Raw genomic sequence first — 56389 nt, forward strand, 5'->3', positions numbered from 1 at the left:
TTTTCCAAGAAGTAAAACGGCGAACCTATCAATTTGGAAATTGTTTTAGAAACGCCGATCCAGAAACGGCCGAAACGTGGCTGCAGAGCTTCGCGTATTGCTGGAACAGGCTAATCTGAACAATGCCCCGGCGACGTCGCGTTCGTCGGGGGCCGATCGTGTGTCGACTCGGCCGGCAACGGTGGCGATCGATGGGGCCGCCCGAGCGCAGAGCGTGGCGCGACGCTCGTCCCGCCACTGACACTACCCGGAACACCTTTCCCGCTGACGGGAATTCGTGCAGGTATGATCGACGAGACGGTCGAGGAGATCCAGGACATGCAGACCCACAGCTCCTCGGTAGTGGCGGTCAACGCGGCGCGAGCCCTCGAGGAACTGACCGACCGCGAGTTCGCCACCGTCGAGGAGTTCGAGCGCGCGCTCGAGCGCAACGGCACGGTGCTCCGGCGGGCCAACCCCTCCCACGCCTCGCTACAGAACGCCGTCAGGGCGGTCGTCGACGGCGTCACCGACGCGGGGGCAGCCAGCGTCGAGGAGGCCAAACGACTCACGAGCGAGACGATCGACGAGGTCGTCGACACCGTCGAGTCGGCCAAGCGCCGGGCGGCCGAAAACGCCGTCACCCATCTCGAGGACGGGGCGACACTCCTGACCCACGATTACTCCTCGACGGTACTCGAGGCGCTCGAACAGGCCGTCGACGCCGGCAAATCGTTCGAGGTCTACATCACCGAGGCTCGGCCTCGCTACATCGGACGCAAGACCGCCCGATCGCTCGCCGACCTGGAGGGCGTCGAGGCGACGCTGATCACCGACAGCGCGAACGGACTCTACCTCGCGAAGTGCGATCGGGTCGTCGTCGGCATGGACTGTATCGTCGACGACACCCTCTACAACCGCGTCGGGACGTTTCCGATCGCGGCCACCGCGGCCCAACTGGACGTCCCCGTTACCGTCCTCGGCGCGGCCTCGAAGCTCGTCACCGAGGGGTTCGTCTTCGAGAACGAGTTCCGGCCCGGCAGCGAGGTCATGCCGGAACCCGCCGAGGGGTTCGCCGTCGAGAACCCCGCCTACGACGCCACGCCGGTCTCGCTCCTCGAGAGCGTCATCACGGACGAGGGCCGCCAGGAGTTCTGAGATCGCGTTCGGACGCGGCGGTCGGATTCGATCGAGGTCGGTGACGGGCGGTCGAGCAGATACACGGCCTCCTGACAGTCATCCGTCGGGTGAGGACAGCCTATCCCACGGTCCGTCGTAGAGGGGGTATGCGCCTGGTACAGGTGTTCGTGCCGCGCGGCGATCTGGAACGGGTCCTCGAGACGGCGACGGCGATGGGCCTCGACTACGCCGTCTCCGAGCAGACGAGTCGCGGGGAGTTCGAGGCGCTCGTCTCGATCCCGGTCCCGCCGGCCGCCGTCGAGCCGTTTCTCGCGGAGCTTCGAGCCGCCGGACTCGACGAGGCCTCCTACACCGTCGTCACGGCGGCGGAAACGATCGTGTCGGACCGAACGGACGACCTGACCGGCGAGTTCGCCGGCACCAGGATCTCCCGGGAGGAACTCCAGGCGCGGGCGGCGGATCTCGCGCCCGCGGCGTCGACGTACTTCACTTTGCTCGTCGTGAGTACGATCATCGCGACGGCGGGACTGTTGCTCGACTCCGCGGCGACGATCATCGGTGCGATGGTCGTCGCCCCGCTGATGGGGCCGGCCCTCGCCGCGAGCGTCGGTGTGGTCGTCGACGACGACGACCTCGCGACGCGGGGCGTCCTCTTGCAGGTGGTCGGACTCGCGGTCGCCGTCGCGACGGCGGCGATCGTCGGCTGGCTCCTCAGGGGGACGGTGTTGCTCCCGCCGGGGTTCGACATCACGACAGTCCCCCAGATCGAGGAACGGACCACGCCGAACGTCCTCGCACTGTTTCTCGCTCTCGGGTCGGGCGTCGCGGGCGTCATCAGTCTCGTTCGCAACGTCGGGTCGGTGCTCGTCGGCGTCGCCATCGCCGTCGCGCTCGTGCCGCCCGCCGCCACCGTCGGACTCGGGATCGCCTGGAGCCACCCGACCGTCGTCCTCACCGCCGGCACGCTCGTCCTGATCAACCTGCTCTCGATCAACCTCACCGCGCTGATCCTGCTGTGGCTCTCGGGCTATCGGCCGCACCGCTCGGAGCGCATCGAGCACGTCTACGGTCGGCTGCGATCGCGGGTCGTCGTGCTTCTCGTCGCGATTGCGGTGCTATCGGTCGTGCTCGGCGGAGTCACCTACGGGACCTACCGGACGGCCGCGGTCGAACACGATATCCAGACCGAACTCGAGACGATGAACGACGAGGCCGCCTTCGCGGACCTGCAGTTCCGGGAGACCGGCGTCGAGTACGAACTCGTGGACGTCTACACCGGCGACGAGCCGTCTGTGGCCCTGGTCGTCGAACGGCCGCCAGGCGAACGAGAACCCGACGACTTCGCCGATCGGGTGCGCGAGCGACTGGAATCGGCGACCGGCGTCGACCTCGACGTCGTCGTCGAACTGGTCGACACGCAACGAAGCGGGTGAGCACCGGTCGGCCGGTCACTCCCGTTCGCCGAACGATCGCGGCGCCCCCGCCACGGGGCTGGCCCACTCGACGGCGTTGTCGAGGACCCGCTGGATCGCCTCGTTCTCGTAGATCGGGTACGTCTCGTGGCCCGGGCGGAAGTAGAAGATTCGGCCCGATCCGCGCCGGTAGCAACAGCCGCTCCGGAACACCTCGCCGCCCTCGAACCAGCTCGTAAAGACCAGTCGATCGGGTTCGGGGACGTCGAACGGTTCGCCGTACATCTCGGTTTCGGGGAGTTCGATCGACTCGTCGAGCCCGTCGGCGATCGGGTGGCCGGGATCGACGACCCACAGCCGTTCCGTGCCGCCGTCCTCGCGCCACTGGAGGCTACAGGTGGTCCCCATGAGCCGCTTGAAGAGCTTCGCGTAGTGGCCCGAGTGGAGGACGACCAGTCCCATTCCCGCGAGAACACGGTCGTGGACGCGATCGACGATTTCGTCGCTGACCTCGTCGTGGGCCGTGTGGCCCCACCAGCAGAGGACGTCGGTTTCCGCGAGGACGTCCTCGGTGAGCCCGTGTTCCGGTTCGTCGAGCGTCGCCGTCCGGACCTCGTGGCCCCGATCGGCGAGCGCGTCGCCGATCGTCCCGTGAATCCCGTCGGGATAGACGGCTGCGGCGTCCTCGTCCTCGCGTTCGTGTCGGAACTCGTTCCAGATCGTGACTGCGACCATCGCCGCAACGTCTGCGGCCGAGACGCTTCAGTCGGCCGGTTGCGCGCCGCGACGAGCAGGATGAAATGAACGATTGCGATATTTCTGCCGCCACTGGACAAAGAAATACTATCATTCCCCCTGAATGATAATGGGACTGCACAGATTAATCGGTCACAACCCTTATTTCGATCGCCGGCTGTCTACCTGTATGGACTTCTGGGATCGCACGCAAACGACACCGAAACGGCTCGTTTCTCACCGCTCAGGCGCAGGTCGTCTCTCTCAATCGGGTGTTTCGCGATGATCGGTTCGGGCATCGGTGTCGGTATCGTCGGACTGGGTGGAATGGGGCACCTCCACGCACGGAGCGTCGGGGATCTCGGCGCGGACGTCGTCGCTGGTGCCGACCTCGTCGCCGAACAGCGCGATCGCTTCGCCGACGAGTTCGGTGCGAAAACCTACGAGACCCACGAGAATCTCGTCGTCGACGACGCCGTCGACGCGGTCATCGTCACCACGCCCAACCGGTTCCACGAACCGATCGCGGTCGACGCCCTCGAGGCGGGCCGACACGTGCTCGTCGAGAAACCGCTCGCGCACAACCTGGAGAGCGCGGAACGGATCGCCGCGACGGCGGCCCGGTCCGACGCCGTCTGCATGGTCGGGTTCCACAACCGCCACGCCGCGTCGATGGCGATGTTCGAGGAACAGGACGCGCGCGGACGATTCGGCGACCTGACCCACGTCGAGGCGAACTACGTGCGACGGCGCGGTGTTCCGGGCCCGGGGTCGTGGTTCACGGACCCCGACCTCGCCGGCGGCGGTGCCCTGCTGGACATCGGCGTCCACGCGCTCGACCTCGCGCTCTACGCGCTCGATTTCCCCGAGATCACCGAGGTCTCGGGCGTCGCCCGGACGACCTTCGGAACCCGCGAGGAGTACGCCGATCCCGACGGCTTCGGCGACAACTGGGACGCCGAGGCCGAAACCTACGAGGTCGACGACTCCGTCAGCGCCTTCATCCGGACCGCGGCCGGCCAGACCATCTCGCTGGAGGCCGCGTGGGCGACCAACCGCGAGGAGAGCATGGACTTCCGGATCCGGGGCACCGAGGGCGGCGCGCAGTTCGACATCGGCGACACGGACATGCGGATTCTCGAGGCCGGGACCACCGGCTGTGACCACTACGCCGACGTCTCGCTCACCGGCGATCCCTCCCTGACCGGCTACACCCAGCAGGACGAGGAGTTCCTTCGAGCGATCGCGACGGGTGCGACACCCGAGACCAACACGATCGAGGAAGCCCTCACCGTCCAGCGCGTGATCGACGCGATCTACCGATCGAGCGAGACCGGTCGTGCGACGCAACTGGCGGAGCCCGAACCCGAACACGAAGTCGAACGGCGAACCCGGATCAACTGACGCGGCGCCGCGACGATCCAGAACTGATAGCGATCGATTGTCTGTAAATTACGCGGGAGTCCGACCGGCAAGTCTCGACGATCCCAATGGGTGTGACGTTCGATACGGTTGCAGTACTCCTCGCCGATTGAAGATCGAAAAAGGTGGGAGAACTATCGAGCGCGCGTCGGCCGCGTCAGATCACGTCGTCGAAGTCGTGGTGGCCGTGGATGTCGACGCCCTCGTCGGTAATCTCACAGAGGAAGACCCCGTTCCCGGACCCGGTGTCGCGCTCGGCGGCGGACTTGATGCCGCGGGCGGCGACCGTTTTGGCTTCCTCGTTGGACATGTCCTCCTCGTAGGCCTGTTCGAGGTGGCCGTAGGCGAGTTGCATGCCCGACCCGGTGACGGTGTAGTCGTCCTCCATGACGCCGCCGGCGGGGTCGATGCTGTAGACGTGGCTCCCTTCCTCGTCGACGCCGCCGAGGATCGGGTGGATGGCGAAGAACGGGCCGCCGCGGGCGAAGTTGCCGGCCAGGGTCGCGAGCGCGTCCATGCTCATGTCCTCGCCGCGTCGGGACTCGTAGAGGTTGACCTCGGCGCGGAGACTGGAGATGAACGACTGGGCGCCGCCGACGCTGCCGACCATCGTCAGGGCGGCCGTCGGGTGGATCTGTTCGACCTTCTGGACGTTCTTGTTCGAGACGAACCGGCCGCCGAGGCTGGCGCGCATGTCCGTCGCGATGACGACACCGTCGGCCGTCGTGATGCCGATCGTCGTCGTGCCGGTCTTGTTGACGTTGTCGAGGTCGGCACGCGAGAGGTCGTTCCGGGGCATCGAGCCGATTTCGGGCTCGTAGGGGTTCGGATCGTCGGCCAACTGGTCGACCGTCCGGGAGAAGTCCGAATGCTGTGGATGACGCATTGACGGAACTGTACGGCCGGCACAATATAAAACCCCGGCGGTCACCGCCGGGGTTTCCGCTTTCGCCCGAATCCGATCGCGTCGCCACTCGAGCGGGAAAACGCGGTGGCGGACCCGACGTGGGTCGCCGTGACTGTCGCTGGACGGTACGGAATCGGCAGAACGAGCGGGTGGTTCTAGTCCATCTAGGGCTGGGCGGCCTCGTGGGCGGCTCCGACCGACTCGATGAGTCGGTGGATCGGCAGTGTGAACCCGACCTGGCGGGTGGCGATCGCGAGTGGCAGTGCGACGATGCCGATCGCAATGCACAGTTGGTACAGTGCGAACAGGGTCGCGCGGTGCACGCGGGATTTCATCAGCGTTCAGCCGTGGCTCAGACGAGGGTCGTATATAAACCTTCTTGAATTACGAGATATATAATGATCGTTAGCACGGTATTGGGTCGTCGCCTGCTTGCGATTCAACCGCAGTTGCGAAACGGACAACCGAAGTGGTCTCGAGACGGGAATTCCGTTATCCTGGCCCGAATCGACTCGCTGTTGTCTCGTAACTTATGGACATTATTCGATTCACGTGCGCGGTCCGGCCGCGTTCGACCGTCGGGAGCCATGCGCCCTCGGCCGGAACCGCAAAGCAGGAAACCCTTCGGCCCAACCACGACGTATGGGCAACTATCTCGTCGCGATGGAAGCGGCATGGCTGGTCCGTGACGTCGAGGAGATCGACGACGCGATCGGCGTCGCCGTCAGCGAGGCCGGGAAACGACTCAACAGCGAAGACATGGACTACGTGGAGGTCGAGGTCGGTGCGACGGGCTGTCCGGCCTGTGGCGAACCCTTCGACTCCGCCTTTATCGCCGCCGACACCGCGCTCGTCGGACTGGGCCTCGAGATGGAGGTGTTCAACGCCGACAGCGAGGAACACGCCTCCCGGATCGCAAAGAGCGAAGTCGGCGGCGCGCTGCGGGACGTCCCGCTGTCGGTCGTCGAGGTCATCGAGTCTCCCGACGACGAGTAACGGCACGGACGGCACGCACCCAAACAACTTTCTATAACCCGTGGTTATTGTGGGATATGGAACTTCCCACGCCTGCGGACCTCCGCCAGCGCCGGACCGAACTCGGGTTGACCCAGAGCGAACTCGCCGACACGGCCGACGTCTCACAGCCGCTGATCGCCCGCATCGAGGGCGGCGACGTGGATCCGCGGCTCTCGACGCTCCGCCGGATCGTCAACGCCCTGGAGAAGGCCGAAAGCGACGTCATTCGCGCCGACGACCTGATGAACGAGGACGTCGTGAGCGTCGCTCCGGACGATCCGGTCAGCGAGGCCGCCCGGAAGATGGAGGCGGAAGCCTACTCCCAGCTCGCGGTCATCCAGGACGGGATCCCCGTCGGCTCGATCAGCCAGAGCGACCTCGTCCACCTCGACTCCGAGGCCCGGGACGAACCCGTCGACCAACACATGAGCGAGAGCTTCCCGACGGTCTCGAAGGACGCGACGCTCGACGAGATCAGCAACCTCCTCGAACACTACAAGGCCGTCATGATCACCGAGGCCGGCGAGACGGTCGGGATCATTACCGAGGCCGACATCGCGGCTCGACTCTCGTAGGTCGTCCCCGACTCCCGTCGTCGTCCCGAACGCGCGTCGATCGCGATCGACACGTCTCGGCCCCGATCAGCCGTCGCGATCGGGCCGTGGCGCGTTCTCGTACCGGACCATCTTCTCGGGTTTGTCGGAAATCGTCTCGTAGATGCGCTGGAGGGTCTCTTCGGCGGCGAGCAGGCTGTGGCGCTCGAGGAACTCGCGACCCTCGTCGGTCAGGCCGTAAAATTTCCAGGGATAGCCCTGTTGGCGTTCGTCGTCGGGGAGGGCGACCTCCTCGACGATGCCGGCGTCGATGAGTTTCTGGACGTGCTTGTAGACCGTCGCGTCGCTCACGCTCGGATTGAGTCGCTCCAGTTCGTACATCGACGGCAGTTGGTCGGGATGCTGGAGGATGTTGGTGACGAGCGCGAACCGCGTCTCCTGGGTCACGAAGTGTAGCAGTTCGCGGTTTGCCGCCCCCTCGCCGGTCCCCACGTCGGTACTCATACGACCCCGTACGAAGTCCACTACCAAGTAGTTTACCCCAGAGTAAATTACTCTAGATGAATTTACCCCGGAGTAAATCACTCCAGGGTAATTCACCTCAGGGTAAAACATCCGCGAGTACCCCACCGCGATCGACGATCGGATCGAACCGCTCGCCGGATCCGCTCGGTATCGGAAATCGGAATCGACACGGTAACGTTGTTTTACGGGTGGCGAGAATGTCCCCCTATGCCACCTGACGAGGAGCCGGTCCCCGACGAGATCCTCACCAGCGCCAGCGATCGACTCGGGGAGGACGAACTCTCGCTCGCGGACAACGAGGCGATCCTGCACTCGCTTTCCGAACTGACCCCCGTCTTCGAGCACGATCGAACGTACTTCGTGCTCGGGAACTACGATCGCGAACCGATCCGGCGACTGAATCTCGTCGTCGATCGGCTGAACCGCCGCCCGGACGCCTATGCGTTCATGATGTCGGACGTTCGTGGGGGGTGGGACAACGGGATCCAGAAGTTCTGCCTGATCGCCGACCTCGTCACGAACATCGTCGGCGTCGCCGAGAAGGAACCCAGCGGGTTCCTCGTCGAACAGGGGATGCTCGTGGGGACGGAGGAGTACTTCGGGAAGAGCTACGTCCTCAAGCGGACGTATCCCGACGCCGACGAAGAATACCCGTACGGCTGGATGGAAGACGCCGTCTTCGACCTGCTCGCGGAACGCGGCCGACTCCACGAGTGGCGGACCGAGGAGGACCTGGTCGGAGTCGTCGAAAAGATCCCGTGACGGGCGGCCGTTCGTCCCGGTCGACGGGTATGGTGCCGAAATCTCGCAACAGGGGCAACGCATACGTCGTTCCGGCGAGTGGAATCCATCCATGGCCGACCCGTCGTTCACCGTCCAGCACCTCGATCGGGATCCCGTCGCGTCGCGACCGACGGAGTTCGTCGAACGGAAGGGGTTGGGCCACCCCGATTCGATCTGCGACGGGATCGCCGAAGCGATCTCGCGACGCCTCTCACGCTACTACGTAGACGAGTTCGGCCGGGTGCTCCATCACAACACCGACAGCGTCCAGCTCGTCGCCGGAACGACGGAGCCGGCGTTCGGCGGCGGCGAAATCGTCGACCCGATCTACGTCCTCCTGAGCGGCCGCGCGACCCGAACCGTCGACGGTCACCGCGTTCCGGTCGACGAACTCGCGGTCGAGGCCGCACGGGCGTACGTCGACGAGCACTTCGAGGACCTGCCCGCCGACGCGATCGAATTCGACCCGCGGCTCGGCGAGGCGTCCGCGGACCTGAAAACCCTGTTCGAGGGCCCGAAACGCCCGGGAGCGAACGATACCAGCATCGGGGTCGGCTACGCGCCCCCGTCCGAAACGGACCGCATCGTCCGCGGACTCGAGGCGGAACTTCGCGAACGGATTCCGGCGATCGGCGACGATATCAAGCTGCTGGCCTGGCGTACCGACGACGAACTCCGGCTTACCGTCGCTGCCGCCGTCGTCTCCCGGTACGTCTCGAGCGTCGAGGACTACGTCGACGTGACGGCGCAGGTGGGGGCGTTGGCCACCCGCTACGCGAGCGATCGGACGGAAAGGGACGTCGAGGTCGCCGTCAACGCCGCCGACGACGTCGACAGCGGGAGCATCTACCTCACCGAAACGGGACTCTCCGCGGAGATGGGCGACGACGGGAACGTCGGCCGGGGAAACCGGGCCAACGGACTCATCACGCCCCATCGTCCGATGAGCCTTGAGGCGACGGCGGGGAAGAACCCGGTCAGCCACGTCGGCAAACTGTACAACGTCGTCGCGACCAGGGCCGCAGAACGGATCCATCGGGACCTCGACGCCGAGTACGCCGGGGTGAAACTCCTGTCGCGGATCGGCGCGCCGGTAACGGAACCCGTGGCCGTCGACGTCGAGACCACGGCGGCCGACGACGACGCGATTCGGCGCGTCGTCACCGCCGAACTCGAGTCGATCGACTCGCTCTCCAGCGACCTCGTGGCCGGCGACGTGCGACTGTTCTAGCGCTGCTCGACCTCGCGCGGGGCCGGTCACTCGCGCCGCCTGGCGTCCCGTCCGAGGTGCCGTTCGACGGTGGTGACCTTCTCGCTGGCGCGCTGGCTGACCGCTCGTTTGTCGTCGGCTTCCAGAATCGTTCCCACCGGATTGATCCCGTCGGCGACGTCGAACGCTTCGAGCGCGTCGATCGCCTTCGCGATCTCTTCCGCCACGCTACCGTCCCGAACGGGGACGACGTTCGGTTCGCCGATCGCAGTCACGGGGCTCGCACGTCGCGATCGAGCATAAGATCGTGCCGCTATCGGGTCGCTTCGATGCCGACGAACGACCCGTCGCCGTACCCCTCCTCGATCGGTTCGAGACCGTCGACGTCTCCGGGCCAGTCGTAGATCGTCTGGACGAACTCGAAGTCGGTGAAGCCGGCCGCCTCGAGGGCGTCGACGAGTTCCTCGGTCGAGACGAACACCGCGTCCCGGTAGAACGGGTTCTCGGCTTTCTTCTCCTGGTATATCTCGCCGACGGGACTGTTCTTGTCGATGTAGCCGATCACGAGCCGACCGGACGGGTCGAGGATCCGATCGGCCTCGGACAGCGTTCGCGGAACGTCGTCGACGAAGCAGATCGTCGTCACGATCAGCGCGGTGTCGAACGCGTCGTCCGCGAACGGCAGGTGTTCGGCGACGCCCCGGACGACGTCGATCCCCCGCTCGCGGGCGTACGCGAGCATCGCCTCGGCCGGATCGATCCCGACGTCCAGTCCGAGTGGTGCGGCGAACCGCGCGCTCCCAACGCCGATCTCGATTCCGTAGCCGGTCGACGGCACCAGGCGTTCCAGCGCCGCCAGTTCGGACCGGTAGGCGTCCTCGTGCGCCTCGAACCAGCCCTCGTATCGATCGGTGTGTTCCTCGAACGGCGCTACCTTGGACATGCTCGATCGTACGAGGCGGAGCCATACGAACGTTCGGTGCGAGTTCGATCAGTTGACGCCGCGCGAGAAGAGTTTGACGCCCAGCATCAACAGGACGCCGAACAGGAAGACGACGAAATAGCCGAGCGCCCGTCCGAGGGACTCCTCGCTTTTGATCTCGGGGATCAGGTCCGAACTGGCGATGTACACGAAGTTGCCGGCCGCGAACGGGAGGAGGAAGACCGGCGTTCCCTCGACGAGGCCGGAGAGGTAGTACCCCGTGGCCCCGCCGAGGATGACGGTCGTCTGGGTCAGATAATTGAGGACGAGGGCATGGGTTCGCTCGAAGCCGCCGTAGACGAGGACGCCGAAGTCGCCAATCTCTTGGGGAATCTCGTGGAGTGCGATGGCAGCGGCGGTCACGAGGCCGACGTCGACACCCAGCACGAACGCGCCGGCGACGACCAGGCCGTCGATGAAGTTGTGGATCGTATCGGAGAGCAAGACGAGGTACGTCACCGGTTCGTGCTCGTGGGTCGCCCCGTGGTGGTGGTGCCAGTGGATGAACTGTTCGAGGACGTAAAAGAGCGAGAAGCCGGCGATGAGGGCGAGAAACAGCGGAAGCGTGTCCGTCTGCCCGTACTCTTCGATCGCGCGCGGGAGCAGGTGCAGGAACGCGCCGCCGATCAGTCCGCCGGCGGCGAGCGCGACGAGGGCCAGCAGGATCCGGTCCAGCAGTTCGTCGCTGAAAAACAGCGCCAGGATCCCGAGCCACGCGAGGAGGCTGATCAGGAACGTCGTACCGAGGATCCAGCCGAGCGGTCCCATGTGTTCTAAGTGGAGTACGCGACGGACCCGGCGGCGTCACCGGGATCGCTTCGAAGGGGCTCCATACAATGAGGCCACGCCGGCGGCGATGATAAAGCCCGTCTCGGAACGACGTGGCACTCCCGCGATCGAGAGTGTAACGCGCGCCGAAACGGGAGGGCGGTCCGCGGATCGCGTCGTACGGACTACTGTAAGCCAGTTCCGGTGCAACCGCGACCGCTACGGGGTTGCGCCGGGACATCGGTACAGCAGACGCTTCAGTCGTGGCCCGACACCGGCACCGGTTCGTAGGGCTCTTCCAGGTACGCGATGTCGGACGCCGACAGCGAGATCTCGAGCGCCTCGACGGCCTGTTCCAGGTGTTCGACGCTCGAGGTCCCGACGATCGGCGCGTCGACCCAGTCCTTGTGGAGGAGCCAGGCGAGCGCGATCTGGGCCATCGTCGCGCCCTTGTCGGCCGCGAGTTCCGCGACGCGCTCGTTGATCTCCCGGCCGCCGCCCTCGCGGTAAGGGTGCTCGTACATGCGTTCTTCCGTCTCGCCGCGGGTGGTCGCGTCGATCTCCTCGTGCGGGCGCGTGAGATACCCACGGGCCAGCGGCGACCACGGGAGGACCCCGACCCCTTCCGTCTCACAGAGCGGCAGCATCTCGCGCTCTTCCTCCCGGTAGACGAGGTTGTAGTGGTTCTGCATCGTGACGAACCGATCGAGGCCCAGCCGATCGCTCGTGTAGAGCGAGTCGGCGAACTGGTGAGCCCACATCGAGGACGCGCCGAGATAGCGGACGTGCCCGCGGCGAACGGCGTCGTCGAGCGCGCGCAGGGTCGTCTCGATCGGCGTGTCGGGGTCCCAGCGGTGGATCTGGTAGAGGTCGATCGTGTCCTTCCCCAGCCGGTCGCGGCTGGCCGCCAGTTCCTGCTCGATCGCCTTCCGGGAGAGGCCCCCCGAGTTCGGGTCGTCCTCGCGCATCTGGAAGTACCCCTTCGTGGCGACGACCGACTCCTCGCGGTGGCCCTCCAGCGCCTCGCCGAGGATGCGCTCCGATTCCCCCTTCGAGTACATGTTGGCGGTGTCAAAGAAGTTGATCCCGAGGTCGATCGCCCGATCGATGATTCGCTTGCTCTCCTCGTCGTCGAGGACCCACTCGCGCCAGTCGCTCGACCCGAAACTCATACAGCCGAGACAGAGGCGGCTGACCTCCATGCCGGTGTCACCCAGCGTCGTGTACTCCATGCGAGCGCGTACACGCGACACGGCCAAAACTGTACGTGGTCCGGCGATCCAACCGCGCCCCGTCCCGCCAATTTTGAGTAGGACGAATCTGTATTTCGTCCTGACGTATGACTGACGAACGTAACCACCGAGACGCGACTCGCAACGACGACAGCGGCATCGTCTCGCGAATCAAGCGCGTGTTCAGCCGGGATTGAACGCGCCCGTCATCGGCCGTTTTCCGTCAGCCAGCGTTTTTCGGCGTCCGCGACGACAGAGAGCGGCGGCTGCGGACCGCCGGGCGATCAGACGAGGCCCCTGATCAGCGACCCGAAAAGCGGCAGGCCGAACGCGGCGGCGACCACGAGATATACGACCGGTACCATTCCGACGATGGCGCCCGCGGATCCGCCCAGAGAGACGACGAAGACGACGAGGACGAGCGTCCCGAACCCGATCGCGGCGAAGACTGCCCGCCGCAGGGTCGGCGCGACGAGTCCGACGAGCGCCCCGCCGAGGAGCAGGCCCGCCCAGTGGAGCCACGCGGCGACCAGTCCGATCGCGACCGCGACGAGGAGTGCGACGGCGTGGGGCCGGGGCTCCGTCCGGGCGCGATCGAGCGGGCTCGCTGGTGTCCGATCCGCTCGCGGGCGATCGTCCGGGCGCCGCTCCTCGTTCGACGCCGAACCGGAATCGGACTCGGGAGCGCTCACGACGATCCCTCCTCGAAGCCGACGGTCGTCTCCGCGTCGCCGTCGATCGATCTGGCCATGGATTTCTGGTCGTTGTCGAGCCACCGCCGGAACTGGTCGTCGTAGTGGGGTGAGAAGTAGTCCCCGGAGTTACCGCCGGGGAGGATGGCCGTGGCGTCGCCGCCGGGTTCGACGACCATCCGCCAGCTCGACCCGACGGCGGAGTCGACCCGGTAGTTCTTGACCGTGGCCGCCGAGCCGTCCGCCGGTCGTTCCTCGTAGTCGAGGAAGGGTGCCTCGCCGCCGAACGGGTGTGCGATCGGCTCCGTCGTGTTCCAGTCGCCGTAGGTCTCCCACCCCTCGTCGTCGATCTCGTCGATCGCTGCCTCGAGCGCCGCGACCATCGCGTCCGCCCGGGAGCGATCGGCGAAGACGGGGCTGTCCGCGGGGAGCGTCGCGAGGACCCAGTCGCGCGGGTAGTACGATTCGTCCAAGTCGACGTCCGCGAAGACGGGCTCGAAGACGCGGTCCCGAAAGTAGTCGATCCAGCGCGCGAAGACGAGCGCGCCCTCGGCGTCGCGGTCCATCCAGTGATCCCAGTCCGCGAGCGTCGCCGCGGCGTCGTCGATCCGATCGTCGATTTCGTCGCGTTCCTCGATCGCGGCCAGGAGGTCCGGGACGAGTTGATCCGCCCGGCCGTCCCGGGTGTCGGACTGGACGTCGCGGTGGAACGCGAGATCCGTCGACTCGCCGCTCTCGATCCGTTCGTCGAGCCGATCGTAGATTCGCGCGCCGCGATACGGCGAGGCGTAGGCGACGCCGACGTAGTGATTCGGGTCGTCGGTGACCCGCTGGTTAGCCGTCGCGAGAACGTCCGGATCGATCGCGTGGGGTTTCTCCTCGAACGGGACGAACCCGTCCCAGGAGGACTCGCCGAACGGGGTGAACCCCTCCCACTCGCCCTCGCCCGCGGAGCCGTCGAAGATGCGGTTTCCGGACACGACGTCGCCGCCGATCGTCCGGATCGGGAGTTTCCCCGTGGCGTAGTACAGCGTCCGGCCGTCGGCGTCCGCGTAGACGAGGTTCTGTGTCGGCAGGTCGAACTTCCGGGTCGACTCGAGCAGGTCCTCGAGGCCGTCGCTGCGCCCGAACTCGTAGATCGCCTCGGTCGTCCGGGTGGCGGTGTGGCCGGTCCAGGCGACGCCGATCGTCCGCTCCTCGCGTTCGATCACCGGCCCGTGCACCGTCTTCCGCACGGTGAGCGTGCGGTTCTCGCCGTCCGCGACGGCGATCTCTCGCTCCTCGATACCGAACTCGCGCCACTCGCCTCCGTAGCGGTAGCGCTCGCCCGCGTCGTCGATCTCGTAGCGGTAGCAGTCGAGGACGTCCGCACCGACGTTGGTGAACGACCACGTCCCCGTCCCGTTCGCACCCGCGATCACGAACGGGACGCCCGGGAAGGTCGCCCCGCGAACCGACGTCTCGGACGTCTCGACGTGCTGTTCGTACCACAGCGGCGGCGTCATCAGCGTCAGGTGCGGGTCGTACGCGACGATCGGCGTCCCGCTTGCCGTATGTTCGCCCGAGACGACCCAGCTATTCGAGCCGACGCCGATCGGCGACTCGAACCGGGAGAGGTACCCCGTCAGGCCGGCGCCGACGGATCGGCGGTCGTCTTCGGATCCGTTCCGGGCCCTGGTTCCGATAGCCGCCGTCCCGTCCGAGCCGCTGGAGCCGTCGTCGAGGCGGTCCGCGTCGACCGCGTCCCGCAGGATCGGCGTCTCGTGGTCCAGCCAATCGGGGTAGAGGGCGTCGGCGAGGTCCGCACCGAGTCGATCGGCGACCAGCGCCCGCCGGAGTTCGCCGAAGTCGCCGGTCAGGTCCCACGAGATCTGTTTCTCCATCAGCATCGAGTCGACCGGGGTCCACTCGCGCGGTTCGTAGTCCAGCAGTTCGAACTCGAGCGGGAGTTGCTCGCGCTCGATCGCGGCGTTCACGCCGTCGGCGTACGCCTCGACGAGCGGTCCCGCGGCGGTTTCCGAGACGTGCTCCCAGGTCGCCTCGGCCGCACCCGCGAAGTCCATCGCGACGTGGAACTCGTCGTCCGAGAGCGTAACTTCCCCCACGATTTCGGAGAGCTGGCCCCGCATGACCCGCCGCTGGAGGTCGAGCTGGAAGAGCCGATCGAACGCCTGCACGTAGCCGACGGCGAAGTACGCCGCCGATTCGTCGTCGGCCGTGACGTGCGGGACTCCGTGCTCGTCGACCCGGACGGTCGCCTCGCCGTAGGGGCTCTCGACGGCCTCCGAGAGGTTCCGATCGGCCGCGTCCCAGGCGCGACCCGACAGCGGCGCGAACTGATCGAGAAGTTCTCGCGCCGACGAAAGGGTCAGCCCGCCGATTCCGGCGGCGAGCGCGCCGGCGAGCACGCCTCGCCGTGTGGTGTCAGATGGCACAACAGTACCGATTCGGCGCACCGCTCTTAATGGCCTCGTTGTCAACGGTTTTCGGCGCGAGAACGGTTTATTCATGCGGACTACTAACCTTCTGTTAGCTGGTTCGAAACCGAACTGCTATAGTGATTCACGGGGAATAGTGTCTCACCGATGCCGCCAGCCCAGTCCGACGCCGAGACCCGCGAACGAAACGCCGAGGCCTGTCCCGTCATCGAGTCGCTCGAACAGATCGGTTCCCAGTGGCGACTCGCCATCCTCCACACCCTGCTCGACGGCGAACAGCGGTTCAACGAACTCAAGCGATCGACCGGCGCGAACGCCCGCACGCTCTCGCGCGTCCTCGACGACCTCGGCGAGATGGGGTTCGTCGAACGCCGCATCGAGGAGGAGTCGCCGATCGCGACCTACTACAGCCTCACCGCGAAGGGCGAGTCGCTCGAACCCGTCTTCGACGAGATCGAGTGCTGGGCGTCCGAGTGGCTCGATTCTCCCGAACAGTAACTCTCTTGATCGTCGACACGAGGTTTCGACGATCGCCAGTCACGCGACGAACAGACGAATATCGGCCGCGAGTTCGCCGTCCTGCTCGGCGGGAACGCGACCGAACCAGTCGACGTCCCGAACGTCCGCGGGGACGTCGTCGGTGATCGGCCGTCCCTCGACGGGAACCGCTCGAACGACGACGTTGTACATGCTGATGCGTTCCTCAGCCGTCCCGTCCGGCTGGATATCGATGCGACGGAAGCGTTCCAACCGATCGAGTTCGACGGCGACGCCAGCCAGTCGCGGTATCCACCGGCGACCGATCGCCGTCCACTCCTCGCCGGCCTCGACAGTGAAGGCGGGCAGACTCCACCCGTGCGAGCCGTCGTCCTGTAGCAGGACCTCCCCGTCGTCGTTGGGGAAGCCGACGGCGACGCGGCTGTCGACGCGACTGCGCATGGCTTCGAACTCGGCCTGCGGGACGATCCGTGTCTCCTCGTGGACGTCGACGTCCGAACGGGTACGCAGACGGTCCGGATCGGACAGGGGCTCCATGAGTACCCAGTGGAAGCCATCGACAAATAAAACCTATCAGAGAATCGAATAGTACGGTCGAACGGCGGCGATCGTGCGGTCGTACGATCGGCGCTAGTACGGCACGACGTACAGTGCGATCGCCAGGAACGGGATCAGCGCGAGCAGCATCGCGATCGCGTAGCCGAACATCTCCCGGGCGCGGATCCGCGTGATCGCCAGCAGCGGGAGCGCCCAGAACGGGTTCAGCAGGTTCGTGTGGGCGTCGCCGACGGCGTAGGCCATCGTCGCCTGACCGTACGGAACGCCGAGCTCGTTACCAGCCTCGAGGACCGACGGGCCGAGGACGATCCACTCGCCGCCGCCCGAGGGGACGAAGAGGTTGACGACCGCGGCGGTGAGCCAGGCGATCACGGGGAACGTCTCCGTCGTCGAGACCGCGAGCAGCGCGTCCGCCATCGTCTGTGCGAGTCCGGAACCGGTCATCATCCCCTGGATGCCGGCGAAGAACGGGAAGAGGAGGATGATCCCCGCGGCGGCTTCCGCGGCCTCGCCGAACCGCTCGCGGTAGACCGCCGGCTGGGTGTAGATCGCGAGGCCGACGAACAGGAACGCGAAGTTCAGCACGTTCAGGTTCAGCGCGTCGAGCCCCTGGGTCCAGAACTGCCAGCCGACCACGGCGACGCCAGTCAGGGCGATGATCCCGCCGAGCAGTTTGCTGTTGTCGATCCGTTCCGCCGGGACCGGTCGATCGCTCCCGGCCGCGTCCGGTTCCATCTCCGGACCGGGTTCGTCGACGGCGTTTTCGCCGATTCCGCCGTCCGTCGCCGCTTCGAACAGTTCCGCCTCGGGAATGTACTCGGTGATACCCGATGCGCGACCGGCGGACGGCGTCAGCAGGTAGAGGACGATCGCCGCGAAGACGATCGACAGGACGGTGAGCGTGAGCGCGTACGTGCTGAAGATCGTCGCGGAGGTCGCGACGGGTCCGTCGACGATCCCGAGTTCGACGAACTCGTTGCCCGGCGTCGCGAGCAACAGCGGCGCGGACCCGGACAGCCCCCAGTGCCAGGTGAGGCCGAGGCCCATGTAGCCGGCCACGCAGAGCAACGGATAGTGGACGTCGATCCCCTTGTGGTAGGCGGCCTTCCCCATCTCGCGGGCGAAGATCGCACCGACGACCAGACTGAGCCCCCAGTGGATCCACGCCAGCGCCATCGAGACGACGCCGACGAGGACGACCGCCTGCTTGCGATCGCCGGGCAAGCCGGCGAGGCGCTGCAGGCCGTCGTTGACGCGAGGATGGTACGCGATCACGAACCCCGTCATGATGATCAGGACCATCTGCATCGCGAAGGTCAGGAAGGCCCAGAACCCGTCGTACCAGTGGAGCACCATGTCCGACGGCCCCTGACCCTCGACGATCATCCCGGCCACGAACACCGCATAGGACAGGATGATCGCGAACAGGAACGGACTCGGCATCCACCGCTCGACCACGTCCGCGATCCGCTCCCCCGCGCGTTCGATGATGTTACCACCCGCCGCAGTCGTCTCTGCTGAGGACATCACCCACACGTCAGCAATACACATACTAATAATTACGTGACCTAGTATCATCGGACCGAACAGCATGACGGGTGACGTCGGAAACGATCGGACAGCGGCCGACGACGATCGGATCGCAACCGGCGAGGACCGGACCGCCGGCGGAGGCCTGTACCGAGGCTGGTACGTCGTCGCAGGGAGTTTCGTCGGCGCGTTCGTCGTTTTCGGACTGTCGTACGCCTTCGGCGTCTTCCTCGGGCCGATACAGCGCGAACTCGGCCTGTCCCGATCGGGCGTGTCGTTCGTCTTCTCCCTCCAGACGGTCGTGATCTACGTCGCCGCGGCCGCGCTGGGCGTCCTCGCGGATCGATTCGGCGGCCGACGGTTCCTGTTCGTCGGCGCGGTCGCGCTGGCGATCGGTGGCGTGTGGACCAGTCGCTCGTCCACCTACGCCGAATTGCTGGTCGCCTACGGGATCGTCACGGCGATCGGTCTCGGCTCGATCTACGTCGTCTCGTACGCGACGGTTCCTCGGTGGTTCGAGCGCCGCCGCGGACTCGCGACGGGCATCGCCACCGCCGGCCTCGGGATCGGGATGGTCGCGATGGCCCCCGCCGCAAGCGCCCTCGTCGGGGCCGTCGGGTGGCGGACGGCGATCCTCGTCCTCGTCGGCGGGGCCGCCGTCCTGGTCGCCCTCGTCACGCCCCTGTTCGCGGACGATCCGGCCTCTGCGGGCGTCGATCCGGGAACCGAGTTCTACGGCAGCGTCCCGGACGCCGACCCGCCGGACTGGGCGACCTACCGGCGGGACGTGACCGCCGTCGCGACGTCCCGGACCTTCCTGTTCGTGTTCGCAGGCTGGGTCTTCGTCTACGGGACGCTCTACGTTGTCCTCGTCCACGTCGTCCCTCACGCCGGCGACGTCGGCCTCGGCGAACGGACGGGTGCGATCGCGCTCGCGATCGTCGGCGTCACGACCGCCGCCGCCCGGATCGGGGTGGGCGGCCTCGCCGATCGGGTCGGCCGCATACGCACGTTCGTCGGCTGTTCGCTGGCGATGGGGGCGACGACGATGGCGCTTCCGGTCGTCGATTCGGCGGCGGGACTGTACGCCTTCGCGATCGTCTTCGGGATCGCTTACGGGGGGAACGGGGCGCTGTTGTCGCCGCTGACGGCCGACCTGTTCGGCACGGGGAACGCGAACGCGATCTTCGGCATGGTCTCGCTGTCCTTTGCCGTCTCGGGACTGGTCGCGCCCTGGGCTGCCGGACTCACGTACGATCTCGCGGGCACGTACACGCCCGCGTTCGTGGGCGCGGGGATCGCCGGCGTCGTCGGTGCCGGGCTGATCGCGATCGCGGGGCGCGGCGAGTGAACATCGGATCGTCGACCGAACTGGCGATCAGTCGTCGGACTCGAGTTCGACCAGTTCGAGCGAGCGATCGAGGTGACAGACGTCGTGCGGCGGATCGCCGAGGTTCTCCCGGATCCGGTACTCCTCGTCGAACGAGAGGCCGTCGGGTTCGCAGTACTCGTGGCTGGGGCACTCGACGTACGGACACGGGCCGGGCAGGCTCGTCTTGCTCCCGGTGAACGCCCCCTTCGACGTGATGTTCGCTTTCACGGTGGCGGGTTCGACCTCGACCGCTCGCACGCCGCCGTCGTGCATGGCACACTCGAGGGTCTGGGCGTTCTCCCGGACGTCCGTGATGCGGTACTTGGTTCCGACCTCCAGATTGAGACACTGACTCCGGTACGGACAGCCGGCACAGGCGTCCGCCTCGCCGTGATAGACGAACTCGGTTCCCGGTTCGGCCAGCCGGGTCCCGACGAGCGTAACGGTCGACATGGGAGTCGATTCGCGCCGCGATCGGTTAAGCCTCACGTCGAGGCGTCCCCGTTGTCCGTTCGACCCTACGAGACGTCGTCGCCTGACTGCCCGGTCAACTCGTCGAGTCGATCGAAGTACCGCTCCCGCGGCACCTGGTAGAGGTCGCGATAGTCGATCTCGCCGGCGTCGAACTGCCGGGCGAGATCGATCGCGCACGCGACGGCGTCGGATCGATCGTCGAACCGGTGCTGGTCGGGAAGGGTGACGTCGGGTTCCAGGTAGAGGGTGACGAACCAGTCGTTCGCCGTCGTCCGGTTGGTCGGGTTGGTACCGGGTCTCCGGGTTCGCTTGCCGTGGGTGACGTAGAGCGTCGGGAGACAAGCCGGGGGAAACTCCTCGGCGTCGAAGACGTCCGGCCGGTAGGCGAGTACCGTCCGGCCGTCCTCCTCCTCGCTCCAGACGGTCCAGCTGTCGGGAAGGGCGGCGAACGCCGTCATGGACGTCGGTACGGGCGTCGGGGCTAAAGCATCGTCGTCCGATCGGTGACGGCCGTCGTCGCCGCACCGTCGCGTCGGGCCCCGATCACGGCAGGTTGCGAACCGATCGGCGGCGATCGTCGTCCAGCGGTGATCGTCGGTCGACCGGGACCGCCGTCGGTCGACCGGGACCGCCCAGTGTGGGAGCGCGGCCGAGCGCGCGCGAGCCAACCCGGACGCTGCAGGCCGTTCGTTTTTGCCATTCGGTCCCCAATGCGGGGTGTGATACCAAGCAACAGTCTACGATTCTGGCAAATTTTGCTTGTAATGAAGTCCTGGTAAATACCTTTTGGGGCCAAGGTTAAGTACGTGGATTACTCACTCATTAAATACTATCGGTATCCGATCGCCGGACCGATCAACTCCGCGCCCGTCCCCGGCGCACGTCGTGAACGACCGGCAGTGCGGTACCGACACGATGCAGTGGTAAGAGATCACATATGGCACGACGAATCGCCGCCCGAAGAGGTTCGCGCTCTCTGCGAGCCACCGCGATGAGTCAAGTGAGTACGTGGTATACGCGACGCCGTGACGCGGTCGCGGCGGATGACGGTTCGGCTACGCGACGGTGCAGACGGTCGATCGACGTTCACTCCACGCCTGTCCCATCGACGCAGGTGCTGATCGAAGACGGGGGACCACCAAACTGGCAATGATACCATGACCGGTGACATCGAGACGCTCGAGAAGCTCAGTACGGATTACAAGGAATCGATGCCCGCGGACCTGCGGGAGACGAAGTCGTTCGACTGGTACCTCGAAGCGGTGTACGAGGACCCGAAGATCGCCCGCAACGCCCACCAGCGCGTCGCGGACATGTTCGACTACTACGGAACGACCTACGACGAGACGGAGGGCATGGTCGAGTACCAGCTCGCCAGTGAAGACCCGCTGAACGACGGCGAGAACACCTTCTACGGGAAGGTGATCCACCAGTCGATCCACGAGTTCGTCAACAAGGTCAAGTCGGGTGCTCGCAGGCTCGGTCCCGAACGGCGAATCAAGCTCTTGCTCGGCCCAGTCGGGTCCGGGAAGTCCCACTTCGACAAGCAGGTGCGGCGTTACTTCGAGGACTACACGCTCCGCGACGAGGGGCGGATGTACACGTTCAAGTGGACCAACCTCTGTGACGTCATCAAAGACCAGGATCCGGCCGACGACACCGTCCGATCGCCGATGAACCAGGATCCGCTCGTCCTCCTGCCCCTGGAACAGCGCCAGCAGGTAATCGACGACCTGAACGAGAACCTCGACGCCCCGTACACGATCCAGAACGAGCAAGCGCTCGATCCGGAAAGCGAGTTCTACATGGACCGGCTGCTGGCCCACTACGACGACGACCTCCAGCAGGTCCTCGAAAATCACGTCGAGATCATCCGGTTCGTCGCCGACGAGAACAAGCGCCAGGGGCTGGAGACCTTCGAGCCCAAGGACAAGAAGAACCAGGACGAGACCGAACTCACCGGCGACGTCAACTACTCGAAGATCGCCATCTACGGCGAGTCCGATCCGCGCGCGTTCGATTACTCCGGGGCCTTCTGTAACGCGAACCGGGGGATCTTCAGCGGCGAGGAACTGCTCAAACTCCAGCGGGAGTTCCTCTACGACTTCCTGCACGCCACCCAGGAGCAGACGATCAAGCCGAAGAACAACCCGCGAATCGACATCGACCAGGTGATCGTCGGGCGGACGAACATGCCCGAGTACAAGGACAAGAAGGGTGACGAGAAGATGGAGGCCTTCAACGACCGGACCAAGCGGATCGACTTCCCGTACGTCCTGTCCTACGAGGACGAGTCCAATATCTACCAGAAGATGCTCAACAACGCCGACGTGCCCGACATCAACGTCGAGCCCCACACGCTCGAGATGGCGGGCCTGTTCGGCGTGCTCACGCGGATCGAGGAACCCGACACCGAGACCGTCGACCTGCTCTCGAAGGCGAAAGCCTACAACGGCGAGATCGACGAGGGCGACGACATCGACCCGAAGAAGCTTCGCGACGAGGCCGCCGCGAAGGCCGAAATCGGCGAAGGGATGGTCGGTATCTCACCCCGCTTCATCGGCGACGAGATCGCGGAGGCGATCATGGACTCGAAACACCGCCAGCGCGGCTTCCTCTCGCCGCTGACGGTGTTCAACTTCTTCGAGGAGAACCTGGAGCACCACGGCTCCATCCCCGAGGACAACTTCGAGAAGTACTACCGCTACCTCGAGACGGTCCGCGAGGAGTACCGCGAGCGCGCCATCGAGGACGTCCGCCACGCGCTGGCCTACGACATCGACGAGATCCAGCGCCAGGGCGAGAAGTACATGGACCACGTCATGGCCTACATCGACGACGACACGATCGAGGACGAGTTGACGGGCCGGGAGCAGGAACCCGACGAGACGTTCCTGCGGAGCGTCGAGGAGAAACTCGACATTCCCGAGGACCGCAAGGAGTCGTTCCGTCAGGAGGTCTCGAACTGGGTCTCCCGTCGCGCACGCGAGGGCGAGGCGTTCAACCCGCAGGACAACGAACGCCTGCGCCGCGCCCTGGAGCGCAAACTCTGGGAGGACAAGAAGCACAACATCAACTTCTCGGCGCTCGTATCGGCCAACGAGTTCGACGACGACGAACGCTCCTCGTGGATCGACGCCCTGATGGAGCAGGGCTACTCCGAGGAAGGGGCGAAAGAGGTCCTCGAGTTCGCGGGCGCGGAGGTCGCCAAGGCCGAGATGGAAGAGTAACATGACGGGGAACGACTACGTCACCGAGGCCGATCGGACGCTCGAGGAGACCTACGAGGAGCCGATGAGCCTCGCGGCGTACGTCGATCGCATCTTCGAGAACCCGACGATCGCCTCCCACGCCTCGAAGTACCTGCTCGAGGCGATCGAGGCCGCCGGCACCCGGGCCGTGGTCGAGGAGGGCGAGGAGAAGGAGCGCTACCGCTTCTTCGACGATCCACACAACGACGGCGAGCACGCCATCCTCGGCAACACCGAGGTGCTGAACGGGTTCGTCGACGACCTCCGATCGATCGCCGCCGGGCGCGCGAAAGACGAGAAGATCATCTGGTTCGAGGGACCGACCGCGACGGGCAAGTCGGAACTCAAGCGCTGTCTGGTCAACGGCCTGCGGGAGTACTCGAAGACCCCCGAGGGTCGACGCTACACCGTCGAGTGGAACGTGACGACCGCCGAGGCGGACGATCGCGGCCTGAGTTACGGCGGCGACCCCACTGCTGGAGACGACCAGCACTGGTACGAGAGTCCGGTCCAGGCGCATCCGCTGTCGGTGTTCCCCGAGAGCGTCCGCGAGCGCATCCTCGAGGACCTCAACGGCGAACTCGACGATCACGTTCCCGTTCGCGTGGACGCGGCCCTCGACCCCTTCTCGCGGGAAGCCTACGACTTCCTCGAGGAGCGGTACCGCCGGGAGGGGAAGGGAGAACTGTTCTCCGCGATCGCAGACGACAAACACCTCCGCGTGAAGAACTACGTCGTCGACGTCGGCCAGGGCGTCGGCGTTCTCCACAGCGAGGACGACGGCCCGCCGAAGGAACGGCTCGTCGGGTCGTGGATGCACGGGATGCTCCAGGAACTCGACTCCCGGGGCCGGAAGAACCCGCAGGCGTTCAGCTACGACGGCGTCCTGTCGCAGGGCAACGGCGTCCTCACGATCGTCGAGGACGCGGCCCAGCACGCCGACCTGCTCCAGAAGCTGCTGAACGTCCCCGACGAGCAGTCGGTCAAACTGGACAAGGGGATCGGGATGGACGTCGACAGCCAGCTGCTGATCATCTCCAACCCCGACCTGGAAGCGCAACTCAATCAGCACGCCGATCGCAACGGGATGGACCCCCTGAAGGCGCTCAAGCGCCGCCTCGACAAGCACCAGTTCGGCTACCTCACGAACCTCTCGCTGGAGTGTGAACTCATCCGGCGGGAACTCACGAACGAGACGGAGGTCTGGACGGCCGAGAGCTACGACGAACTGGCCGGTCGGATCCGTGAGCCGGTGACGGTGACGGTGAAAGGCCAGGACGGCGAGGCCAGGGAGCAGGAGTTCGCGCCCCACGCGATCGAGGCGGCCGCGCTGTACGCCGTCGCCACCCGGCTCGACGAGGAAGACCTCCCGAACGGGCTGGATCTCGTCGACAAGGCCCTGATCTACGACCAGGGCTACCTCCAGGAGGGCGACACCCGCCGTGAGAAGGACGACTTCGACTTCGACGACGACGGCCACGACGGCGAACACGGCGTCCCCGTCACGTACACGCGGGACACCCTGGCGGAACTGTTGCGGACGGACAAGGACCGCCACCACCCGGACCTGCCGGTCGAGAACGTGGTTATGCCCCGCGACGTGTTAAACGGGATGGCCGAGGGGATGGCCGACGCCCCGGTCTTCTCGACCGGCGAGCGATCGGAGTTCGAGAACCGCGTGGTTCCCGTGAAAAACTACATCTTCGACCAGCAGGAGAGCGACGTCATCGAGGCGATCATGCACGAGAAACGGGTCGACGAGGACACCGTCGCGGAGTACGTCGAACACGTCTACGCGTGGGAGACCGACGAGCCGCTGTACAACGATCGCGGCGAGCGCGTCGAACCGGATCCGCTGAAGATGAAGTTGTTCGAGATCGAGCACCTCGGCCGGTTCTCCGAGGACGACTACGAGGGGAACCTTCCCCGGGAAAGCGTGCGGAACTTCCGGCGCGAGAAGGTGATCACGTCGCTGAACCGCCACGCCTGGGAACACCGCGACGAGGACTTCTCGGTGGAGGACGTCGACCTGACGGCGATCCCGGTCATCAAGACCGTCCTCGAGAGCCACGACTGGGACGACGTCGAACGCACGTTCGAGGACTTCGACCCCCGCCAGTGGGACGATCCGCCGAGCGGCACGCAGACCGAGTCCGTCAAGGCGGACACGATCGACACGATGGTCGACCTCTTCGACTACTCGGAGGCGTCGGCCGAGCTAACCAGCAGACACGTCATGGGACAGGTGTCATACAGATGGGACTGAGAGACGACCTCGAACGATTCCGCGAAGTCGGCGAGGAGCGCCGCGAGGATCTCGCCGACTTCATCCAGTACGGCGACCTCGGACAGAGCAAACCCGGCGAGATCAACATCCCGGTCAAGATCGTCTCGCTCCCGGAGTTCGAGTACGATCGGCGCGACCAGGGTGGCGTCGGACAGGGCGACGACGGGACGCCGGACGTCGGCCAGCCGGTCGGTCAGCCCCAGCCACAGCCGGGCGACGACGACGGCGAGGACGGGGACGAACCCGGCGAGGACGGCGGCGAGCACGAGTACTACGAGATGGACCCCGAGGAGTTCGCCCAGGAACTCGACGAGGAACTCGGCCTCGACCTCGATCCGAAGGGCAAGAAGGTCATCGAGGAGAAGGAGGGTCCCTTCACGGACCTCACCCGGACTGGCCCCGACAGCACGCTCGACTTCGAGCGGATGTTCAAGGAGGGGCTCAAGCGTAAACTCGCGATGGACTTCGACGAGGACTTCCTCCGGGAGGTGTGCAAGGTCGAGGGGTTCGGCCCGCGCGACGTCTTCGAGTGGGCCCGCGGGGAGAACATCCCGGTGTCGATGGCCTGGGTCGAGGAGGCCTACGACGAGATTCCCGCGGACGAACTGGACGCGTGGGACTCGATCGACGAGGTCGAGGAGAACGTCGAGCGCCAGACGGTCCAGCAGCAGATCCGTCGGGAGGGGATCAAGCACGTCCCCTTCCGCCGGGAGGACGAACGCTACCGCTACCCCGAGATCATCGAGGAGAAAGAGAAGAACGTCGTCGTCGTCAACATCCGCGACGTCTCCGGGTCGATGCGCGAGAAGAAGCGCGAACTCGTCGAGCGGACGTTCACGCCGCTGGACTGGTACCTCCAGGGCAAGTACGACAACGCCGAGTTCGTCTACATCGCCCACGACGCCGACGCCTGGCAGGTCGAACGCGACGAGTTCTTCGGCATCCGATCGGGCGGCGGGACGAAGATCTCGAGCGCGTACGAACTCGCCGACCAGCTGCTGGAGGAGTACCCCTGGGCCGACTGGAACCGGTACGTCTTCGCGGCTGGCGACTCCGAGAACTCGAGCAACGACACCGAAGAGCGGGTCATCCCGCTGATGGAGGAGATCCCGGCCAACCTCCACGCGTACGTCGAGACGCAGCCGAGCGGCAACGCGATCAACGCCACCCACGCCGAAGAACTGGAACGCCACTTCGGCACCGACGCCGACGACGTCGCGGTGGCCTACGTCAACGACAAGTCCGACGTGACCGACGCGATCTACGAGATCCTCTCGACGGAGGGTGAAGACGATGAGTAGAACGAATTTCAACACGGATAGATTCCGCAAGCAAGCGATCGCGACCGACCTCGAGGAACCGGTGCGGGAGGCGCGGAACCTGGCCCAGAAACTCGGCCTCGAACCCTACCCGGTCAAGTACTGGATCGTCGACTACGACGAGATGAACGAACTCATCGCCTACGGCGGATTCCAGTCGCGGTACCCGCACTGGCGGTGGGGAATGCAGTACGACAAGCAACAAAAGCAGGGCCAGTACAGCGGCGGGAAGGCCTTCGAGATCGTCAACAACGACAATCCGGCCCACGCGTTCCTCCAGGAGTCGAACACGCTGGCCGACCAGAAGGCCGTCATCACCCACGTCGAGGCCCACTCGGACTTCTTCTCGAACAACGAGTGGTTCGGCCTCTTCACGCGGGGGCAGGCCGACGAGGCCCAGGTCAACGCCGCAGCCATGCTCGAACGCCACGCCCGGGCGATCGACGAGTACATGTCCGATCCCGAGATCGATCGGGCCGAGGTCGAGAAGTGGATCGATCACTGTCTCTCGCTGGAGGACAACATCGACCAGCACCGAGTGTTCGAGCGGCGACTCGACATCGACGGCCCGGTCGAGAAGATCGACGAGGATCTCGCGAAGAAACTCGACGAACTCGATCTCTCCGACGAGATCAAGGGCGAGGTGTTCGACGAGGAGTGGGTCGAGAAACTCGAGGGCGAGGACGGGCCGGTGAACTTCCCGGAAGAGCCCCAGAAGGACGTGCTCGCGTTCGTCCGCGAGTACGGCAAGCAGTACGACGCCGAGGCCGGCCGCGGCGTCGAGATGGAGCCCTGGCAACGGGACATCCTCGACATGATGCGGGCGGAGGCGTACTACTTCGCCGCCCAGAAGATGACCAAGGTGATGAACGAGGGCTGGGCGGCCTACTGGGAGTCGCTGATGATGTCCGACGAGGCGTTCGCCGGCAACGACGAGTTCGTAAACTACGCCGATCACATGGCGAAGGTCCTCGCCTCGCCCGGACTCAACCCCTACAGCCTCGGCTTCGAACTCTGGGAGTACGTGGAGAACACGACCAACCGCCGGGAGGTCCTCGAACGACTCCTCCGCGTCGAGGGGATCTCGTGGCGGAACCTGACCGACGTCGTCGACTTCGACGAGGTGCTCGCGACGCTCGAGCCACCGCAAGCGATCGACGACATCTCCCCCGAGACGCTGACCCAACTCGAGGACGTCCCCGACGAGTGGGTCGACCACGAGGCGCTCGATCGGGCCCGTGACGGCGAGATCGACGTCGAAAAATACCCATGGAAGGTGCTCACCTACGAGGGCCTGGCCCGGCGCCACTACTCGCTGGTCAAGCGCCAGCATCGCGGCTTCCTCGGGCGGATCAACCAGAACGAACTCGAGCGGATCGGCCGCTACCTCTTCGACGACGCGCGCTACGCCTCGGTCGCGGAGGCGCTCGAAGACGTCGAGTACACCGCCGGCTGGGACCGCATGTTCGACGTCCGCGAGAGCCACAACGACGTCACCTTCCTCGACGAGTTCCTCACGGAGGAGTTCATCACCGCGAACAACTACTTCACGTACGAACACTCCGAGGCGACCGGCCAGTTCCACGTGGCCAGCGACGCCGCCGAGGACGTGAAAAAGAAGCTCCTCCTCCAGTTCACCAACTTCGGGAAGCCGACGATCGCGGTCTACGACGGCAACTACAACAACGCCAACGAACTCCTGCTGGGCCACCAGTACAACGGCGTCATGCTCGACCTGGGACAGGCCCGGGAGACGCTCAAGCGGATCTTCGAACTGTGGGGCCGGCCGGTGAACCTGCTGACGATCGTCAAGGAGGTCGACGACCACGACATCGAGGTCGCAAAGCGCCGCAACCGCGAACCGGAACCGGAGGAGCGCGGCAAACTGCTCCGGTACGACGGCGACGAGGTCACGATGGAGGACGTCCCCTGGGAGGAGGTCGACCACCTCGCGGCCGACGACGTCGACTACGACACGAAACCCGACGAGTGGCTGGCCTGAGCGGGGCCACTGATTTGTGTTCGCCGGTTGTAGGGTCCGACGATGGATTCGCTCGAGATTACTGGGCGACTGATCGCCGGCATCTTGCTCATCCTGATCAACGCTTACTTCGTCGCCATCGAGTTCGGGCTGACGCGCGCCCGACAGTACCCGAAGTCGGAGTTCGACACGCCCGGATTACGACGGGCGTGGGAGATGACCGACGATCTCGAACTGTACCTGACGACCTGCCAGATCTGGATCTCGGGGACCAGTATCGCGCTGGGGATCGTCGCCGAACCCGGACTCGCGGCCCTCTTCGAACCGGTCTTCGAGAATACGTTCCTCGCCGCCGTCGGCGGCGGCTCGGTCCTCGCGTTCTTTCTCATCAACATGGTGCACCTCACGCACGGGGAACAGACGCCGACCTACCTCGGCGTCGAACGATCGAAACAGGTCTGCCGGTACGGCGCGGCCCCGCTGTACTGGTTCGCGCTGGTGATCTCGCCGCTGATTCGCTTCGGCGACCGGGTCGCAAAGCTGACGCTCCGGTTGTTCGGTATCGAGATGACCGGCGCGTGGCTCGAGACCGAAGAGGAGGTCATCGAGTCCCGGGCCGACCTCCGGAATCGCATCGGGAACGTCCTCGATCGGGGGGATCTGAGCGACGAGCGACGCGAGGAGGTGATGAACGCGCTGCAGGTCGGCGAGCAACCGGTGCGAGAGGTGATGGTGCCGCCCGACGAAATCGTCGCGCTCTCGACCGAGGCCGACTTCGAGGAGAACGCCCGTCGGATGGAACGGCGGCCGCAAACGCGGTATCCGCTGGTCGGAGCGGAGCTGACGGATTTCCGCGGGATCGTGTACTTCCCCGTGTTCGCCAGGCATCGCGAGGAACTGGCGGACGGGACCGTCGACTTTTCCGAACTGGCCGCGCCGCCGATGACGCTCTCCCCGGATACGGACGTCAGCGACGCGATCGACCAGTTCCAGGCCGAACAACAGGAACTCGCGTTCGTGATCGAGGACGGCGAGGTCGTCGGACTGGTGACGGTGACCGACCTGCTGGAGGCGATCACGGGCGACATCGAAGATCCACTGGACCAGGGGCAACTCGAACAGTGAGAACGCCGAGGCGAACCCTGGGCCGGCCGACGTCGAGTGATCGGCCGCTCTGACCGTCCGCCCCGTAGCTCCGCCGATCGGTCGATCCAGGCCACCGCTTTTGCCGCTGGGGATGGTCCACAGGTGTATGTACGACGACGTTCTGGTCCCGATCGACGGGAGCGACGCGAGCGACGCCGCGGTGAGCCACGGCATCAGCGTCGCGAAATCTCACGCGGTGACGGTCCACTTCCTGCACGTGGTCGACACGGGAACGGAGATGTCCGCGTCCAGCCTCGGAACAATCGCGCCCGATCTCACGGAGACGCTCGATCAGGTGGCCGAAGACGTCACGAACGAGGCCACCGATCGCGTCCTCCGGACCGTCGACGCCCCCGTCCTCGTCGTACGGGCGTAGGAACCGCTTCGTTACGGTCTCGAATGCGTGGGATATTGTCGAGGTACGTCGAACGAACCTGCCAGAACACTCTTATCGACGTTGGAACATTCAGCGAGTGCAATGGACAGGCATGGGGGCGAAACCGTCGAGAAAAGACACAACGCGGCCGCGTTCGACCTTCCGGCGGTACTCGCACAACTCGACGACCACGAGCCGACCGGCCAACAGGAGGCGGTTCGACGGATCAGGGAGACGATCGACGAGGAGCCGTCGCTCTGTCTGCCGACGGTGCCGAAACTCCGGGCGTTGCTCGGCCGGCCGTCGATCGACTTTCACGACGAGATCGCGCTGAGTCTGGCGGAACTGGCCGAAGAATCGCCGTCCGACGTCGCACCCTCGGTCGAGGAGATCGTCTCGTTCGCCGTCGACAACGAGCGGAAGCCGGCGACGCGGGAGCTACTACGGTGTCTCGACGCCGTCGCGACGGAGCGCCCGGACACGGTCGTCGAGCACGCGGCCGCGATCCGCGACGTGCTCGAGGAACGACGGGGGTACGATCGCTGGGGGCTGCGTCTGCTCGCGACGCTGGCGATCGAGTATCCGGCGGCGGTCGAGCCCGCAACGTCGTACCTGACCGACGCGCTCGCGGCGGACCCGGCGGCAAACGGCGCGCCCGCGCTGTCGGCACTCGGACGGCTCGCGCGATCGGACGCGGCCTCGCCCGCGCTCGAGTTCGTCGACGACGCCGTGGCGCTGGTCGATCACGACGACGGGACGCTCAGGAACAACGCGATCGGCTCTCTGGGCGACGTCGCCCACCAGAACCCGGCCGCCGTCGAGGAGGCGTGTCCGCGCATCGCGACGGCACTCGAGAGCGACGATCCGAACACGCGCGCGAACGCCGCCGTCACGATCGCCCGCGTGGCCGCTGGCGCGGAAGCGGCGGTCGACCCAGCACGGGATCGCCTCGTCGCCCTGCTCGACGACGACCACGCGCACGTCCGGGCGAACGCCTGTCTCGCCCTCGGGTACGGCGGCGTCGACGGGGCGGCCGATCACCTCGCCACGCTCGCGGCCGAGGACCCGGACCCGAGCGTCCGCGAGCGGGCCGCGTGGGCCCTCGATCGGGTGAGCGATAGTAGCCACTGAAACGGGTTACAGACTGGTCGCACTGTCCGCGTTTCTCGCTCGCTCCGAATCGCGCTTCCGTCCTGCGATCAGGTGTGCAGTGGCTACTCCAGTGGACGGTTCCAGCCAGCGGCGCGTACAGAGGACTGAAAAACGTCATAGTCCTGCCGAGCGATGGGTCCCGCATGAGCGGTGGATCGATCACGCTTCGGCAGGCCGACGAGCGGACGCTCTCCTACGTCGAGACGCTCCTCGAAGAGAACGACCTGCCGACGGCCGACGTCCGATCGAATCCCGGGTGGTTCTACCTCGCGTCCCAGGGCGACGATCGGGTCGGCGTCGGCGGCATCGAACCGTACGGGGTCGACGGACTCCTCCGATCGGTCGTCGTCGAACGATCGGCCCGCGGGAACGGACTCGGGACGGCGCTCACCGGGGCGCTGGAGGCGGTCGCCAGGGAGGAGGGGATCGACACGCTCTACTTACTTACGACGACCGCGTCCGCGTTCTTCGCGTCCCGCGGCTACGAGGAAATCGATCGCAGCGACGCGCCCGACCCGATCCGCGAAACGACGGAGTTCGCCGAACTCTGTCCCGCGTCGGCCACCTGTATGCGGACGTCGCTGTAGTCGCGGGTCGTCACAAGGGGCTTCGTTCTGCGCGTCCATCTCCCGACCATGACACGGACGACGTTCACCGTCGACACCGACGCACGGCTCACGACCGTCGACGTGACCGATCGGATCGCCGCGGCCGTCCCGGACGACCTCGCAACCGGCACGTGTACGGCCTTCGTCCAGCACACGACGGCAGGGCTCGTGGTTCAGGAAGACGAACTCCGACTGCGGAGCGACATCGAGTCGTTTCTCCGCGACCTGGTGCCGGACGAGGGCCACGCCCACGACGAACTGGACGATAATGCTGACTCCCACCTCCGGGCGGCGCTCGTCGGTCCGGACGCGACGATTCCGGTCGAGAACGGCCGACTCGCGCTCGGCACGTGGCAGTCGGTGCTGTTCGTCGAATGCGACGGCCCGCGCACGCGCACGGTGTCGGTGACGACGATCGGGGACGGCAGTTGATGTCGATGATCGGGGACGGTAGTTCCCACCGGTCTGCGCGCACCCGTTCTCGCCGATCGCGACTGGCGACTCTCGAGAGCGGCTTCGAACCACTCCGATACGTCGACAGACGGCACCCCCGGCGAACCGATCGCGAATCTCGAGACCTTGCGCGACCGTGAGGACGTCACGGTTCGCGAGGAATCAGATACCGCCGACCGGGAGGCGCTCGACGAACTCGCGTCCCTCGGCGACCTGGTCGTCGTCGGCGTCACGAACGAGCAGCGATCGGTGTTGCTCCGACGACTGACGGCCGACTGCGCCTGGAAACTGCCCCTCGTCGACGTCGAGGCCGGAGAATCGTACGCCGACGCCGCACGGCGGGCGGTCGAAACGGTCGTCGGCCTCGAGATCGACCCCGACGCGCTCGCGGGCGTGTGGCGATTCGAACTCCGACTCGCGGACGGCGAGCGGACCGAAACGCGGCAGTTCGTCGTGTTCAGTGCGACGCCAGCGGACGGGACGGTCGTGGCCGATCTGGCCGCCCCGGACGCTGAGGAGGACGGCCCCGTCGGCGTCGACTGGTTCGACGACTTGCCGGACGACGCCGAAGAGGCACCGGGGACGCGGCTGTTCTTCGAGTGACTGCCGGCCGATCGTCAGTCGGACGCCCCGACGCGGAGCGGCCGATCGGCCGAGACGCAGTCCACGCCACAGCGATCGAGCAGTTTGGCCAGGCGGAGGCGTTCGATCGGCCAGGCGTGCACTTCGAGGCCGACCGACTTCGCCCGCGGGACGAGTCCCGTGGTCAGGCACCGCCAGTAGCCCGCTCCGACGACGTCGCAGTCGAGTTCGACGGCGGTGGTCACGGGGGCGTCGAGTCGCCTACTGACGAGCAGGCCGATCGGCTGGCTCGCGTCGCGGTCGCGGATCGCCCGCAGTTCGGGTTCGAGAAAGGAGGTCGCGACGACCCGGTTCTCGACGTCGGCGGTCGCGTCGAGGACGTCCGCGGCGATGCCCCGCGCCTTCATTTCGAGGTTGATCTCGACCGACGGCGGTACGGCCGAAAGCACCGCCTCGAGCGTGGGGATTCGCTCGTCCGAGTCGAGGACCGACGCCGCCTGCAGGTCCGCGAGATCGGTGTCCGCGACGACTCCGCCACGCCCCGTCACGCGGTCGATCGTCTCGTCGTGGATGACGACGAGTTCCCCCGATCCACACCGGCGCACGTCGAACTCGACGGCGTCGGCGTACTCGGCAGCGGACCGGACGGCGGCGATCGTGTTCTCCGGTGCCGTCGCGGCGAACCCGCGGTGGGCGATCAGTCGCATTCGGGTACAGTGTCGATCGCGATCGATATCAGTGTCCCGCCTCAGCGATCCGCTTCCTGCCGAATCCGGCGGCGGTCCAAATTGCTTAGCAAGTAGCCTTAACCCGGATAGATTCTTATCGAAAGGTACCGTCACCATGCATTACGTTCTCCGACCTGTATACGATCGACGATCCGAACTATGACCGGCACGTCGCAGTCCCCCGTTGACTCGATCGACGTTCTCCTCGTCGAAGACAATCCCGGCGACGTCCGACTCACCCGGGAAGCGTTCAACGCGGTCCCGGCCGACATCTCGCTTCACGTTACGACGGACGGAACCGAGGCCCTCGACTGTCTGTCCAGTCAACTCGAGGAGCCGTCGGCCTCGCTCCCGGATCTCGTCCTGCTGGACCTGAACCTGCCCCGGATGGGCGGGTTCGAATTCCTCGAACACGTCCGGTCGGACCCGGACCTCGCGAACCTCCCCGTGCTCGTGTTGACGAGTTCGGAGGCGACCGAGGACGTCCGGGAGAGCTACGACCGGTGTGCGAACGCTTACCTCACCAAACCGACCGATCCCGACGAGTTCGTCACGATCGCGGAGGCCGTCGTGAACTTCTGGTTCGAACGGGCGGCCCTCCCGCCGATTCCCTCGTAGGGCGGCGATCGACACGAATCGCGTCGCTTCGACGGTCATTTCATCGATCGTTCGGCCCCGCCATTGATCTACCGGGGCGTCGACAGGGTTCCGTATGGGAGCCACGACAGCGTTCGACGTCGATTTCGATGGGACGGTCGCCGTGATAACCGGTGCAAGCGGGGCGCTGGGCAGCGCCGCAGTCGATCGATTCCGGGCGGCGGGCGCGACGGTCTGTGCCGTTGACGTCGTCGAACCGGACGCCGACGACAGCCTGCTCGACGCCGATGACGAGGGCATCCACTTCTACGAGGCGGACCTGACCGACGAGGCCGACGTCGCGGACCTCGTCTCGACCGTCGTCGACGACCACGGCCGGATCGACCACCTCCTGAACGTCGCCGGCACCTGGCGCGGCGGCGACCCGATCGAAGAAACCGACGTCGAGGAGTTCGACATGCTCGTCGACGTGAACCTGAAGACGGCGTTCCTGGCCTCGAAACACGCACTGTCACACCTGCAGGAGACCGAGGGTTCGATCGTCAGCGTCAGCGCCCGATCGTCGCTGGAGGGCGGCGAGGGTGACGGGCCCTACCGGATCACCAAGGCAGGGATTCGTCTGTTGACCGAGACGCTGGCCGAGGAGAACCGCGGGACAGTCCGCGCCAACTGCGTCATGCCGAGCGTGATCGACACCCCGATGAACCGGGAGATGATGCCCGATTCGGACCACGACTCGTGGGTCGAACCCCGTGAGATCGCCGACGTGATGGCCTTCCTCTGTAGCGACGGCGCGTCGGTGACAAGCGGTGCGGCCGTGCCGGTCTACGGGGAGGCCTGAGGTCGAATCCGGAACCGGCGTTGAAATTGCCGGTTGACAGGTGGTCGATTTCGTGCCCGAAACCGGGCCGAAAGCCGGCTAATCGTGAGACAACGACGGTGTGTCGTGAAGTATATCAACCCGGGGAATAAGACCTGCACGTATGAGTACGGGTAACGTAAGGGGAAAGCTCTCACACCTGACGACTCAGGAGCTGGTGGGGGGCATTCTCCTGCTTGGAATCGTGATTCTCGGCCTCGACCTCGTTCGATTGCTCGTGACCGGCGAGTTACCGCTCGAACGTCTGTTGTCGTACACGTGGAACGGAATCGTCGACTCGCTATACATCGGCCTCGCCGCGATCGGGCTGTCGATGACCTACAGTATCCTGCGGTTCGCGAACTTCTCGCACGGTGATCTCATCACGACCGGCGCGTTCTCGGGGTGGACCGTCGCCTATCTCGTCGGCGGACTCGGCGTCGCGGACCTGAGCAGTCGCCTCTTGCTCCGGGCCAACGGCGGCGCACAGCCCGGGTCGGTCGGGATGGACATCCTCGCGTCCCCGATCGCGATCGTCCTCGGACTCCTCGTGGCCGTCCTCGTGACGATCCTCGTCGCGCTAGCAATCGATCGGGTCATCTACCGCCGACTGCGCGACGAGGGCGGCATCCCGTTGCTCATCGCCAGCGTCGGAGTCGCGCTCGCGCTCCGGTACCTCATCGCGATATTCTACACGACCGAGACGCGGATCGTGGTCGCGTCACCGCCCGAGTGGGCTGGCATCGACCTTCACCAGGCGACGCTCGTCGTCTCGGGGGTGTCCCTGATGGTCGGCATTCACCTGCTGTTGCAGTACACGAAACTCGGCAAGTCGATGCGGGCGATGTCCGACAACAAGGACCTCGCGCTCATCACGGGCATCCCGACCGAGCGCGTGATCTTCGCGACCTGGGTGATCGGGGCCGGCCTGGCGGGGGCCGCCGGCTACCTCATCGTCCTCAATCGCGGCCAGATCACGATCAACCTCGGCTGGTTCCTCCTGTTGTTGATCTTCGCGGCCGTCATCCTCGGCGGCATCGGGTCGATCTACGGGGCGATCGCGGGGTCACTCGTCATCGGCGTCACGATCAATCTCTCGCTCATCTGGATCCCCTCGGACATGAACGAGATCGCGGCGTTCGTGCTGATGATCCTCGTGTTGATTTTCCGGCCCGACGGGCTGTTCAGCGGGGTGGAGACGGCATGACGTCGTTCACCGATCGAGCCCTCGAGGCCCTTCCCGACGGCGTCGCCGACTGGATAACCGAGTCGGGACGGCCCCAGTGGCAGGACGACCTGTTGCTCATCGGGGGCATCGTGCTGGCGACCTACGTTCTCTTCACCGCGATCGGACTCCTGTTCGGCGTCGGTGCCAACTCGATCGTCGGCACGCTCCAGCAGATTACGTTCTTCGCGGCCGTCTACGGACTCACCGCGCTCGCGTTGAACCTCCACTGGGGGTACACCGGACTGTTCAACATCGGCGTCGCCGGATTCATGGCCGTCGGTGCGTACACGATGGCGATCCTGACCGCCGCGCCGGACGGTTCGCCCCCCGGCCTGGGGCTCCCGATGATCGTCGGCGTCGTCGGCGGGATGATCGCCGCCGCGATCGTCGGCTTCGTCGCGGCGTTGCCGGCCCTCCGCGTGCGCGCCGACTATTTCGCGATCGTCACGCTCGGCCTCTCCGAGATCATTCGTCGCGCCCTGCTTTCGCGATCGCTCCAGGAGTTCGACATCGCGGGGTACACGCTCGGGACCGGCGGCGGCAGCGGGATCCGCGCGCCGCCGACCGGCGTCATCGCGAATTACCTGCTCTACGGCAGTGCCGACCGGTCCAGCGATCCGACCGTCCTCGGCGACCTGCTGCTCAACCTGGGGATCCGGGAGTCGATCGTCGTGAACGGCGTCTACACGCTCGTGTTGATCGCCTTCGTCGTCGTCTTCTACCTGCTGTTGACCCGGATCGCCTACTCCCCGTTCGGTCGGGTGCTGAAGGCGATCCGCGAGGACGAACTCGCGGCCCGATCGCTCGGGAAGAACACGAACCGCACGAAGATCAAGGTCTTCATGCTCGGCTGTGGGCTCATGGGGCTCGCCGGAATCCTCTGGCAGGGGAGTCGCACCCTCATCAGTCCGAACAACTTCATGCCGATCGTGACCTTCTACATCTTCGTCGCGCTCATCGTCGGTGGGTCGGGATCGAACACCGGGAGCGTCATCGGCGGCTTCGTGTTCGCCGCGTTCCTCTACGAGGGCCCGCGATTCCTCCGGACGATCATCAGGGCGAACTTCGACGTCCGATCGCCGCCCACCATCTACGACGCGTTCGTCGACCTCGGTTCGGGCGACCCGACCGCACTGGTCGGCTACGCGATCGGGAGCCTCGACGAGATCCGGTTCATTTTCATCGGGATCGTACTGATACTGTTCATGATCTGGCGTCCCGACGGCCTGCTCGGCCACCGAAAGGAGATCGCGGCCGCCACCGACCTCTCACGTCGGCCCGCCGCGACCGACGGAGGTGAGACCGATGAGTGACGTGGAAACGGAGCCACAGTCGGCCGATAGCACCCGTCCAAGCGACGAATCGATGCCGCGATCGACCGGCGAGTCGATCCTGGAACTTCGGAATCTCGTGAAGCGCTTCGGCGGCATCACCGCCGTCGACGGTGCGAGTTTCGAAGTCGAGCGCGGCACGATCACCGGCCTGATCGGTCCGAACGGGGCCGGGAAGTCGACGACCTTCAACTGTATCACGGGCGTTCACGAACCGAACGCGGGGTCGGTCGTCTTCGACGGCGAGGAGATCACCGGTCTGGAACCGTACCAGATCGCCAATCGCGGACTCGTCCGGACGTTCCAGATCGCCCGCGAGTTCCCCGAGATGACCGTCCTCGAGAACATGATGCTCGCACCGAAAGCCCAGCTCGGGGAATCACTGTGGCGATCGGTCACGCCGGTCGCCAGAGCGGAAGTCGTCGAACAGGAAGGCGAAATGCGAGAACGGTCCTGGGAGATGCTCGAGTTCTTCGAGATCGATCACCTCGCCCACGAGTACGCCGGGAACCTCTCCGGCGGCCAGCGAAAGCTGCTCGAACTGGCGCGGGCGCTGTTGACGGAGCCGGAGATGCTCCTGCTGGACGAGCCGATGGCGGGGGTCAACCCGTCGCTCGAGAAGAAGCTCTTAGAGCACATCCACGAACTCCAGGAACAGGGGTACACGTTCCTCCTGGTCGAACACGACATGGACGTCATTATGAACCACTGCGAACACGTCATCGTCATGCACCAGGGATCGGTTCTCGCCGAAGGGGTGGCCGAAGAGATCCAGTCCAACGAGGCGGTTGTCGAGGCCTACCTCGGAGGTGACGTCTGATGGCGCTTCTCGACGTATCGGGCCTCGACGCCGGATACGGCGATCTCCAGATCCTCGAAGGCGTCGACATGACCGTCGACGAGGGGGAGTACGTCACCATCGTCGGCCCGAACGGGGCCGGGAAATCGACCGTCATGAAGTCGATCTTCGGGCTGACCACCTACATGGGCGGCTCGGTCGACTTCGACGGCGAGGAGATCAGCGCACGCCGGCCCGAGGACATCATCTCGACGGGCATCGGGTACGTCCCACAGAACGACAACGTCTTCCCGTCGCTGTCGGTCAAGGAGAACCTCGAGATGGGCGCGTACATCCTCGACGACGTGCCGGAAGACCGGATTCGCCGGATCTACGATCGGTTCCCCATCCTCGAACAGCGCAAGTCCCAGAAAGCGGGGACGATGAGCGGCGGGCAACAGCAGATGCTCGCGATGGGGCGAGCGCTGATGCTCGATCCCAACCTGTTGATGCTCGACGAACCGAGCGCCGGGCTCGCGCCGGATCTGGTCGACGACATGTTCGATCGGATCGACGAGATCAACGACGACGGCACGGCGGTCCTGCTCGTCGAGCAGAACGCGAAGGAGGCGCTGCGACGGTGTGAGCGGGGCTACGTCCTCGTCCAAGGCCAGAACAGGTACGAGGACAGCGGCGACGCCCTGCTCGCGGACGAGCAGGTGCGCCAGGACTTCCTCGGCGGATAGCGCGGTTCTCGGACGCTGTTCTGCACCGTTCGACTGACCCGGACTCTCGTTGTCGATCGATACTGGTGGTCGCCACAGCGGATGCTGGAGGGGACCTCGCGACCCCGCCAAAAAAGGTCGATACCGATACGTCGCGGCCGAGTCGGTTACGCTTCGAATTCGATCTCCTCGACCGTCTCGACGCCGTCTTCGCTGAATTCGAAGATCTCGTAGGTGACGGCCTGCATGTCGCCGTTGTCGTCGAAGTTGACGCTGCTCGAGGCTCCCTGATAGTTGACGGCGTCGCCGTCGGCGACCATCTGGACGGCCTCGGCGAGGTTGCTCGGACCGACGTCTTCGCCGTCCGGGTTTGCGACGTCACGGAGGCTGTCGCGGATCGCGGAGCCGGTCGTCTCGCCGGCGGCGATGCTCGCGAGGATGTTGACGGCCGTCGCGTCGTAGGCCTGGGCGTTGAACACGCCGGGTTCGCTGCCGTACTCGTCCTGGTACAGTTCGTTGAACGCGTCCTCCTCGGGACCGGCGGCGAGCGGAGCCGTCCCCACGACGTTCTCCATCGCGTTGTCGACGTTGCCGGGCAGGTCGCCGTCACGAAGGCCGTCGGTCACCATGATCGTCTGACCGGTGTCGAACTCGCTGTAGTAGTCCCGGAAGATCTGTTCGCCGCTGGCCGGGTAGCCGATGACGATCATCATGTCCGGATCGTCGGCCAGGGCGTTCTCGAGTGCGGACGTGTACGACGGCTGTTCGGCCTCGAAGCCGACGGTCTCGGTGACTTCGCCGCCGAGGTCCTCGAAGGCGCCGACGAACGAGTCCGAGAGCTGCTGGCCGTAGTCGTTGTTGAGGTAGAACGACGCGGCCGACTCGAGACCGCGCTCCTCGTAGGCGACTTCCGCCATGACCTCACCCTGCAACGCGTCGCTGGGACAGGTCCGGAATACGAAGTCGTCGTCCTCGAGGTCCGTGATCGTCGGGGCGGTACTGGCCGGCGAGATGCCGACGACGCCGTTCGGAATCAGGACGTCCTCCGCGACCGTGATCGTCACCTGCGAGGACGCCGCGCCGGTGATCGCCGGGTAGCCGGCGTCGACGAGCGACTGTGCGCCGCTGACCCCGGCGTCGGCCGTCGATTCGGTGTCCTCTTCGCGGATGTCGATCGTGAAATCGACGTCTTCGTTCTCGAGTTGTGTTCCGGGAAGGACCGCCGCATCCCGGATCGGTGCGCCGAGGTTCCCGAGGTCACCCGTAACCGGCTGGAGAACGCCGACCATCGCGTCTGCGTCTCCGCCGCTTCCGTTATCGCCACCAATACAGCCAGCGAGGCCCGCGATACTCGCAGCACCCAACCCGCTGAGTACGCGTCGTCGGTTAAGTCCCATTGCTATGGAGTTACAAGGATAGTTCTAGTATAAGACTCTTTTTGTGAGGGGATCGATACTGTGTCGGTTCGCCGGGGTGACCTCGATCGATCGAAGCTGACGGTGGCGATCGTGCGGGACGGGAACACGTCACCTTCATGGGAAATAATACGAGTTACAGAACGCTTTTTATTCCGGTGACCGTTGCCTCGGGCAATGAGTTGGCACGGGAGGGAGTCCCTATGACGATGGAAGACCGCATCGACGAGCTAGAGGACCTCCGCGACGAGGCACGCCAGGGCGGTGGCGAGGAACGGATCCAGAAACAACACGACAAGGGGAAGATGACCGCCCGCGAGCGGATCGACTACTTCCTCGACGACGGTACCTTCACGGAGTTCGACCAGCTCCGGACCCACCAGACGAGCCAGTTCGGGATGGAGGAAAAGAAAATCCCGGGCGACGGCGTCGTCACGGGCTACGGCGAGGTCAACGGCCGGACCGTCTTCGTCTTCGCCCACGACTTCACCGTCTTCGGTGGCTCGCTCGGGGAAGTCTTCGCCGAGAAGATCTGCAAGGTGATGGACATGGCGATGGAGGTCGGGGCCCCGATCGTCGGGCTCAACGACTCCGCCGGCGCGCGCATCCAGGAGGGCGTCAAGAGTCTCGCCGGCTTCACCGAGATCTTCCGGCGCAATCAGGAGGCAAGCGGCGTGGTCCCCCAGATCTCCTCGATCATGGGCCCGTGTGCCGGCGGTGCGGTCTACTCCCCGTCGATCACCGACTTCATCTTCATGGTGAAAGACACGAGCCACATGTACATCACCGGGCCCGGCGTCACCAAGACCGTCACGGGCGAGGAGGTCACCCACGAGGAACTCGGCGGGGCGATGACCCACGCCGGCAAGACCGGGGTCGCCCAGTTCGCCTGCGAGACTGAAGAACAGGCGCTCGACGACATCAAGCGACTCCTCTCGTATCTCCCCCAGAACAACGTCGAGGACCCGCCCCGCGTCGAGCCGTGGGACGATCCCGATCGCCGCGACGACGCGCTCGAGAGCATCGTTCCCCCGAGTCCGCAAAAGCCCTACGACATGACCAACGTCATCGACTCGGTGGTCGACGAAGGGTCGTTCTTCGAGGTCGCCGAGAACTTCGCGAAGAACATCGTCGTCGGCTTCGGTCGCCTCGACGGCCGATCGGTCGGGATCGTCGCCAACCAGCCGCGGGTCAACGCCGGGACGCTCACCGTCGACGCTTCGATGAAAGGATCGCGGTTCGTCCGGTTCTGTGATTCGTTCAACATCCCGATCGTCACGTTCGTCGACGTGCCCGGCTACATGCCCGGCACCGACCAGGAACACCGCGGGATCATTCGCCACGGTGCGAAGTTACTCTACGCGTACGCGGAGGCGACGGTGCCGCTGCTGACGGTCATCACGCGCAAGGCCTACGGGGGTGCCTACTGCGTGATGGCCTCGAAGAACCTCGGCGCGGACGTCAACTACGCGTGGCCGACCGCCGAAATCGCCGTCATGGGGCCACAGGGCGCGGTCAACATCCTCTACCGGAAGGAACTCGAGGAGGCCGAGAACCCGGACGAACTGCGCGACGAACTCATTGAGGAGTACCGCGAGGAGTTCGCCAACCCGTACACTGCAACGGACAAAGGGTTCCTCGACGACGTGATCCTGCCAACCGAGACCCGGCCGCGACTGATCGACGACCTCGAGATGCTCGAGACGAAACGCGCGGAGAACCCCGACAAGAAACACGGCAACATCCCGCTGTAATCAGGTCCAATGGCTCACCAGAAACAGGCGAACGCGGCCGAGACGCGCAACTCCACGGTGGACGGCGACGCCGGCGGAACCCGCTCTCACGAAACATCGGGGACGGCCCTGCTCCCCTCGGACGTCGACATCGACATTCCGGACACCGCCGACGAGGAGGAAGCAGCAGCGATCGTCGCGGCGGTCGGGGCCCACCTCCACGACCACGCGCTCGCGGCCGCTGCCGCCGCGGCGGCCGAGGAGGAAACGTGGGACGACAGGCGCTGGGCGTTCGCCGGTCGGGTCCGGGCACAGCAACAGCGGACCGTCCGGGTGCCGCGTGACGCACCGACGAACCCGTGGAGCGCAGCGGGTCGAACCGATCGGTTCTGAAACGACAGCGGTTCGGTTTTCGAGACGCGGGGCGTGAGAACGGTCTTCTCGAGAGGAGGGGCTACCAACGGGTCTTCGACGAACCGCCACGGTGGGTTCCCATCCGTGTGCTGTCCTCGCGATGACTTTGTTCGAACGGCTCCGAGACGGACGGCGTCGGTTCGAGAACCCGCGCCGGACTCGGAGCCAGGCGTACTACTATGACGATCGCTCTTGGATGATTAGGGGTGACCGCCGATGCAATCGAATCGAACACGCCGCCACTCATTGTAACCCGGAGCTATCGGAGAACTGACTGCCCCCGGTCGGAGTATCGGGTGAGTCCGGCGGCGAGACGGGGGCGTTCTCACTGAAATGTCACGAGACGAGCGCGGGCGTGGGACACCGTGGTCGCGATCGGTCGAGAACGTCGTAGAGCGGATCGACGTTTCGCCGGACGAGGGACTGACCGAAGACGACGTCGAGCGCAGACGTGAGCGGTTCGGTCCCAACGAGTTGCACGAGACCGAACGGCGGCGCTGGTACGAGATTCTGGCGGCGCAGTTCACGAGCGTCATCGTTCTGTTGCTCGCGGCTGCGGCCGTCGCGGCGTTCGCGATGGGGGACCTCGTCGAGTCGATCGCCATCTTCGCCGTCCTCGCCGTCAACGGGGTCATCGGCTTCGTCACCGAGATGCGAGCCGTCAGTTCGATGGAGAGTCTGCAGGAGATAACGGAGATTCGAACGCGCGTCCGTCGAGCCGGCGAGGACGTGGAGATTCCGGCGGAAGACCTGGTTCCGGGCGACATCGTCATCCTCGAGGCCGGGGATATCGTCCCGGCCGACCTGCGGGTGATCGAGCCGTCCAAGCTCCAGGTCGACGAGTCGGCGCTCACCGGCGAATCCGTCCCCGTCGGGAAGACGAGCGACCCCCTCGATGAGGACGTCCCGCTCGCCGAGCGGGAGAACATGCTCTACAAGGGAACGTACCTGACCCGGGGGACCGTCGAAGCGGTCGTCGTGGGCACGGGGCCGGACACGGAACTGGGGCAGATCTCGGCCTCGCTCCGGGCGGCGGCCGAGGAGAAGACGCCGCTACAGGAGAAGCTCGACGAGTTGGGCCAGAAACTCGTCCCGTTCCTGCTCGTCGTGGCGACGATCGTTCTCCTGTCCGGCTGGCTCAGGGGCCAGGACCTGTTCCTGATGGTCGAGACGGCCATCGCGCTCGCCATCGCGACCGTACCGGAGGGACTCCCCATCGTCGCCACGCTGGTGCTGGCGAGGGGAATGTGGCGGATGGCGGATCGCAACGCGCTCATCACCAACCTCGCTTCCGTCGAGACGCTCGGGTCGACCACCGTCATCTGCACCGACAAGACGGGGACGCTGACGGAAAACGAGATGACCGTGGCCGCCTACGAACTGGCGAACGGTTCAGTCGAGGTCACCGGGACCGGGCTCGACACCGAGGGAACGTTCCGCCACGGCGACCGGGAACTGGACGAGCCGGCGGACCCCGTGGTGCGGGAGGCGCTCGAGGTGGGCGTGCTCTGTAACAACGCCTCGGTGACCGACGACGGCGAAACGGAGGCCACGGGCGAGCCGATGGAGGCCGCGCTGCTGATAGCAGGACTGAAAGGCGGTGTCGATCGAGACGACCTCCTCGAGGAGCTACCGGAAGTCCGCGAGGTCGCCTTCGACCCGTCGGTCAAGATGATGGCGACGTACCACGATCGCGACGGGCAATACAGGGTCGCCGTGAAGGGCGCCCCGGAAGCGGTTATCGATTCGTCGACCCGGCTGGCGACCGGCGACGGCACCGACCCGCTCTCGGCGACCGAGACGGACGAGTGGCTCGAGAAGAGCGATCGGATGGCCGAAGACGGGTTGCGCGTTCTCGCGCTCGCACGGAAAACGGTGGACACGACGGAGGCGCCGCCGTACGAGGACCTCACGTTGCTCGGCCTGGTCGGCTTCATCGATCCGCCTCGCGAGGAGGTCGCGTCGACGATCCAGGGGTGTCAGGACGCCGGAATGCGAGTCGTCATGGTGACCGGCGATCACGCGGGGACGGCCGCAAACATCGCACGGAGCGTCGGACTGGTGAACTCGGACGACCCAGAGGTCGTCAAGGGAGCACAACTCGACGATCCCGAGGCGCTCTCTGAGGCGGAGACCGATCGGTTCGTGAACGCGTCGATCTTCGCGCGGGTCAGTCCCGAGAACAAACTCGATCTGATCGACCTCCACCAGTCCGTCGGCTCCATCGTCGCCATGACCGGCGACGGCGTCAACGACGCGCCGGCGCTGAAAAGCGCCGATATCGGCGTCGCCATGGGCCAGCGCGGAACGCAGGTCGCCCAGGAGGCGTCGGACATGATCCTGCAGGACGACAACTTCCAGAGCATCTACCACGCCGTCAGGGAAGGGCGGATCATCTTCAGTAACATCCGGAAGTTCGTGCTGTATCTCATGTCCTGCAACCTCAGCGAACTCCTGGCGATCCTCATCGCCGCCCTGCTCGGCTTCCCGCTGCCCTTGCTCCCCCTGCAGATCCTCTTTCTCAACGTCGTCACCGATATCTTCCCGGCGTTCGCGCTCGGTGCCTGTGGCGGTAGCAGGGACATCATGGACCGGCCTCCGAGGGACCCCGACGAAGCGATCATGACGCGGACCCACTGGACCGAACTGGGGCTGTACGGACTGTTGATTTCGATCGCGACGATCGGCGCGTTCGTGATCGGCGGTAGCGTGTACGCCGGCGGCATGGGGACGGAGGAAGCCGTCACCGTTTCGTTCCTCACGCTGGCGTTCGCGCAACTCTGGCACGTGTTCAACGTGCGGGAGATCACGTCCGGTATCCTCCGGAACGAGGTCACCGAGAATCCGTACGTCTGGGGCGCGCTCGGTCTGTCGACGCTGATCCTGTTTGGCGCGGTCTACCTGCCTGGCATCTCGGTGGCGCTGAGTACCGTCCCCATCGGCCTCGAAGGATGGCTGGTGGTGTTCGGGATGAGCCTGATTCCCCTCGGGATCGGGCAGGTGGAACGCGAGTTCCGTCGACGGTTCGGGACGACGTAACCCGGAGCGCTGCCCGAAAACGCGCTCCGTTACGGACGGACACGCCGATCTCCGATCGCGCCGCCTCGCCCGCTTCGATCATAATTGTTCCTCTCTGTTGGGTCCTAGCGGCGAACCACTTGCGAAAAAGTAAGGTAGTGCCCCCGTGACGCTTTCAACAGGAATGTTCAGGAAGGTTCTCGTCGCGAACCGCGGGGAAATCGCCGTCAGAGTGATGCGGGCGTGTGAAGAGCTGAACGTCGGGACCGTCGCGATCTACTCCGAGGCGGACAAGGACTCGGGGCACGTACGCTACGCCGACGAGGCGTACAACGTGGGGCCCGCGCGGGCGGCGGACTCGTACCTGGATCACGAGGCCGTCATCGAGGCCGCGCGGAAGGCCGACGCCGACGCCATCCACCCCGGCTACGGCTTCCTCGCCGAGAACGCCGAGTTCGCGAGCAAGGTCGAGGACGCCGAGGGCATCACTTGGATCGGGCCGTCGGCCGAGGCGATGGAGTCGCTGGGCGAGAAGACGAAGGCTCGGACGATCATGAGCGAGGCCGACGTGCCGATCGTCCCCGGGACTACGGATCCCGTCACCGAACCCGAGGAGGTCAAAGAGTTCGGCGAAGAACACGGCTACCCGATCGCGATCAAGGCCGAGGGCGGCGGCGGCGGCCGGGGGATGAAGGTCGTCTGGGACGAGAGCGAGGTCGAAGACCAACTCGAGAGCGCGAAACGCGAGGGCGAGGCCTACTTCGACAACGATTCGGTCTACCTCGAGCGCTACCTCGAACAGCCCCGGCACATCGAGGTCCAGATCGTCGCCGACGAGCACGGCAACGTCCGTCACCTCGGCGAGCGTGACTGTTCGCTCCAGCGTCGCCACCAGAAGGTCATCGAAGAGGGTCCCTCGGCGGCGCTGACGGACGAACTCCGCGAGAAGATCGGCGAGGCGGCCCGCCGCGGCGTCGCCGCCGCCGACTACACGAACGCCGGGACCGTCGAGTTCCTCGTCGAGGAAGAGCCCGGCCGTGACGGTCCGCTCGGACCGGACGCGAACTTCTACTTCCTCGAGGTCAACACCCGGATCCAGGTCGAGCACACGGTCACCGAGGAGATCACGGGCATCGACATCGTCAAGCGCCAGATCAGGATCGCGGCGGGCGAGGAGATCGACTTCGACCAGGACGAGGTCGAGATCGACGGCCACGCGATGGAGTTCCGGATCAACGCCGAGAACGCGGCCAACGACTTCGCGCCCGCGACCGGCGGCACGCTCGAAACGTACGACCCGCCGGGCGGAGTCGGCGTCCGAATGGACGACGCGCTCCGGCAGGGCGACGACCTCGTCACCGACTACGACTCGATGATCGCGAAGCTGGTCGTCTGGGGCGAGGACCGCGACGAGTGTATCGAGCGATCGCTTCGCGCCCTGCGCGAGTACGACATCGAGGGGATCCCGACGATCATCCCGTTCCACCGGCTGATGCTGACCGACGAGGAGTTCGTCGCGAGTACGCACACGACGAAGTACCTCGACGAGGAACTCGACCAGAGCCGCATCGAGGAGGCCCAGGAGCAGTGGGGCGGCGACGTCGGCGACGGTGGCGCCGAGGACGAGGAGAGCGTCGAACGCGAGTTCACGGTCGAGGTCAACGGCAAGCGCTTCGAGGTCGAACTGGAAGAACACGGCGCGCCGGCGATCCCGACCGGAGACGGCGGCGGGAACGCGCAGGCGGCCAGTCCGCCCCAGCCCGCCGGCGGCTCCGGTGGCGGGAGCACTGGCGCGGTCGAGGGCGACGGCGAGACCGTCGACGCCGAGATGCAGGGGACGATCCTCGACATCGAGGTCGACGTCGGCGACGAGGTCGCAGCGGGCGACGTCCTCGTCGTGCTCGAGGCGATGAAGATGGAGAACGACATCGTCGCCTCCCGCGGCGGCACCGTCGCCGACATCGCCGTCGACGAGGGCGACAGCGTCGACATGGGCGACACGCTGGTCGTGCTCGAGTAAAGTCTCGATCGAGCGCGCCCGACCCACGAACCCCGCGCCGATCGTACCGCTTCTTCCGAGCGACTTCGAGGCCGATCGAGCGCGCCGACTACCGTCCGAACGCGTTCGCCGTTACGACGACGGCGGTCCGCCCCGATATTACAACGTGCACGCGACGCGATCGCATCGTGAGACCCACCACCGGATTCGATCGTGACGCTCACCCGACGATTCGATCGCCGCGTGCGACGATCGGCCCACGAACGGCGGCGCGGACCGCCGTTTCGGGCAGGGCCGAGACCGTGGCGCGGAGTTCGTGTCTCGACGCCCCACAACTGGTATCGGTCAGTCGGTCGGCACGAATCCGGCCACCGTCGCAGTTCGGTTTTCGTCGTATCCTCACGATCGAACGAGAAGGGCCGTCCGCGTACGGACAGCAGTCCGTATCAGTCGTCCGCCGGCGTGCCGGTTGCCGTCCCGTCGTCCCACGGCAACGGTCCGTCGTACTCCTCGGGGACGAACGGACAGAGCGGATCGCTCTCGAGGGGATCGCCGGTGTGGGCGAACGCCCGGGATCGACTCCCGCCACAGACCGATCGGTACGGACAGGCGCCGCACTTTCCCTTGAGTCGATCGCGATCGCGGAGGGACGCGAAGATGTCCGAGTCGCGGTAGAGTTCGTGGACGGGTCGATCGCGGACGTTGCCGGCCGACTCCGGCAGGAAGCCCGAGGGGAAGACCTCGCCGGTGTGGCTGACGAAGGCGAAGCCGTCGCCGGCGACGATGCCGGTCCGGCGGGAGACGCCCTCGTTGCGTTTCGGCGGGCCGTCGGCCCCGTCGGCTGCCGCGGCCCGACGCTGGAGCGACACGCGACGGTAGTGGGGTGCCTCCGTGGTCTTGACTCCGAACGGCGACGTGTCGCTTACCTCGTCGAGCCACGCCATCACGGCGTCGGCCTCGTCGGGATCGATCGGCTCCAGGACCCGCCCGCGCCCCACGGGAACGAGGAAGAAGACGCTCCACATGACGGCCCCAATATCCTCGAGCAGGTCGCGGATCGCGGGGAGTTCGCCCACGGTCTGTCGACAGACGGTCGTGTTGACCTGGACCGGCAGGCCGGCCTCGCGGGCGTCCTCGACGGCCCGGATCGTCTCCGCGAAGCTTCCATCCTCGCCCCGGAACGCGTCGTGGCGCTCGGGCGAGGCACCGTCGAGGCTGACGGCCATCCGTTTCAGGCCGGCGTCGGCGAGGTCCTCGATCCGATCGGCGGTGAGCGAGTGCGTTCCGCTGGGCGTGATCGTCATCCGGTGGCCGAGGTCGTCCCCGTAGGCGACCAGTTCCGTCACGTCCTCGCGGACGAGCGGGTCGCCGCCGGAGAGGACGATCAACTGCCCCTCGCCGAACTCCGCCGCCTGCTCGAGGAGGGCCTTTCCCTCCGCGGTCGAGAGTTCGTCGGGGTGCCGGTTCGGCTTCGCGTCGGCCCGGCAGTGATCGCAGGCCAGCGCACAGGCCTGCGTGAGTTCCCAGATGAGGACGAACGGCCGTTCGGACGTGTCGAACTGGCGGGGGCGCATCGATCGGGAGTCGGGGGCCTCGCTCCAAAGCCGCCACCGTTCTTCCCGCGGGTCGGGAAGACGGGCAAATATGTTCGGGCGACGGGGCGGGTGTTCCCACCCGCTGGGAGTTAGGGGAACGTCCTTCGATCCCGTTTCGAACGTCTAGGCATGGTCGAGAAGGAACAGCGATCGCGGGTCGAGAGCGACGAGCGCGGGAACCCGACCCGACAGTGGGAAGTGTTCGTCCGCCAGGAGGAGGGGAGCCCGATGCGACACGCCGGGAGCGTGGCCGCCGCGAGCGGGCCGGAGGCCCACGAACACGCCTCGCGGCTGTTCGGCTGGTACGCCGTCGACGTCTGGTGCTGTCCCGCCGACGCGGTCGAGCGCTACTCCTCGCGGGGCCTCGCGGCCGACGCCGCCGATCGAGACGGGAATCGCGACGCCGACGGCGCGGACGCGATCGGGGACGGCGAGGAAGCGGAACCGCGCGTGTACGAGGAAACCGAAGGCACCCCGCAGGTGAGCGACTCGTGATCTCGATCAGCAAACTCCTCTGTGACCTCGACGCCGAGGGCGACGGACTGCGATACGACGCGGCCGACGAGTCCTCGAAGCCCCAGATCACCGAGGAGAAACAGCGCCGGCCGGTGGTCGTCTGGAACACGACCCGCCGGTGCAACCTCTACTGCTCGCACTGCTACGCCGGGGCGGACCTCGAACCCGGTACGGGAGAGTTCTCGACGGCCGAGGCGAAGACGTTCCTCGAACAGCTCGCCGACTACGGGGCCCCAGTGATCCTCTTTTCGGGCGGCGAACCGCTCGTCCGGGAGGATCTGGTCGAACTCGTCGACTACGCGGCGGACCTGGGTCTGCGCCCGGTCCTCTCGTCGAACGGGACGCTCCTGACTCGCGAGAAGGCGGCGGCGCTGCGGGACGCCGGCCTCCAGTACGCCGGCATCTCGGTCGACGGGCTCCCGGAGCGAAACGACGCGTTCCGCGGCGAGGAGGGCGCGTTCGACGCGGCCGTCCGCGGCATCGAGAACTGCCTCGACGTCGGCCTCAAGACCGGGCTCCGGTACACGATCACCGAGGCCAACGCGCCGGACCTGGAGGGCGTCGTCGACCTGCTCGTCGACGTCGGCCTCGATCGGTTCTGCTTCTACCACCTCGATTACGGCGGCCGGGGTGCCGACATCGCCGACCTCGACCTGTCGCCCGAGGAAAAGCGGGCTGCGGTCGAACGTCTCGCGGAAATGACGTTGGAGTACCACTCGCAGGGCGAGGAGATCGAGACCCTGCTCGTCGGCAACTACGCCGACGCCGCGTTCCTCGTCGAGTACGCCCGCGAGGAGTTCGGCGAGGCGAAAGCCCGAGCCGTCTACGACCACCTCGAACGAAACGGCGGCGATCCGACGGGCGAGCGGGTCGCCGACGTCGACTACGAGGGCAACGTTCACCCGACCCAGTTCTGGCAGGGCTACAGTCTGGGAAACGTTCGCGATCGGCCGTTCGGCGAGATCTGGGAGGACGAGTCCAACCCGCTCCTGCGCGCGCTCCGGAACCGGGAGGACCACCTGTCCGGGAAGTGCGCGGACTGTCAGTACCAGTCGATCTGCCGCGGCGGCTCCCGACTGCGGGCGCTCGCCGAGACCGGCGACCTCTTCGCGCCGGATCCGCAGTGTTACCTGCGCGAAGACGAGATCCGGGCCGAGGGGGCCGGATCCGCGGTCGGTGGCGCGGCCGATTGAGCGCCGCCCCGGGTCGAGGCCCGAGGTGGTTCGCGTGGCACGAGACGGATACGGAACGACCGTCTACTCCTCGTACAGGGAGTCGAGCACGTAGAGCGCCGCCGCCATCGCGATCACGAGCGGAATCGCTTCTGAGAAGTACCAGACCGATCGGTTCGGATCGAACGCGGCGTTGAGCGTGAAGAACAGCCAGCCGACCGCGACGAGGGCGATCATCGCCCCCAGGCCAAACTGGACGACGAGGAGGAGTCCGACCAGGGTGTCCTCGTACGTTCCGGCGTCGATTCGTAGCTGCGGGTCTGCCCGATCAGTTGACATGCTCCCCAAAGTGTGTTAGACAATAGTAAACGTTCGCATATTTTGCGCGTTCCGGCGGAGAACCGCGGTCGGGCCGGCGCCCCAGGTCATTCGGACGACGCGACGTGAACGCGGGTGACGTGGCCGCCACAGCCACACCGATCGACGTACTCCACGTCGATCCCGTCGAAGGTCGCCTCGAGTTCGTCCCAGAGGTACTCCTCGGGGTGGCCGTGGTCGCCGTGAGTGACGAGGTTGACGTGATAGCCGCCCGCGGTGGCCTCGATCGCGTCCCTGGCCTGTTCGATCACGAGGTCGCGATCGTCGGCGTGGCGGGGTTTCTCGAGGTTCGCGGACCACGAGGCGTCGTGCTCGCGACGCGTCACGGGTTCGACGTCGGCGACGTCTTCGGTCATGGTCTGCCGTTGGCTCTCCGTCTGGGTAAGATCTGAGACGAACCCGTTCGGGACGCCCCGGTCAGCAACAGAACATGAACGGGTAGATCAGCGCGACCCGATCGCCGTCCTCGAGTGTCGTCTCGAATCCCTCGTAGTGCTCGTTGAACCGCCCGTTGATGCAGACGCGGGCGTAGGGCCGGGTCTGGTCACCCTCGGGGTTCTTGCGCCAGGTGCCAGGCAGTTCGTCGGGAACGGGGGCCCAGCCGTGGGCCGTCGCCTCGGCCTCCGTCTCGGCGATGAGCATGTCCTCCACGTCGTACTCTTCGAAGAACGATTCGAGGAACTCCCGGAGCCGATCGCCCTCGAAGGTGTACTCGAGTTCGTTGGTTCCGACGGCGTCGCGGACGTGGCCGGTACATCGGACCTCGACCGTCGTCGTCCGGGCCTCCTGTGCGCGCTGATCGATCGTCGTCTCTGCTGTCATAGGCCACGATAGGACGGCCAGGGGCAAACAGTCCCCTCCGAACGTGTTCGGCTACAACGGGACGGACGTGGCGGCCGTACGATCGCCTATGAACCAGATACCGGGGGGACTGCGGACCGACCAGCAGCCCCCGATGGCGATTCCGCTCCGGCACTTCGTCGTGGCGCTTTCGTTTCTCCTCGTCGCGGCCGTCGGCGGGACCGTCCTGACGGTCACGACGGTGCCCGGGCTCTCGGGGGTCGCACGGATTCACGCGCTGTTGCTCGGCTGGATCGGGCTGACGATCATGGGGGCGATGACCCAGTTCGTCCCCGTCTGGTCCGGCGTGACGATCCACTCGAGACGGCTCGCGATCGCCCAGTTGTGGCTCGTCACCGCCGGACTCGCCGGATTCGTCGCCTGCCTGCTCGCCGGCGCGTTCGCGTGGCTCCCCCTCGTCGCGGCGGCGATCCTGCTGGGTCTCCTGGTGTTCGTCTACAACGTCGGGCGGACGCTGTGGGCGGCCCGACCGCTGGATTTCACCGAGCGCCACTTCGCGCTCGCGCTCGCCTGCTTCGCCACCCTCGCGCCGCTGGGCTACCTCATGGCCGTCGACTTCACGACGCCGGCCTTCGACGGAATCGCCCTCACGAGGGGCGACGTTCTCCTCGTCCACGCGACCCTCGCCCTCTACGGCGCCGTCCTTGCAACGATCGTCGGCGCGCTCGCACAGCTCGGCCAGATGTTCACCCAGGCCGACTTCGACTCGATCGACGAGCGACTGCTGGATCTCGAGCAGGCGCTCTTTCCCGCGGGACTGGTCCTGTTCGCCGCCAGCCGCGGCCTCGGGTCGGAACCGGCCGCCCGAATCGGCGCGCTCGCTCTTCTCGCCGGACTCGCCGCGTTCGCCGTCGTCGTCGCCCGACTACTCCTGCACTCGACGGTCGATCGATCCCCGATGACGAAGCGGTACTGGGTGGTCGTCGCCTCGCTCGCGGCGTGGATCGCGCTCGCGGTGCCGGCGTGGTGGCGCGATCCCGCGAGCTACGCCACGCTGTTCGGGCATCCGGGCGGGACCGACGTGCTCCTCGTCGGGGTCTTCGCGTTCGTCGTGATCGGCTCGCTCTACCACATCGTCCCCTTCATCATCTGGATCGATCGGTACAGCGATCGGCTCGGCTTCGAGCAAGTGCCGATGATCGACGACCTGTACGACGATCGGCTCGAGCGAGCCGACTTCCTGCTGACGCTGGTCGGGTTCGTCGGCCTGGCGGCGGGACCGCTGTTTGCCCTCCCGACGACCGTGGCAATCGCGGGCAGTGTCCTCGTGACGGTCGGATTCGGCCTGTTCGTCCTGAACGTGCTCCTGACGATCCACCGGCACGGTCCGGACGGGATCGCGGGCGTCCTCGCGAGCGGGATCGGATCCGACGAGGACGCCGCGGCGGAGACGGGCGATCCGGACGTCGGCGTTCCCGTGGACGAGTAGTCGGCCCGTCGGCCCGGCTGAAGACGCCCGCCTGGGCTACCGGGGCTACTCCTCGGGGGAGACGTCGACGACCGGCTCCGACCGCTGTGATTCGATCGTTTTCACGACGAGTTCGCCATACTCGGCGGCCGTCAGGTCGCCGGCGTTGTACTGTCCCGCCCACGACGTTTCGACCGTCACGGACCCGTACGACGCCGGCGCGTCGTCGCGGATCGTCGCCCCGAGCGCGACGGTGTCGTAGCCGGCGTCGACCAGCGCCGCGTAGCCGCCCGCGAGCAGGGCGGCATCGTGGAGGTCGCCCTCGCGATAGTGGTCCGCGTTGACGTATTCGAGTACCAGTACGTCCCGCTCTCGCTCGATCGATTCGACCGTCAGGTCGTACTCGTCGAGCGTCGACGCGAGCGCGTCGGGATCGGTGATCTCGGCGCTCGCGAGTTCCGGGATCCGCTCCACGAGCACGGCCGATCGCTCTGTAACGGGGAGCGAAGGGACGTACTCCGCGGTCGGCCACGTCCGGTTTTTCGGGAACTCCGTGCCCATCTCCTCGATGCAGCCGGCGGCTGCGGCGAGCGTAGCGACACCGCCCGCCCGAAGGAGTCGCCGCCGCGTCGTCCCGCGGGGCCGGTCCGATCGCGATCGGTCCATAGCCGGGGGTCGTCCTCGCGGGCCAAATGAATTCGTTCTGCAAACGCCGGCACCGGGCTAAAGGCGCGATTTGTCGTAGGCCCGCCCACCCCAAATGGCGATCGAGCTGTACGACGTCGGGCTGGTCGTGATCGGTGTGGCACTGTTCGGCGTCGCCGTCCTCCCGCGGTTCGTCTCCGGCCGTGCGATCTCGATGCCGATCTTCTTCGTCGCTCTCGGCATGCTCGCATTCGGTGCCCCGATCGGGCTCCCCCCGCCGGACCCGCTAGCGCAGGGGACGACGACGGAACACCTCGCGGAACTGGGCGTCATCGTCGCGCTGATGGGCGTCGGACTGAAGATCGATCGCGTGCCCGGCCTGCGCGCGTGGGCGTCGACGTGGCGACTGCTCGCGATCACGATGCCGCTGTCGATCGCCGGGGCGGCGCTGCTGGGCTGGTGGAGCGGCCTCGTGATCCCGACGGCGATCCTGCTGGGCGCGTGTATCGCACCGACCGATCCGGTACTCGCGTCGGAAGTCCAGGTCCGCGGTCCGGGGATGGGTACCGAAGCGGAACCGCTGGCGGAGGCGGCCGGAAAGCAAGACGAGGTCCGGTTCGCGCTCACCTCCGAGGCGGGGTTGAACGACGGGCTGGCCTTCCCGTTTACGAATCTGGCGATCGCGGTCGCGCTCGCCGGCCTCGCCCCCGGCAACTGGATCGGCGAGTGGCTGCTCGTCGACGTCGGCTACCGGATCGTCGTCGGCGTGCTCCTCGGCCTCCTCCTCGGCTACCTGACCGGTAGACTCGTGTTCGCCACGGAACCGGACACGCCCGTCGCGGAATCGGTTCAGGGGCTGGAGGCCGTCGCCGGAACGCTGCTCGTCTACGGGGCGACCGAACTCGCGGGCGGATACGGGTTCATCGCGGTCTTCGTCGCGGCGCTCGTGGTCCGACACTACGAGCGGACCCACGAGTACAACCGATCGCTCCACGAGGTGAGCGAGTTCGCCGAACAGGTGATGATGGGACTGATCATGCTCTTTTTCGGCGGTGCGATCGTCGGGGGGCTCCTCGACCCGCTCACCGTCGAGGCGATCGTCGCGGCGATCGCGATCGTGTTCGTTGTCCGCCCCCTCGCCGGCGTGGTGGGGTTTCTCGGGTTCGACCGCGATCCCGCCGAGCGGGCGACGATCGCCTTCTTCGGCGTGCGGGGGATCGGCTCGTTCTACTACCTCTCCCACGGGCTGAACGAGGCGGCGTTCCCCGACGCCGATCTCGTGTGGGCCACCGTCGGCGCGGTCGTCCTCCTCTCGATCGTCGTCCACGGGATCACCGCGACGCCGGCGGTCCGCTGGCTCGAGGCGCGGGCGGCGTAGCGCGTCACCGTCCCGGTTCAGCCCGGCCGCGCGTGAAAGACCGCACCGAGAACGGCGGCGTACAGGACCGCACCGAGCACCGAGAGCCAGCGACCGGCCTCGACCAGCGGCGGCATCGGCGCGAGCAAGCCCGCGACCTCGAGTCCCAGCCCGGCGACGAGCACCGCGACCGATAGCCTCGCGGTCCGATCGCCGGTACCCGGGGCCGTGGCGATCGCCGGCGGGTAG

55 protein-coding genes (1 of these 55 cut by a window edge) are annotated in these 56389 nt (G+C 66.2%); 33 read left to right on the forward strand and 22 right to left on the reverse strand.

Annotated elements, in window-relative coordinates; all coding sequences use genetic code 11:
• Nucleotides 1-285: 285 nt before the first annotated feature.
• Entirely contained in the window at nucleotides 286-1137 is an 852-nt protein-coding gene (locus tag AC6I6X_RS14740) for an eIF2B alpha/beta/delta subunit family protein (protein ID WP_497931305.1), read from the forward strand.
• Nucleotides 1138-1265: 128 nt separating this feature from the next.
• On the forward strand, nucleotides 1266-2552 hold the full coding sequence (locus AC6I6X_RS14745) for a TIGR00341 family protein (protein WP_497931306.1): 1287 nt from the start codon (nucleotides 1266-1268) through the stop codon (nucleotides 2550-2552).
• A gap of 15 nt (nucleotides 2553-2567) precedes the next feature.
• On the opposite strand, the gene AC6I6X_RS14750 is transcribed toward AC6I6X_RS14745, so the two are convergent.
• Nucleotides 2568-3266 carry a ThuA domain-containing protein gene (locus AC6I6X_RS14750; protein WP_497931307.1) on the reverse strand — a complete coding sequence of 233 codons (699 nt, stop codon included), beginning with the start codon at nucleotides 3264-3266 and terminating at the stop codon, nucleotides 2568-2570.
• A gap of 282 nt (nucleotides 3267-3548) precedes the next feature.
• On the opposite strand from AC6I6X_RS14750, the gene AC6I6X_RS14755 reads away from it, so the two are divergent.
• A complete protein-coding gene (locus AC6I6X_RS14755) occupies nucleotides 3549-4670 on the forward strand; it encodes a Gfo/Idh/MocA family protein (RefSeq protein WP_497931308.1) in 1122 nt (373 codons plus the stop codon).
• Between the two features lie 175 nt (nucleotides 4671-4845).
• On the opposite strand, the gene psmB is transcribed toward AC6I6X_RS14755, so the two are convergent.
• Nucleotides 4846-5574, reverse strand: a complete 729-nt coding sequence (gene psmB / locus AC6I6X_RS14760; protein ID WP_497931309.1) for an archaeal proteasome endopeptidase complex subunit beta — start codon at nucleotides 5572-5574, stop codon at nucleotides 4846-4848.
• A gap of 185 nt (nucleotides 5575-5759) precedes the next feature.
• Entirely contained in the window at nucleotides 5760-5930 is a 171-nt protein-coding gene (locus AC6I6X_RS14765; protein WP_497931310.1) for a hypothetical protein, read from the reverse strand.
• A 307-nt stretch (nucleotides 5931-6237) separates the two neighbouring features.
• Here AC6I6X_RS14765 and AC6I6X_RS14770 point away from each other — a divergent pair, with 307 nt between their 5' ends.
• Entirely contained in the window at nucleotides 6238-6591 is a 354-nt protein-coding gene (locus AC6I6X_RS14770; protein ID WP_497931311.1) for a DUF555 domain-containing protein, read from the forward strand.
• 56 nt (nucleotides 6592-6647) lie between these two features.
• Nucleotides 6648-7187, forward strand: a complete 540-nt coding sequence (locus AC6I6X_RS14775; RefSeq protein ID WP_497931312.1) for a CBS domain-containing protein — start codon at nucleotides 6648-6650, stop codon at nucleotides 7185-7187.
• Nucleotides 7188-7253: 66 nt separating this feature from the next.
• On the opposite strand, the gene AC6I6X_RS14780 is transcribed toward AC6I6X_RS14775, so the two are convergent.
• The gene (locus AC6I6X_RS14780) at nucleotides 7254-7670 is read right to left on the reverse strand and encodes a PadR family transcriptional regulator (protein ID WP_497931313.1); all 417 of its coding nucleotides are present in this window, start codon (nucleotides 7668-7670) and stop codon (nucleotides 7254-7256) included.
• Between the two features lie 228 nt (nucleotides 7671-7898).
• Between AC6I6X_RS14780 and AC6I6X_RS14785 the strand changes: the two genes are divergently transcribed.
• Together AC6I6X_RS14785 and AC6I6X_RS14790 are read left to right on the forward strand one after the other, a co-directional pair.
• Nucleotides 7899-8453, forward strand: coding sequence for a DUF8170 family protein (locus AC6I6X_RS14785; RefSeq protein WP_497931314.1), 555 nt, complete (start codon nucleotides 7899-7901; stop codon nucleotides 8451-8453).
• Between the two features lie 91 nt (nucleotides 8454-8544).
• Nucleotides 8545-9705: a methionine adenosyltransferase gene (locus AC6I6X_RS14790; RefSeq protein WP_497931315.1), complete on the forward strand. Its 1161-nt coding sequence runs from the start codon at nucleotides 8545-8547 to the stop codon at nucleotides 9703-9705.
• Nucleotides 9706-9731: 26 nt separating this feature from the next.
• Here AC6I6X_RS14790 and AC6I6X_RS14795 read toward each other — a convergent pair whose 3' ends face one another.
• The 6 genes from AC6I6X_RS14795 to AC6I6X_RS14820 form a co-directional block, all read right to left on the reverse strand.
• Nucleotides 9732-9959, reverse strand: a complete 228-nt coding sequence (locus AC6I6X_RS14795; protein WP_497931316.1) for a thiamine-binding protein — start codon at nucleotides 9957-9959, stop codon at nucleotides 9732-9734.
• A 38-nt stretch (nucleotides 9960-9997) separates the two neighbouring features.
• Nucleotides 9998-10627 carry a class I SAM-dependent methyltransferase gene (locus AC6I6X_RS14800; RefSeq protein ID WP_497931317.1) on the reverse strand — a complete coding sequence of 210 codons (630 nt, stop codon included), beginning with the start codon at nucleotides 10625-10627 and terminating at the stop codon, nucleotides 9998-10000.
• A gap of 48 nt (nucleotides 10628-10675) precedes the next feature.
• On the reverse strand, nucleotides 10676-11434 hold the full coding sequence (locus AC6I6X_RS14805; protein ID WP_497931318.1) for a ZIP family metal transporter: 759 nt from the start codon (nucleotides 11432-11434) through the stop codon (nucleotides 10676-10678).
• A gap of 257 nt (nucleotides 11435-11691) precedes the next feature.
• Nucleotides 11692-12666, reverse strand: coding sequence for an aldo/keto reductase (locus AC6I6X_RS14810; RefSeq protein ID WP_497931319.1), 975 nt, complete (start codon nucleotides 12664-12666; stop codon nucleotides 11692-11694).
• A gap of 284 nt (nucleotides 12667-12950) precedes the next feature.
• Nucleotides 12951-13358, reverse strand: coding sequence for a hypothetical protein (locus AC6I6X_RS14815; protein ID WP_497931320.1), 408 nt, complete (start codon nucleotides 13356-13358; stop codon nucleotides 12951-12953).
• On the reverse strand, nucleotides 13355-15793 hold the full coding sequence (locus AC6I6X_RS14820; protein WP_497931321.1) for a penicillin acylase family protein: 2439 nt from the start codon (nucleotides 15791-15793) through the stop codon (nucleotides 13355-13357). Before AC6I6X_RS14820 ends, AC6I6X_RS14815 begins: the two co-directional genes overlap by 4 nt.
• Before the next feature lie 150 nt (nucleotides 15794-15943).
• On the opposite strand from AC6I6X_RS14820, the gene AC6I6X_RS14825 reads away from it, so the two are divergent.
• On the forward strand, nucleotides 15944-16294 hold the full coding sequence (locus tag AC6I6X_RS14825) for a winged helix-turn-helix transcriptional regulator (RefSeq protein WP_497931322.1): 351 nt from the start codon (nucleotides 15944-15946) through the stop codon (nucleotides 16292-16294).
• A gap of 39 nt (nucleotides 16295-16333) precedes the next feature.
• Here AC6I6X_RS14825 and AC6I6X_RS14830 read toward each other — a convergent pair whose 3' ends face one another.
• Nucleotides 16334-16831, reverse strand: coding sequence for a hypothetical protein (locus tag AC6I6X_RS14830; RefSeq protein WP_497931323.1), 498 nt, complete (start codon nucleotides 16829-16831; stop codon nucleotides 16334-16336).
• A gap of 93 nt (nucleotides 16832-16924) precedes the next feature.
• Entirely contained in the window at nucleotides 16925-18379 is a 1455-nt protein-coding gene (locus tag AC6I6X_RS14835; protein ID WP_497931324.1) for a short-chain fatty acid transporter, read from the reverse strand.
• A gap of 64 nt (nucleotides 18380-18443) precedes the next feature.
• On the opposite strand from AC6I6X_RS14835, the gene AC6I6X_RS14840 reads away from it, so the two are divergent.
• The gene (locus AC6I6X_RS14840; protein WP_497931325.1) at nucleotides 18444-19733 is read left to right on the forward strand and encodes an MFS transporter; all 1290 of its coding nucleotides are present in this window, start codon (nucleotides 18444-18446) and stop codon (nucleotides 19731-19733) included.
• Nucleotides 19734-19760: 27 nt separating this feature from the next.
• On the opposite strand, the gene AC6I6X_RS14845 is transcribed toward AC6I6X_RS14840, so the two are convergent.
• Together AC6I6X_RS14845 and AC6I6X_RS14850 are read right to left on the reverse strand one after the other, a co-directional pair.
• Nucleotides 19761-20207, reverse strand: a complete 447-nt coding sequence (locus AC6I6X_RS14845) for a UPF0179 family protein (RefSeq protein ID WP_497931326.1) — start codon at nucleotides 20205-20207, stop codon at nucleotides 19761-19763.
• A 65-nt stretch (nucleotides 20208-20272) separates the two neighbouring features.
• Nucleotides 20273-20686 (reverse strand): DUF5820 family protein, encoded by a 414-nt coding sequence (locus tag AC6I6X_RS14850; protein WP_497931327.1) that lies wholly within the window; start codon nucleotides 20684-20686, stop codon nucleotides 20273-20275.
• Between the two features lie 699 nt (nucleotides 20687-21385).
• Here AC6I6X_RS14850 and AC6I6X_RS14855 point away from each other — a divergent pair.
• The 10 genes from AC6I6X_RS14855 to AC6I6X_RS14900 all read left to right on the forward strand — a co-directional run bounded on the left by AC6I6X_RS14855 (nucleotide 21386) and on the right by AC6I6X_RS14900 (nucleotide 33404).
• Nucleotides 21386-23458, forward strand: a complete 2073-nt coding sequence (locus AC6I6X_RS14855; protein WP_497931328.1) for a PrkA family serine protein kinase — start codon at nucleotides 21386-21388, stop codon at nucleotides 23456-23458.
• A 1-nt stretch (nucleotide 23459) separates the two neighbouring features.
• Nucleotides 23460-25745 carry a PrkA family serine protein kinase gene (locus AC6I6X_RS14860; RefSeq protein ID WP_497931329.1) on the forward strand — a complete coding sequence of 762 codons (2286 nt, stop codon included), beginning with the start codon at nucleotides 23460-23462 and terminating at the stop codon, nucleotides 25743-25745.
• A complete protein-coding gene (locus tag AC6I6X_RS14865) occupies nucleotides 25736-27067 on the forward strand; it encodes a YeaH/YhbH family protein (RefSeq protein WP_497931330.1) in 1332 nt (443 codons plus the stop codon). Before AC6I6X_RS14860 ends, AC6I6X_RS14865 begins: the two co-directional genes overlap by 10 nt.
• Nucleotides 27060-29087, forward strand: coding sequence for a SpoVR family protein (locus AC6I6X_RS14870; RefSeq protein WP_497931331.1), 2028 nt, complete (start codon nucleotides 27060-27062; stop codon nucleotides 29085-29087). The genes AC6I6X_RS14865 and AC6I6X_RS14870 overlap by 8 nt, the downstream gene beginning before the upstream one ends.
• Nucleotides 29088-29129: 42 nt before the next feature.
• Complete coding sequence (locus AC6I6X_RS14875; protein WP_497931332.1) at nucleotides 29130-30191, forward strand: CNNM domain-containing protein; 1062 nt, start codon at nucleotides 29130-29132, stop codon at nucleotides 30189-30191.
• A gap of 127 nt (nucleotides 30192-30318) precedes the next feature.
• Nucleotides 30319-30588, forward strand: a complete 270-nt coding sequence (locus AC6I6X_RS14880) for a universal stress protein (RefSeq protein WP_497931333.1) — start codon at nucleotides 30319-30321, stop codon at nucleotides 30586-30588.
• 102 nt (nucleotides 30589-30690) lie between these two features.
• The gene (locus tag AC6I6X_RS14885) at nucleotides 30691-31719 is read left to right on the forward strand and encodes a HEAT repeat domain-containing protein (protein ID WP_497931334.1); all 1029 of its coding nucleotides are present in this window, start codon (nucleotides 30691-30693) and stop codon (nucleotides 31717-31719) included.
• A 164-nt stretch (nucleotides 31720-31883) separates the two neighbouring features.
• Nucleotides 31884-32327 carry an arsenic resistance N-acetyltransferase ArsN2 gene (gene arsN2 / locus AC6I6X_RS14890; RefSeq protein WP_497931335.1) on the forward strand — a complete coding sequence of 148 codons (444 nt, stop codon included), beginning with the start codon at nucleotides 31884-31886 and terminating at the stop codon, nucleotides 32325-32327.
• A gap of 48 nt (nucleotides 32328-32375) precedes the next feature.
• The gene (locus tag AC6I6X_RS14895; RefSeq protein ID WP_497931336.1) at nucleotides 32376-32780 is read left to right on the forward strand and encodes a secondary thiamine-phosphate synthase enzyme YjbQ; all 405 of its coding nucleotides are present in this window, start codon (nucleotides 32376-32378) and stop codon (nucleotides 32778-32780) included.
• Between the two features lie 147 nt (nucleotides 32781-32927).
• Nucleotides 32928-33404 (forward strand): NUDIX domain-containing protein, encoded by a 477-nt coding sequence (locus AC6I6X_RS14900; protein ID WP_497931337.1) that lies wholly within the window; start codon nucleotides 32928-32930, stop codon nucleotides 33402-33404.
• Nucleotides 33405-33418: 14 nt separating this feature from the next.
• Here AC6I6X_RS14900 and AC6I6X_RS14905 read toward each other — a convergent pair whose 3' ends face one another.
• A complete protein-coding gene (locus AC6I6X_RS14905; protein WP_497931338.1) occupies nucleotides 33419-34090 on the reverse strand; it encodes a glycerophosphodiester phosphodiesterase in 672 nt (223 codons plus the stop codon).
• A 180-nt stretch (nucleotides 34091-34270) separates the two neighbouring features.
• On the opposite strand from AC6I6X_RS14905, the gene AC6I6X_RS14910 reads away from it, so the two are divergent.
• The 6 genes from AC6I6X_RS14910 to AC6I6X_RS14935 all read left to right on the forward strand — a co-directional run bounded on the left by AC6I6X_RS14910 (nucleotide 34271) and on the right by AC6I6X_RS14935 (nucleotide 39650).
• Entirely contained in the window at nucleotides 34271-34729 is a 459-nt protein-coding gene (locus AC6I6X_RS14910; protein ID WP_497931339.1) for a response regulator, read from the forward strand.
• A gap of 94 nt (nucleotides 34730-34823) precedes the next feature.
• On the forward strand, nucleotides 34824-35549 hold the full coding sequence (locus AC6I6X_RS14915; protein ID WP_497931340.1) for an SDR family oxidoreductase: 726 nt from the start codon (nucleotides 34824-34826) through the stop codon (nucleotides 35547-35549).
• 142 nt (nucleotides 35550-35691) lie between these two features.
• A complete protein-coding gene (locus AC6I6X_RS14920) occupies nucleotides 35692-36774 on the forward strand; it encodes a branched-chain amino acid ABC transporter permease (protein WP_497931341.1) in 1083 nt (360 codons plus the stop codon).
• Nucleotides 36771-38108, forward strand: a complete 1338-nt coding sequence (locus AC6I6X_RS14925; protein WP_497931342.1) for a branched-chain amino acid ABC transporter permease — start codon at nucleotides 36771-36773, stop codon at nucleotides 38106-38108. The genes AC6I6X_RS14920 and AC6I6X_RS14925 overlap by 4 nt, the downstream gene beginning before the upstream one ends.
• Nucleotides 38109-38160: 52 nt before the next feature.
• Nucleotides 38161-38946 (forward strand): ABC transporter ATP-binding protein, encoded by a 786-nt coding sequence (locus AC6I6X_RS14930; protein WP_497931855.1) that lies wholly within the window; start codon nucleotides 38161-38163, stop codon nucleotides 38944-38946.
• Nucleotides 38946-39650 (forward strand): ABC transporter ATP-binding protein, encoded by a 705-nt coding sequence (locus AC6I6X_RS14935; protein WP_497931343.1) that lies wholly within the window; start codon nucleotides 38946-38948, stop codon nucleotides 39648-39650. Before AC6I6X_RS14930 ends, AC6I6X_RS14935 begins: the two co-directional genes overlap by 1 nt.
• Before the next feature lie 146 nt (nucleotides 39651-39796).
• Here AC6I6X_RS14935 and AC6I6X_RS14940 read toward each other — a convergent pair whose 3' ends face one another.
• Nucleotides 39797-41026, reverse strand: a complete 1230-nt coding sequence (locus tag AC6I6X_RS14940; RefSeq protein WP_497931344.1) for an ABC transporter substrate-binding protein — start codon at nucleotides 41024-41026, stop codon at nucleotides 39797-39799.
• 227 nt (nucleotides 41027-41253) lie between these two features.
• On the opposite strand from AC6I6X_RS14940, the gene AC6I6X_RS14945 reads away from it, so the two are divergent.
• The 4 genes from AC6I6X_RS14945 (at nucleotide 41254) to AC6I6X_RS14960 (ending at nucleotide 48229) form a co-directional block, all read left to right on the forward strand.
• Nucleotides 41254-42798 (forward strand): acyl-CoA carboxylase subunit beta, encoded by a 1545-nt coding sequence (locus AC6I6X_RS14945; protein WP_497931856.1) that lies wholly within the window; start codon nucleotides 41254-41256, stop codon nucleotides 42796-42798.
• Between the two features lie 9 nt (nucleotides 42799-42807).
• Nucleotides 42808-43170: a DUF8022 family protein gene (locus tag AC6I6X_RS14950; RefSeq protein ID WP_497931345.1), complete on the forward strand. Its 363-nt coding sequence runs from the start codon at nucleotides 42808-42810 to the stop codon at nucleotides 43168-43170.
• Between the two features lie 354 nt (nucleotides 43171-43524).
• A complete protein-coding gene (locus tag AC6I6X_RS14955) occupies nucleotides 43525-46230 on the forward strand; it encodes a cation-translocating P-type ATPase (protein ID WP_497931346.1) in 2706 nt (901 codons plus the stop codon).
• Nucleotides 46231-46393: 163 nt separating this feature from the next.
• Nucleotides 46394-48229, forward strand: coding sequence for an acetyl-CoA carboxylase biotin carboxylase subunit (locus AC6I6X_RS14960; protein WP_497931858.1), 1836 nt, complete (start codon nucleotides 46394-46396; stop codon nucleotides 48227-48229).
• A gap of 425 nt (nucleotides 48230-48654) precedes the next feature.
• On the opposite strand, the gene AC6I6X_RS14965 is transcribed toward AC6I6X_RS14960, so the two are convergent.
• Nucleotides 48655-49782: a TIGR04053 family radical SAM/SPASM domain-containing protein gene (locus tag AC6I6X_RS14965; protein WP_497931347.1), complete on the reverse strand. Its 1128-nt coding sequence runs from the start codon at nucleotides 49780-49782 to the stop codon at nucleotides 48655-48657.
• 150 nt (nucleotides 49783-49932) lie between these two features.
• Here AC6I6X_RS14965 and AC6I6X_RS14970 point away from each other — a divergent pair, with 150 nt between their 5' ends.
• Together AC6I6X_RS14970 and AC6I6X_RS14975 are read left to right on the forward strand one after the other, a co-directional pair.
• Nucleotides 49933-50298 (forward strand): Htur_1727 family rSAM-partnered candidate RiPP, encoded by a 366-nt coding sequence (locus tag AC6I6X_RS14970; protein WP_497931348.1) that lies wholly within the window; start codon nucleotides 49933-49935, stop codon nucleotides 50296-50298.
• A complete protein-coding gene (locus tag AC6I6X_RS14975; protein WP_497931349.1) occupies nucleotides 50295-51512 on the forward strand; it encodes a TIGR04347 family pseudo-SAM/SPASM protein in 1218 nt (405 codons plus the stop codon). Before AC6I6X_RS14970 ends, AC6I6X_RS14975 begins: the two co-directional genes overlap by 4 nt.
• A gap of 63 nt (nucleotides 51513-51575) precedes the next feature.
• Here the strand turns inward: AC6I6X_RS14975 and AC6I6X_RS14980 are convergent, their stop codons facing one another.
• The 3 genes from AC6I6X_RS14980 to AC6I6X_RS14990 all read right to left on the reverse strand — a co-directional run bounded on the left by AC6I6X_RS14980 (nucleotide 51576) and on the right by AC6I6X_RS14990 (nucleotide 52691).
• Complete coding sequence (locus AC6I6X_RS14980; protein WP_497931350.1) at nucleotides 51576-51830, reverse strand: hypothetical protein; 255 nt, start codon at nucleotides 51828-51830, stop codon at nucleotides 51576-51578.
• A gap of 86 nt (nucleotides 51831-51916) precedes the next feature.
• Nucleotides 51917-52225, reverse strand: coding sequence for a CGCGG family putative rSAM-modified RiPP protein (locus tag AC6I6X_RS14985; RefSeq protein WP_497931351.1), 309 nt, complete (start codon nucleotides 52223-52225; stop codon nucleotides 51917-51919).
• Between the two features lie 61 nt (nucleotides 52226-52286).
• Nucleotides 52287-52691 (reverse strand): ubiquitin family protein, encoded by a 405-nt coding sequence (locus AC6I6X_RS14990; RefSeq protein ID WP_497931352.1) that lies wholly within the window; start codon nucleotides 52689-52691, stop codon nucleotides 52287-52289.
• 88 nt (nucleotides 52692-52779) lie between these two features.
• On the opposite strand from AC6I6X_RS14990, the gene AC6I6X_RS14995 reads away from it, so the two are divergent.
• Entirely contained in the window at nucleotides 52780-54159 is a 1380-nt protein-coding gene (locus AC6I6X_RS14995; RefSeq protein ID WP_497931353.1) for a hypothetical protein, read from the forward strand.
• 45 nt (nucleotides 54160-54204) lie between these two features.
• Here the strand turns inward: AC6I6X_RS14995 and AC6I6X_RS15000 are convergent, their stop codons facing one another.
• Nucleotides 54205-54804 carry a DUF8159 domain-containing protein gene (locus tag AC6I6X_RS15000; RefSeq protein WP_497931354.1) on the reverse strand — a complete coding sequence of 200 codons (600 nt, stop codon included), beginning with the start codon at nucleotides 54802-54804 and terminating at the stop codon, nucleotides 54205-54207.
• Between the two features lie 94 nt (nucleotides 54805-54898).
• On the opposite strand from AC6I6X_RS15000, the gene AC6I6X_RS15005 reads away from it, so the two are divergent.
• Nucleotides 54899-56161 carry a cation:proton antiporter gene (locus tag AC6I6X_RS15005; RefSeq protein WP_497931355.1) on the forward strand — a complete coding sequence of 421 codons (1263 nt, stop codon included), beginning with the start codon at nucleotides 54899-54901 and terminating at the stop codon, nucleotides 56159-56161.
• A 17-nt stretch (nucleotides 56162-56178) separates the two neighbouring features.
• On the opposite strand, the gene AC6I6X_RS15010 is transcribed toward AC6I6X_RS15005, so the two are convergent.
• Nucleotides 56179-56389, reverse strand: the 3' end of a protein-coding gene (locus AC6I6X_RS15010; RefSeq protein WP_497931356.1) for a hypothetical protein. It continues 995 nt past the right edge of the window; the window shows 211 of its 1206 coding nt (coding positions 996-1206); its start codon lies off the right edge, out of view — the gene reads right to left on this strand; it ends in the stop codon at nucleotides 56179-56181.

The organism is Halosolutus sp. YCN4 (assembly GCF_059736495.1).

Coding starts and splice junctions, on each gene's coding strand:
- AC6I6X_RS14740 (WP_497931305.1), top strand. CDS start 286: ATGATCGACGAGACGGTCGAGGAGATCCAGGACATGCAGACCCACAGC.
- AC6I6X_RS14745 (WP_497931306.1), top strand. CDS start 1,266: ATGCGCCTGGTACAGGTGTTCGTGCCGCGCGGCGATCTGGAACGGGTC.
- AC6I6X_RS14750 (WP_497931307.1), bottom strand. CDS start 3,266: ATGGTCGCAGTCACGATCTGGAACGAGTTCCGACACGAACGCGAGGAC.
- AC6I6X_RS14755 (WP_497931308.1), top strand. CDS start 3,549: ATGATCGGTTCGGGCATCGGTGTCGGTATCGTCGGACTGGGTGGAATG.
- psmB (WP_497931309.1), bottom strand. CDS start 5,574: ATGCGTCATCCACAGCATTCGGACTTCTCCCGGACGGTCGACCAGTTG.
- AC6I6X_RS14765 (WP_497931310.1), bottom strand. CDS start 5,930: ATGAAATCCCGCGTGCACCGCGCGACCCTGTTCGCACTGTACCAACTG.
- AC6I6X_RS14770 (WP_497931311.1), top strand. CDS start 6,238: ATGGGCAACTATCTCGTCGCGATGGAAGCGGCATGGCTGGTCCGTGAC.
- AC6I6X_RS14775 (WP_497931312.1), top strand. CDS start 6,648: ATGGAACTTCCCACGCCTGCGGACCTCCGCCAGCGCCGGACCGAACTC.
- AC6I6X_RS14780 (WP_497931313.1), bottom strand. CDS start 7,670: ATGAGTACCGACGTGGGGACCGGCGAGGGGGCGGCAAACCGCGAACTG.
- AC6I6X_RS14785 (WP_497931314.1), top strand. CDS start 7,899: ATGCCACCTGACGAGGAGCCGGTCCCCGACGAGATCCTCACCAGCGCC.
- AC6I6X_RS14790 (WP_497931315.1), top strand. CDS start 8,545: ATGGCCGACCCGTCGTTCACCGTCCAGCACCTCGATCGGGATCCCGTC.
- AC6I6X_RS14800 (WP_497931317.1), bottom strand. CDS start 10,627: ATGTCCAAGGTAGCGCCGTTCGAGGAACACACCGATCGATACGAGGGC.
- AC6I6X_RS14805 (WP_497931318.1), bottom strand. CDS start 11,434: ATGGGACCGCTCGGCTGGATCCTCGGTACGACGTTCCTGATCAGCCTC.
- AC6I6X_RS14810 (WP_497931319.1), bottom strand. CDS start 12,666: ATGGAGTACACGACGCTGGGTGACACCGGCATGGAGGTCAGCCGCCTC.
- AC6I6X_RS14825 (WP_497931322.1), top strand. CDS start 15,944: ATGCCGCCAGCCCAGTCCGACGCCGAGACCCGCGAACGAAACGCCGAG.
- AC6I6X_RS14830 (WP_497931323.1), bottom strand. CDS start 16,831: ATGGAGCCCCTGTCCGATCCGGACCGTCTGCGTACCCGTTCGGACGTC.
- AC6I6X_RS14835 (WP_497931324.1), bottom strand. CDS start 18,379: ATGTCCTCAGCAGAGACGACTGCGGCGGGTGGTAACATCATCGAACGC.
- AC6I6X_RS14840 (WP_497931325.1), top strand. CDS start 18,444: ATGACGGGTGACGTCGGAAACGATCGGACAGCGGCCGACGACGATCGG.
- AC6I6X_RS14845 (WP_497931326.1), bottom strand. CDS start 20,207: ATGTCGACCGTTACGCTCGTCGGGACCCGGCTGGCCGAACCGGGAACC.
- AC6I6X_RS14850 (WP_497931327.1), bottom strand. CDS start 20,686: ATGACGGCGTTCGCCGCCCTTCCCGACAGCTGGACCGTCTGGAGCGAG.
- AC6I6X_RS14855 (WP_497931328.1), top strand. CDS start 21,386: ATGACCGGTGACATCGAGACGCTCGAGAAGCTCAGTACGGATTACAAG.
- AC6I6X_RS14860 (WP_497931329.1), top strand. CDS start 23,460: ATGACGGGGAACGACTACGTCACCGAGGCCGATCGGACGCTCGAGGAG.
- AC6I6X_RS14865 (WP_497931330.1), top strand. CDS start 25,736: ATGGGACTGAGAGACGACCTCGAACGATTCCGCGAAGTCGGCGAGGAG.
- AC6I6X_RS14870 (WP_497931331.1), top strand. CDS start 27,060: ATGAGTAGAACGAATTTCAACACGGATAGATTCCGCAAGCAAGCGATC.
- AC6I6X_RS14875 (WP_497931332.1), top strand. CDS start 29,130: ATGGATTCGCTCGAGATTACTGGGCGACTGATCGCCGGCATCTTGCTC.
- AC6I6X_RS14880 (WP_497931333.1), top strand. CDS start 30,319: ATGTACGACGACGTTCTGGTCCCGATCGACGGGAGCGACGCGAGCGAC.
- AC6I6X_RS14885 (WP_497931334.1), top strand. CDS start 30,691: ATGGACAGGCATGGGGGCGAAACCGTCGAGAAAAGACACAACGCGGCC.
- arsN2 (WP_497931335.1), top strand. CDS start 31,884: ATGAGCGGTGGATCGATCACGCTTCGGCAGGCCGACGAGCGGACGCTC.
- AC6I6X_RS14895 (WP_497931336.1), top strand. CDS start 32,376: ATGACACGGACGACGTTCACCGTCGACACCGACGCACGGCTCACGACC.
- AC6I6X_RS14905 (WP_497931338.1), bottom strand. CDS start 34,090: ATGCGACTGATCGCCCACCGCGGGTTCGCCGCGACGGCACCGGAGAAC.
- AC6I6X_RS14910 (WP_497931339.1), top strand. CDS start 34,271: ATGACCGGCACGTCGCAGTCCCCCGTTGACTCGATCGACGTTCTCCTC.
- AC6I6X_RS14915 (WP_497931340.1), top strand. CDS start 34,824: ATGGGAGCCACGACAGCGTTCGACGTCGATTTCGATGGGACGGTCGCC.
- AC6I6X_RS14920 (WP_497931341.1), top strand. CDS start 35,692: ATGAGTACGGGTAACGTAAGGGGAAAGCTCTCACACCTGACGACTCAG.
- AC6I6X_RS14925 (WP_497931342.1), top strand. CDS start 36,771: ATGACGTCGTTCACCGATCGAGCCCTCGAGGCCCTTCCCGACGGCGTC.
- AC6I6X_RS14930 (WP_497931855.1), top strand. CDS start 38,161: ATGCCGCGATCGACCGGCGAGTCGATCCTGGAACTTCGGAATCTCGTG.
- AC6I6X_RS14935 (WP_497931343.1), top strand. CDS start 38,946: ATGGCGCTTCTCGACGTATCGGGCCTCGACGCCGGATACGGCGATCTC.
- AC6I6X_RS14940 (WP_497931344.1), bottom strand. CDS start 41,026: ATGGGACTTAACCGACGACGCGTACTCAGCGGGTTGGGTGCTGCGAGT.
- AC6I6X_RS14945 (WP_497931856.1), top strand. CDS start 41,254: ATGGAAGACCGCATCGACGAGCTAGAGGACCTCCGCGACGAGGCACGC.
- AC6I6X_RS14950 (WP_497931345.1), top strand. CDS start 42,808: ATGGCTCACCAGAAACAGGCGAACGCGGCCGAGACGCGCAACTCCACG.
- AC6I6X_RS14955 (WP_497931346.1), top strand. CDS start 43,525: ATGTCACGAGACGAGCGCGGGCGTGGGACACCGTGGTCGCGATCGGTC.
- AC6I6X_RS14960 (WP_497931858.1), top strand. CDS start 46,394: ATGTTCAGGAAGGTTCTCGTCGCGAACCGCGGGGAAATCGCCGTCAGA.
- AC6I6X_RS14965 (WP_497931347.1), bottom strand. CDS start 49,782: ATGCGCCCCCGCCAGTTCGACACGTCCGAACGGCCGTTCGTCCTCATC.
- AC6I6X_RS14970 (WP_497931348.1), top strand. CDS start 49,933: ATGGTCGAGAAGGAACAGCGATCGCGGGTCGAGAGCGACGAGCGCGGG.
- AC6I6X_RS14980 (WP_497931350.1), bottom strand. CDS start 51,830: ATGTCAACTGATCGGGCAGACCCGCAGCTACGAATCGACGCCGGAACG.
- AC6I6X_RS14985 (WP_497931351.1), bottom strand. CDS start 52,225: ATGACCGAAGACGTCGCCGACGTCGAACCCGTGACGCGTCGCGAGCAC.
- AC6I6X_RS14990 (WP_497931352.1), bottom strand. CDS start 52,691: ATGACAGCAGAGACGACGATCGATCAGCGCGCACAGGAGGCCCGGACG.
- AC6I6X_RS14995 (WP_497931353.1), top strand. CDS start 52,780: ATGAACCAGATACCGGGGGGACTGCGGACCGACCAGCAGCCCCCGATG.
- AC6I6X_RS15000 (WP_497931354.1), bottom strand. CDS start 54,804: ATGGACCGATCGCGATCGGACCGGCCCCGCGGGACGACGCGGCGGCGA.
- AC6I6X_RS15005 (WP_497931355.1), top strand. CDS start 54,899: ATGGCGATCGAGCTGTACGACGTCGGGCTGGTCGTGATCGGTGTGGCA.